This window comes from Stenotrophomonas sp. 22692, from assembly GCF_052045015.1.
Lineage (GTDB): Bacteria > Pseudomonadota > Gammaproteobacteria > Xanthomonadales > Xanthomonadaceae > Stenotrophomonas > Stenotrophomonas geniculata.
Window position 1 is genome coordinate 1 of sequence record NZ_JBQEMR010000026.1, and the last position, 46608, is coordinate 46608.

The 46608-nt window shown below is 66.7% G+C and carries 40 protein-coding genes, 7 tRNA genes and 2 pseudogenes; 30 read left to right on the plus strand and 19 right to left on the minus strand.

The genetic code is table 11. The features are described 5' to 3' along the window. Positions 1-147: 147 nt before the first annotated feature. Positions 148-852 carry a helix-turn-helix domain-containing protein gene (locus ACTJJM_RS15560; RefSeq protein ID WP_010485034.1) on the plus strand — a complete coding sequence of 235 codons (705 nt, stop codon included), beginning with the start codon at positions 148-150 and terminating at the stop codon, positions 850-852. A 9-nt stretch (positions 853-861) separates the two neighbouring features. On the opposite strand, the gene ACTJJM_RS15565 is transcribed toward ACTJJM_RS15560, so the two are convergent. Next, positions 862-1740 carry a sterol desaturase family protein gene (locus tag ACTJJM_RS15565; RefSeq protein WP_227199619.1) on the minus strand — a complete coding sequence of 293 codons (879 nt, stop codon included), beginning with the start codon at positions 1738-1740 and terminating at the stop codon, positions 862-864. A gap of 116 nt (positions 1741-1856) precedes the next feature. On the opposite strand from ACTJJM_RS15565, the gene ACTJJM_RS15570 reads away from it, so the two are divergent. The 7 genes from ACTJJM_RS15570 (at position 1857) to ACTJJM_RS15600 (ending at position 10573) form a co-directional block, all read left to right on the plus strand. Then, a complete protein-coding gene (locus tag ACTJJM_RS15570) occupies positions 1857-2807 on the plus strand; it encodes a LysR family transcriptional regulator (protein ID WP_010485030.1) in 951 nt (316 codons plus the stop codon). A gap of 92 nt (positions 2808-2899) precedes the next feature. Continuing rightward, the gene (locus tag ACTJJM_RS15575) at positions 2900-3550 is read left to right on the plus strand and encodes a DsbA family oxidoreductase (RefSeq protein WP_440865802.1); all 651 of its coding nucleotides are present in this window, start codon (positions 2900-2902) and stop codon (positions 3548-3550) included. Between the two features lie 35 nt (positions 3551-3585). Next, on the plus strand, positions 3586-4593 hold the full coding sequence (locus ACTJJM_RS15580) for a cyclase family protein (RefSeq protein WP_049454631.1): 1008 nt from the start codon (positions 3586-3588) through the stop codon (positions 4591-4593). Positions 4594-4834: 241 nt separating this feature from the next. Beyond that, positions 4835-5449 carry a translesion DNA synthesis-associated protein ImuA gene (gene imuA / locus ACTJJM_RS15585; protein WP_049454633.1) on the plus strand — a complete coding sequence of 205 codons (615 nt, stop codon included), beginning with the start codon at positions 4835-4837 and terminating at the stop codon, positions 5447-5449. 9 nt (positions 5450-5458) lie between these two features. Further along, complete coding sequence (locus ACTJJM_RS15590; RefSeq protein ID WP_049454635.1) at positions 5459-6868, plus strand: Y-family DNA polymerase; 1410 nt, start codon at positions 5459-5461, stop codon at positions 6866-6868. 6 nt (positions 6869-6874) lie between these two features. Next, on the plus strand, positions 6875-9985 hold the full coding sequence (locus ACTJJM_RS15595) for an error-prone DNA polymerase (RefSeq protein ID WP_049454637.1): 3111 nt from the start codon (positions 6875-6877) through the stop codon (positions 9983-9985). Positions 9986-10066: 81 nt separating this feature from the next. Next, positions 10067-10573 carry a hypothetical protein gene (locus ACTJJM_RS15600; RefSeq protein ID WP_010485017.1) on the plus strand — a complete coding sequence of 169 codons (507 nt, stop codon included), beginning with the start codon at positions 10067-10069 and terminating at the stop codon, positions 10571-10573. Positions 10574-10675: 102 nt separating this feature from the next. On the opposite strand, the gene ptsJ is transcribed toward ACTJJM_RS15600, so the two are convergent. Further along, positions 10676-11962: a MocR-like B6 salvage transcription factor PtsJ gene (gene ptsJ, locus ACTJJM_RS15605; RefSeq protein WP_049454639.1), complete on the minus strand. Its 1287-nt coding sequence runs from the start codon at positions 11960-11962 to the stop codon at positions 10676-10678. A 76-nt stretch (positions 11963-12038) separates the two neighbouring features. Here ptsJ and ACTJJM_RS15610 point away from each other — a divergent pair, with 76 nt between their 5' ends. From ACTJJM_RS15610 to ACTJJM_RS15650, 9 genes and pseudogenes are all read left to right on the plus strand, one after another. Next, positions 12039-12812: a YggS family pyridoxal phosphate-dependent enzyme gene (locus ACTJJM_RS15610; protein WP_010485014.1), complete on the plus strand. Its 774-nt coding sequence runs from the start codon at positions 12039-12041 to the stop codon at positions 12810-12812. Continuing rightward, the gene (locus tag ACTJJM_RS15615; RefSeq protein WP_019660234.1) at positions 12809-13510 is read left to right on the plus strand and encodes a glutamine amidotransferase; all 702 of its coding nucleotides are present in this window, start codon (positions 12809-12811) and stop codon (positions 13508-13510) included. The genes ACTJJM_RS15610 and ACTJJM_RS15615 overlap by 4 nt, the downstream gene beginning before the upstream one ends. Beyond that, positions 13507-13731, plus strand: coding sequence for a hypothetical protein (locus tag ACTJJM_RS15620; protein WP_010485009.1), 225 nt, complete (start codon positions 13507-13509; stop codon positions 13729-13731). Before ACTJJM_RS15615 ends, ACTJJM_RS15620 begins: the two co-directional genes overlap by 4 nt. Before the next feature lie 108 nt (positions 13732-13839). Then, positions 13840-14346: a hypothetical protein gene (locus tag ACTJJM_RS15625; RefSeq protein ID WP_049454641.1), complete on the plus strand. Its 507-nt coding sequence runs from the start codon at positions 13840-13842 to the stop codon at positions 14344-14346. Positions 14347-14470: 124 nt separating this feature from the next. Beyond that, positions 14471-14980, plus strand: coding sequence for an RNA polymerase sigma factor (locus tag ACTJJM_RS15630; RefSeq protein ID WP_049454643.1), 510 nt, complete (start codon positions 14471-14473; stop codon positions 14978-14980). Continuing rightward, the gene (locus ACTJJM_RS15635) at positions 14977-15903 is read left to right on the plus strand and encodes a FecR family protein (protein WP_010485002.1); all 927 of its coding nucleotides are present in this window, start codon (positions 14977-14979) and stop codon (positions 15901-15903) included. Before ACTJJM_RS15630 ends, ACTJJM_RS15635 begins: the two co-directional genes overlap by 4 nt. A 64-nt stretch (positions 15904-15967) precedes the next feature. Further along, positions 15968-18439: a TonB-dependent receptor gene (locus ACTJJM_RS15640; RefSeq protein ID WP_049454645.1), complete on the plus strand. Its 2472-nt coding sequence runs from the start codon at positions 15968-15970 to the stop codon at positions 18437-18439. Then, positions 18426-19218, plus strand: a pseudogene (locus tag ACTJJM_RS15645) (ChaN family lipoprotein). Before ACTJJM_RS15640 ends, ACTJJM_RS15645 begins: the two are co-directional and overlap by 14 nt. Next, positions 19211-19924 carry an energy transducer TonB family protein gene (locus ACTJJM_RS15650; protein WP_010484995.1) on the plus strand — a complete coding sequence of 238 codons (714 nt, stop codon included), beginning with the start codon at positions 19211-19213 and terminating at the stop codon, positions 19922-19924. The pseudogene ACTJJM_RS15645 and the gene ACTJJM_RS15650 overlap by 8 nt, the downstream one beginning before the upstream one ends. Here ACTJJM_RS15650 and ACTJJM_RS15655 read toward each other — a convergent pair. The 8 genes from ACTJJM_RS15655 to ACTJJM_RS15690 all read right to left on the minus strand — a co-directional run bounded on the left by ACTJJM_RS15655 (position 19921) and on the right by ACTJJM_RS15690 (position 29981). Further along, positions 19921-20355 (minus strand): RidA family protein, encoded by a 435-nt coding sequence (locus ACTJJM_RS15655; RefSeq protein WP_010484993.1) that lies wholly within the window; start codon positions 20353-20355, stop codon positions 19921-19923. The genes ACTJJM_RS15650 and ACTJJM_RS15655 overlap by 4 nt on opposite strands. Before the next feature lie 184 nt (positions 20356-20539). After that, entirely contained in the window at positions 20540-21442 is a 903-nt protein-coding gene (locus ACTJJM_RS15660) for a cation diffusion facilitator family transporter (protein WP_197602176.1), read from the minus strand. A 28-nt stretch (positions 21443-21470) separates the two neighbouring features. Next, complete coding sequence (locus ACTJJM_RS15665) at positions 21471-23759, minus strand: Orn/Lys/Arg decarboxylase N-terminal domain-containing protein (protein ID WP_049433662.1); 2289 nt, start codon at positions 23757-23759, stop codon at positions 21471-21473. A gap of 20 nt (positions 23760-23779) precedes the next feature. Further along, the gene (gene adiC / locus ACTJJM_RS15670; protein ID WP_049454649.1) at positions 23780-25132 is read right to left on the minus strand and encodes an arginine/agmatine antiporter; all 1353 of its coding nucleotides are present in this window, start codon (positions 25130-25132) and stop codon (positions 23780-23782) included. Positions 25133-25208: 76 nt separating this feature from the next. Beyond that, positions 25209-26642, minus strand: coding sequence for a DcaP family trimeric outer membrane transporter (locus tag ACTJJM_RS15675; protein WP_440865803.1), 1434 nt, complete (start codon positions 26640-26642; stop codon positions 25209-25211). Positions 26643-27156: 514 nt separating this feature from the next. Then, positions 27157-27999, minus strand: coding sequence for a thiol:disulfide interchange protein DsbG (gene dsbG, locus ACTJJM_RS15680; protein WP_010484982.1), 843 nt, complete (start codon positions 27997-27999; stop codon positions 27157-27159). Between the two features lie 30 nt (positions 28000-28029). After that, on the minus strand, positions 28030-28833 hold the full coding sequence (locus tag ACTJJM_RS15685) for a TlpA disulfide reductase family protein (protein ID WP_049454653.1): 804 nt from the start codon (positions 28831-28833) through the stop codon (positions 28030-28032). Positions 28834-28913: 80 nt separating this feature from the next. After that, complete coding sequence (locus ACTJJM_RS15690) at positions 28914-29981, minus strand: GlxA family transcriptional regulator (protein WP_049454654.1); 1068 nt, start codon at positions 29979-29981, stop codon at positions 28914-28916. Positions 29982-30167: 186 nt separating this feature from the next. Between ACTJJM_RS15690 and ACTJJM_RS15695 the strand changes: the two genes are divergently transcribed. From ACTJJM_RS15695 to ACTJJM_RS15725, 7 genes are all read left to right on the plus strand, one after another. Beyond that, entirely contained in the window at positions 30168-30581 is a 414-nt protein-coding gene (locus ACTJJM_RS15695) for a MerR family DNA-binding protein (protein ID WP_049454656.1), read from the plus strand. Between the two features lie 89 nt (positions 30582-30670). Further along, positions 30671-30746 (plus strand) — tRNA-Ala (locus ACTJJM_RS15700). A gap of 49 nt (positions 30747-30795) precedes the next feature. Continuing rightward, a tRNA-Glu gene (locus ACTJJM_RS15705) sits at positions 30796-30871 on the plus strand. Between the two features lie 184 nt (positions 30872-31055). Continuing rightward, positions 31056-31131, plus strand: a tRNA-Ala gene (locus ACTJJM_RS15710). A 49-nt stretch (positions 31132-31180) separates the two neighbouring features. Continuing rightward, positions 31181-31256: transfer RNA gene (locus ACTJJM_RS15715), tRNA-Glu, on the plus strand. 46 nt (positions 31257-31302) lie between these two features. Beyond that, positions 31303-31378, plus strand: a tRNA-Ala gene (locus tag ACTJJM_RS15720). Positions 31379-31427: 49 nt separating this feature from the next. After that, positions 31428-31503: transfer RNA gene (locus tag ACTJJM_RS15725), tRNA-Glu, on the plus strand. Positions 31504-31599: 96 nt separating this feature from the next. Here ACTJJM_RS15725 and ACTJJM_RS15730 read toward each other — a convergent pair. Then, positions 31600-32016: a GNAT family N-acetyltransferase gene (locus tag ACTJJM_RS15730; RefSeq protein WP_049453045.1), complete on the minus strand. Its 417-nt coding sequence runs from the start codon at positions 32014-32016 to the stop codon at positions 31600-31602. 77 nt (positions 32017-32093) lie between these two features. Here ACTJJM_RS15730 and ACTJJM_RS15735 point away from each other — a divergent pair, with 77 nt between their 5' ends. Beyond that, positions 32094-33050, plus strand: coding sequence for an SOS response-associated peptidase family protein (locus ACTJJM_RS15735; RefSeq protein ID WP_010484958.1), 957 nt, complete (start codon positions 32094-32096; stop codon positions 33048-33050). A 45-nt stretch (positions 33051-33095) separates the two neighbouring features. Here the strand turns inward: ACTJJM_RS15735 and ACTJJM_RS15740 are convergent, their stop codons facing one another. Together ACTJJM_RS15740 and ACTJJM_RS15745 are read right to left on the minus strand one after the other, a co-directional pair. Next, positions 33096-33293 carry a hypothetical protein gene (locus tag ACTJJM_RS15740; RefSeq protein ID WP_010484956.1) on the minus strand — a complete coding sequence of 66 codons (198 nt, stop codon included), beginning with the start codon at positions 33291-33293 and terminating at the stop codon, positions 33096-33098. A 69-nt stretch (positions 33294-33362) separates the two neighbouring features. Next, entirely contained in the window at positions 33363-33743 is a 381-nt protein-coding gene (locus tag ACTJJM_RS15745) for a response regulator (RefSeq protein WP_010484954.1), read from the minus strand. 132 nt (positions 33744-33875) lie between these two features. Here ACTJJM_RS15745 and ACTJJM_RS15750 point away from each other — a divergent pair. From ACTJJM_RS15750 to ACTJJM_RS15760, 3 genes and pseudogenes are all read left to right on the plus strand, one after another. Beyond that, positions 33876-33961: transfer RNA gene (locus ACTJJM_RS15750), tRNA-Leu, on the plus strand. A gap of 498 nt (positions 33962-34459) precedes the next feature. Then, the gene (locus tag ACTJJM_RS15755; protein WP_019336516.1) at positions 34460-34918 is read left to right on the plus strand and encodes a carboxymuconolactone decarboxylase family protein; all 459 of its coding nucleotides are present in this window, start codon (positions 34460-34462) and stop codon (positions 34916-34918) included. Positions 34919-35016: 98 nt separating this feature from the next. Next, positions 35017-35538, plus strand: a pseudogene (locus ACTJJM_RS15760) (GGDEF domain-containing protein); the annotation flags it as partial. On the opposite strand, the gene ACTJJM_RS15765 reads toward ACTJJM_RS15760, so the two are convergent. Together ACTJJM_RS15765 and ACTJJM_RS15770 are read right to left on the minus strand one after the other, a co-directional pair. Then, the gene (locus ACTJJM_RS15765; RefSeq protein WP_440865804.1) at positions 35535-37361 is read right to left on the minus strand and encodes a methyl-accepting chemotaxis protein; all 1827 of its coding nucleotides are present in this window, start codon (positions 37359-37361) and stop codon (positions 35535-35537) included. The pseudogene ACTJJM_RS15760 and the gene ACTJJM_RS15765 sit on opposite strands and share 4 nt — an antisense overlap. Positions 37362-37616: 255 nt before the next feature. Continuing rightward, positions 37617-38162 (minus strand): GNAT family N-acetyltransferase, encoded by a 546-nt coding sequence (locus ACTJJM_RS15770; RefSeq protein WP_029550665.1) that lies wholly within the window; start codon positions 38160-38162, stop codon positions 37617-37619. 152 nt (positions 38163-38314) lie between these two features. Here ACTJJM_RS15770 and ACTJJM_RS15775 point away from each other — a divergent pair, with 152 nt between their 5' ends. Next, complete coding sequence (locus ACTJJM_RS15775) at positions 38315-39403, plus strand: DUF5694 domain-containing protein (protein ID WP_440865805.1); 1089 nt, start codon at positions 38315-38317, stop codon at positions 39401-39403. A gap of 64 nt (positions 39404-39467) precedes the next feature. Then, the gene (locus tag ACTJJM_RS15780; protein ID WP_160314084.1) at positions 39468-40427 is read left to right on the plus strand and encodes a right-handed parallel beta-helix repeat-containing protein; all 960 of its coding nucleotides are present in this window, start codon (positions 39468-39470) and stop codon (positions 40425-40427) included. On the opposite strand, the gene ACTJJM_RS15785 is transcribed toward ACTJJM_RS15780, so the two are convergent. The 4 genes from ACTJJM_RS15785 to ACTJJM_RS15800 form a co-directional block, all read right to left on the minus strand. Further along, the gene (locus tag ACTJJM_RS15785) at positions 40401-40685 is read right to left on the minus strand and encodes a hypothetical protein (RefSeq protein WP_049453035.1); all 285 of its coding nucleotides are present in this window, start codon (positions 40683-40685) and stop codon (positions 40401-40403) included. The genes ACTJJM_RS15780 and ACTJJM_RS15785 overlap by 27 nt on opposite strands. A 62-nt stretch (positions 40686-40747) precedes the next feature. After that, entirely contained in the window at positions 40748-42937 is a 2190-nt protein-coding gene (locus tag ACTJJM_RS15790) for a PAS domain S-box protein (RefSeq protein WP_019336521.1), read from the minus strand. A 208-nt stretch (positions 42938-43145) separates the two neighbouring features. Beyond that, on the minus strand, positions 43146-45527 hold the full coding sequence (locus tag ACTJJM_RS15795; protein WP_049409087.1) for a Tex-like N-terminal domain-containing protein: 2382 nt from the start codon (positions 45525-45527) through the stop codon (positions 43146-43148). Positions 45528-45734: 207 nt separating this feature from the next. Further along, positions 45735-45950: a hypothetical protein gene (locus tag ACTJJM_RS15800; RefSeq protein WP_005410085.1), complete on the minus strand. Its 216-nt coding sequence runs from the start codon at positions 45948-45950 to the stop codon at positions 45735-45737. Positions 45951-46608 lie beyond the last annotated feature (658 nt).

Sequence of the window (46608 nt, forward strand, 5' to 3'; positions counted from 1 at the left end):
TCGCGCCATCCATGGCGCTCACGCCCCCGCAACCGGACCCACCCCGCCTTCGACAATTCGCCGCAATCTGCAGTAGATCCACGCCAGGCGTGGATGCTCTTCGATCAATCGTCGAATTAATCGATTTCGATGGAGATTCATCCACGCATGGCGTGGATCTACAATCCCTCCATGTCCTCCCCCGCCCTGCCCTGGAATGGCACGCTGCTGCTGGATGCTCACGTGGCGGTGCTGCAGGGCCATGCCGGTGACAGCAGCGTACATGCGCACTACGCCCATCAACTGCTGCTGAGCGACGGTACGCCCTGGCAGGTCGAAGTCGATGGCGTACGGCAGCAGGGCCAACGGCTGTGGCTGCCCTCCTTCCAGACGCATGCGATCCTGTCGGCGCCGGAAGCGGGCTGCACGGTGTTCCTCGAACCCGCGCATGCCGATTCCACGCAGATCCAGCAGCATCTGCACGCACTGCCGGGCAATACCATGGAGCTACGCGACTGGCTGCCACGGCTGAGCCGCCCACAACCGCTGGACCGCCGCGTGCAGGCGGCATTGGCCCGTATCGCCCAGCACCTGCCTGACCCGGTGCCGGCCGCCGATATCGCCGAGGCGGCGCACCTGTCGGCCAGCCAGCTGCACCGGCGTTTCCAGTCCGACCTGGCGGTGACACTGCGCGGCTGGGTACTGTGGCAACGCCTGCGCAATGCACTCACGCATCATCTGCACGGCCACAGCCTGACCGACAGTGCGCATGCCGCTGGATTCGCCGATCTGGCCCATCTGTCGCGCAGCCTGCGCCGCATGTTCGGCATCAGTGCCGCGCAACTGCAGGGCCTGCAGCTGCACGCGGCCTGACACGACCCATCATCCGCGCCTGCGCAGACCTTCAGGCAGCTCCGGCACCTCGCCATGTGGCAGTTCGCGGAACGGCGCCAGCAGTTGCCCGGGGTAATCGCGCGGATAGTCCGGCTGGCTGCCGATGCCGAGGTCGTGCTGGCGCAGCCGATAGCCCGGCGCATCGAAGGCGGTCCCCAGCAGGTGATCCCAGACGGTCAGGAACAGGCCGAAGTTGACGTCGCCGGCGGTGCCGTAACGCATGTGGTGGAAGCGGTGCAGCGGCGCCCAGGCCATCACCCGGCCCAGCACGCCGGGACGCATGTCTACGTTGGAGTGCTGCAGCAGCAGCTGGATGGCAATGGCGAAGGCCAGCACCGCCGCCACCGGCATCGGCAGGCCCAACAGCAGCAGCGGCAGCACGCCGCCCACCGCTTCGGCGGCCTGGTGCAGTGGGTGTTTCATCAGCCCGTTGAAGCCATACATGCGGGTCACGCTGTGATGCACGGCATGCAGACGCCATAGCCAGCCGATGCGATGGCTGGCGTAGTGCACCAGGGTGATGCCGAGATCGGCAGCGATGATCGCCACCAGTAGCTGCAGTGCGAACGGCCACTGCAGCGGCCACAACTGCCACGGAATGATCGCCGCCAGCAGCGGCACCGCCGCGATCGACAACAGGTTCAGGCCTTCGTTGACCAGCGCGTGCAGGGCGTCACGCACACGGTCGCCGTGGTCGCGGTTGAACGCAGGGTCATACGGCCAGGCGCGCTCGGCGACGAACGAAACCGCAATGGCGATCGCCAGCAGGGCCAGCAGCCACAACGGATCGCCATGGCAGTGGCCGACCCAGACGACGGCAGTGGCGACGAATCCAAGCAGGAACAGCGGGGCATACAGGCGGAGCATCCAGTGCTTCATGGGCAACCCGGGAAGTGAGGGGCCTGCATGCTGGCGTGGCGTGTGGGTTGCGGGCTTGAACAAACGGCGCAACCCTGCGGGCACCACGCTTCCCACATCCACGCATGGCGTGGATCTACAATGATGCTCTCATCGCGCCCGGGACCGGCATGGACTCCTTCAACCTGATGCGCGCCTTCCGCCGCATCGTCGAACGCGGCGGGCTCGCTCGTGCCGCCGAAGACCTGGGCATGTCGCCGGCCGGCCTGAGCAAGCAGTTGCGCACGCTGGAAACGCACCTGGGCGTGGTGCTGCTGCAGCGGACCACGCGGCGCATGAGCCTGACCGAAACCGGCCACGCCTATTACCGCGAATGCTGCCGCCTGCTCGACGAGCTGGAAGCGCTGGAACGCGGCATCGCCGAACAGCGCGGCGAGGTGGCCGGACGCCTGCGCGTGAACGCGCCGCAGTCATTCGCACTGAGCACGCTGTCGCCGCTGCTGCCGCGCTTCCTGCAGCAGCATCCACAGTTGTCGCTGGACCTGGTGATGGAAGATCGCCTGCTCGATGCAGTCGGTGAGGGTTTCGATGTGTCGCTGCGGCTGCGTGCCGAACTGGATGATTCACGCCTGGTGGCGCGCCGGCTGGCGTCGCTGCAGCAGGTGCTGTGCGCGGCCCCGTCCTACCTGCGGCAGCATCCGGCACCGCAGGCGGTGGACGATCTGCAGGCGCACAGCGTGCTGGCCTACAGCCTGTCCGACTCCCCCGGCAGCTGGCCGCTGCTCGGTCCCGATGGCCAGGTGACAATCACCCTGCCCGCGCGCGTCACCGTCAACAACAGCTTGCTGCTGCGCGACCTGCTGGTGGCCGGCATGGGCATCGGTGCCCTGCCCTCGTTCCTGGCCGCGCCGGCACTGGCCCAGGGCGAACTGCAGCAGGTGCTGCCCGACCACCGCTATCCGCCGCGCTTCGTGCATGCGGTCTACCCCACGTCGCGCCATCTGCAACCCAAGGTACGCGCCTTCATCGATTTCCTGCACGCCGAGCTGCCCGGCTGCGCTGGCCTGGATTCGTAACCGCCAGCGAAAACTGAGCTGCCCGCGGCGTGCTGTTTCGGCCACGCCGCGCTGCCTAATCTGCCGCCTCCCCTCTCACCGATGGCAGGCAGATGTCTTCCGTTCCTTCCCCCGCCACCGCCGCGCCGGTGGTCGATTTCTTCCACGACGTGGTCTGCGGCTGGTGCTTCGTGCTGGCCCCGCGCCTGAAGCAGGTCTCCGCCGAACTCGGCATCCAGGTGCGCCACCGCAGCTTCGTGCTACAGGACTCGCGCGCACAGATGGTCGAGGTGTTCGGCTCGATGGAGCGCGCCAAGGCGATCATCCTGCGCCACTGGACCGACTGCGCCGCGCATGAAGACACCGCGCGCATCGATATCGAAGGCATGCGCGCGCAGGACTTCGAGTATCCGTCCGGCTGGCTCGGCGCACTGGCCTGCCAGGCTGCCGGCATGCTCGGTGGCAACGACGCCCATGGCGCGATGTTCGATGCCGTGCAGTGGGCGCACCTGCACCAGCACCGCAACATCGACGACGCCGAAGTCCTGCTGGATATCGCCGAAGCGCTGGGCCATCCACGTGGCGCCTTCGCTGACCACATGCGCAGCGACGCAGTACGCCAGCGCGTGCAGGTCGATCGCGCCGAAGCCGCTGCCCTCGGCGTCCGCTCCATTCCCACCGTGATCGGCGGCAACGGCCTGCGCCTGCAGACCCTGCCGCTGCCACACCTGCGCCAGGCCCTGGCGCACCTGGTCGCGGCCTGAGCCGCGCCCTCCCCCACCCTGCAAGGAGATTTCCCATGACCCCACGCACCCTGGCCACCGCGCTGGCCCTGCTGCTGGCCGGCACCGCAGCTTCCACCACCGTGTCCGCGCACGAACGCGTACCCTCCGGCCAGCAGGTCGGCACCAGCCCCTGGGGGCCGAAGGACGAGATCGGCCGCCTCAACCTGATCACCGAGGCCTCGCGTGCGGCGATCCTGTCGCGGGTCAGCGGCGGCAAGGCCTATGACCTGGCCACCGAGTACTACGTCGGCATGCCCAGCTGGCAGGATGCCGGCGACCCGCACTACCAGTTCTGGATGACCCACACCCCGCGCGGCACGGTGATGGATGATCCGATGGGCGTGGGCGAAACCATGAACCTCACCCGCAGCTACACCGGCACCGCGTTCTCGATGTACAGCCACACCGGCACCCACATCGATGCGCTGAACCACTTCGGCATCCATGGAAAGATCTGGAATGGCTTCGAGGCCGACAAACACCTCGGCGACCGTGGCTGGAAGGTCACCGGCATCGAGAAGTTCCCGCCGTTGATCGCGCGTGGCGTGCTGATCGACGTGGCCACCGCCAAGGGCGTGGACATGCTGCCGGACAGCTACCGCGTCACCCGCCAGGACCTGAAGGATGCGCTGGCACGCCAGAAGGTGAAACTGCAGCAGGGCGACGTGGTGCTGATCCGCACCGGCCGCATGCGCCTGTTCGAACAGCCCAAGGCCTACATGGCCAACCCGCCGGGCATGGGCCTGGACGCGGCGCGCTTCCTGATCGAGGACAGCGGCGCGATGATCGTCGGTGCCGACAACCTCAGCTTCGAGACCTTCCCCTCGGAGGTGTCCGACGACTACGTGCCGCTGCACACCTACCTGCTGGCCCAGCAGGGCGCGCCGATCATCGAGCTGGTGGCGCTGGACGAACTGGCCCACGACAAGGTCTACGAGTTCGCCTTCATCGGCGGCCCGCTGAAGATCCGCGGTGGCGATGCCGCGCCGCTGCGCCCGGTCGCGCTGCCGGTCCGCCCGTAACCGGGGGCATACCCGGGTAGCGCCGGGCCATGCCGGGGGGCCGACCTTGGTCGGCACCCCTACCCCTTCAGCAACCTGAAATCCGATCCTCCGATTTCATTAGTAATTCTACTCACAAGGCGAGTAGCATGTCCGGTCTCAGCCCCTGATATCGGCCCGTCGATACTCGCGTCATGCTCGCCGTTTCCGCCCGTTCCTGCCGCTTCCAGCCTGCCCGGCGCCTCCCCTGGAGGACCCGCTGATGGGTGCCGTCGTCGCCCTCGACCGGCTGCTTGACGGCCGCCAGCTGTGGCGCGGCGCGGCCCGCCAGGGGCCGGCCAGCGACCATCTGGCCAGCGGTCACCCGGCACTGGATGCGCGCCTGCCCGGCGGCGGCTGGCCCAGCAGCGGGCTATGCGAGGTACTGCAGGCCGCGCCCGGCGTCGGCGAACTGGCTCTGGTCTGGCCAGCGCTGGCGAAGCTGAGCCAGCGCGACCGCCCGATCGTGCTGGTCGCCCCACCCTATCGCCCGCACGCTCCGGCCTGGGCAGCGGCCGGGCTGGATCTGACCCAGCTGCAGATCATCCACGCCGCGCCGAAACAAGCGTTGTGGGCCACCGAACAGTGCCTGCGCTCGGCCGCCTGTGCAGCAGTGCTGTGCTGGCCACACCAGGCCGATGACCGCTCACTGCGCCGCCTGCAGGTGGCGGCCGACAGCGGCCAGTGCCTGGGCTTCGTGTTCCGCGAGGCGCAGGCGGCGCGCAATCCCTCCCCGGCCAGCCTGCGCCTGCAGCTCGACCACGGCCAGGTGCGGGTGCTGAAGTGCCGTGGCGGCCTGCCGCCGGCGCAGCCGTTGCCGCTGGCCATCGCCCACTGAGGCCGCGCCATGCACTGGGCCTGTCTGTTGTTGCCGCAGCTGGCGCTGGACAGCGTGCTGCGCCTGCAGCCCGACCCGCAGCGGCCACTGGTGCTGCTGCAGGGGCCGGCACAGCGTCGCGTACTGCGTGCGGTCAGCCCGTCGGCACGCGCAGCGGGGCTGCGCCCGGGCATGCTGCTGTCGGCTGCGCAGGTACTGGTGCAGGACCTGCATCTGCACGATTACGATCCCAGCGCCGAACAGCACACCCGGCAGCTGCTGGCCAGCTGGGCCTATGCCTACAGCTCGCAGGTCAGCCTCGATTTTCCGCACGCGCTGGTCATGGAAATCGGTGCCAGCCGCGCCCTGTTCGGCGACTGGCTGACGATCGAGCAGCGGCTGCGCAACGAACTGCATGAGCTTGGTTTCCGCCATCGCCTGGTGGCCGCGCCCACCGCGCATGCCGCGCGCGTGCTGGCCAACGTTCACGACGGCCTCGGCATCGATGCGCAGCAGCTGCCAGCGGCACTGGCGCAGCTGCCCTTGCCTCGCTGTGGCCTGCCCAGCGAAGCAGTGACCGTACTCGGCCGTTCCGGCCTGCGCACGCTGGGTGCGGTGCTCGAGCTGCCGCGCGACAGCCTGGCCCGGCGCTTCGCACCGGACGTGCTGCAGCAGCTGGATGCGCTGCGCGGGCTGCCCACCGCGCCACTGCGCTACTACCAGCCACCGGACCGTTTCGATGCGCGCATCGAATTCGAATACGAGATCGAATCCAGCCAGGCCCTGCTGTTTCCGCTGCGTCGCCTGCTGCTGGACCTGGCCGCATTCCTGTGTTCGCGCGATGGCGGCGTGCAGCGCTTCGACCTGCATTTCGAGCACGACATGCTGCCGGCCAGCGTGCTGACCATCGGCCTGCTGGCGCCCGAGCGCGATCCCGCGCTGCTGTTCGAGATCGCACGCAACCGCATGGAAGCGTTTGCCCTGCCGGCCGGCAGCCGCGCACTGCGCCTGCAGGCCGAGCAGCTGCCACCGTTCGTGCCCGCCGCGCGTGACCTGTTCGATACCCGGCCGGCACAGGCGATGCCCTGGAACCAGCTGCGCGAGCGCCTGCGCGCGCGGCTGGGCGATGACGCCGTGCAGCCGCTGGCGGTGCAGGCCGACCATCGCCCCGAACGCGCCAGTGGCATCCAGCCGCCAGCCAAGCCTCCGTCGTACTGGCCACTGCGCCCCGGCTGGCTGCTGGACACGCCGCAACCACTGCGTGATCCGCGGCTGCGCATCGTCACCGGGCCGGAGCGGATCGAATCGGGCTGGTGGGATCAGGCCGATGCACGGCGCGACTATTACGTGGTGGAAACTGCTCACGGCCAGCGCGGCTGGGCCTTTCGTGAGCGCAACGACCCGCATGCGCCGTGGATGCTGCACGGCTGGTTCGGCTGAGCCACCATGCACAGCGAACTGCCCGGCTACGCCGAACTGCACTGCCTGTCGGCCTTCAGTTTCCAGCGTGGCGCCTCGATCGCCGAAGAACTGTTCGCGCGCGCCGCCGGCCAAGGCTATCGAGCGTTGGCGATCACCGACGAATGCTCGCTGGCCGGCATCGTACGCGCTTGGCAGGCGGCGAAGACGCATGGCGTGGCGCTGATTGTCGGCGCCGAATTCCAGGTCGAGGATGGGCCGAAACTGGCCCTGCTGTGCACCGACCAGGCCGCCTATACGGGGCTCTGCCAGTTGATCACCACCTGCCGGCGGCGGGCCGCCAAGGGCGAGTACCGCTGCCTGCGCGAGGACCTTCTCGGCCTGCCCGTCGGCCTGCTGTGCCTGTGGCTGGACCGGCAACCGGCCGCCACCGACCTGGAACTGCTGCGCGCCGGCTTCGATGATCGGCTGTGGCTGGCGGTGGAGCTGCACCACGAACACGACGATGCACGCCGCCTGCAGCAGCTGCAGTCCTTCGGCGAACGCCATTGCCTGCCGCTGGTGGCCAGTGGTGATGTGCACATGCATGTACGCCGCCGCCGCGCCCTGCAGGACACGCTGACCGCGATCCGCCACCGTTGCAGCGTGGCCGAAGCTGGATGGCGCCTGTTCCCCAATGGCGAGCGCCACCTGCGCCCACGCACCGCGCTGGCCCAGCTGTACCCGCCTGAGCTGCTGGCCGAGACCCTGCGCATCGCCGAGCGCTGCCACTTCACCCTGGAACAGCTGCAGTACACCTATCCGCGTGAGCTGGTGCCCGAAGGGCATGATCCGGACAGCTGGCTGCGCGTGCTGGTCGAGCGTGGCATCCCGTGGCGCTGGAAGAACGGCATCCAGCCGGCACAGCGCGAGCAGATCGAACACGAACTTGCGTTGATCAAGCAGAAGAACTACGCCTCCTACTTCCTCACCGTGCAGGACATCGTGCGCTTCGCCCGCAGCCAGGACATCCTCTGCCAGGGGCGCGGCTCGGCGGCCAACTCGGCGGTGTGCTTCGTGCTGGGCGTGACCGAGATCGACCCGGCGCGCAGCAACCTGCTGTTCGAGCGCTTCATCTCCGCCGAGCGCGACGAGCCACCGGATATCGACATCGACTTCGAGCACGAGCGTCGCGAGGAGGTGCTGCAGTACGTGTTCAAGCGCTACGGCCGCGAGCGCGCCGCACTGACCGCGGTGGCGATCAGCTACCGTGGCCGCAGCGCGATCCGCGACGTGGCCCGCGCACTGGGCCTGCCGATGGACCAGGTCAACGAACTGGGCGCGGCGATGGACCACTGGGGCGGCAACATCCCATTGCCGGAAACCCTGCGCGAGCGCGGTTTCGATCCGGACACGCCGTTGATGCGGCGCCTGCTGGCGCTGACCACCGAGCTGATCGATTTCCCGCGCCACCTGTCGCAGCACCCGGGCGGCTTCGTGATTTCAGAGCACCCGCTGTCGACGCTGGTGCCGGTGGAAAACGCGGCGATGGCCGACCGCACCGTCGTCCAGTGGGACAAGGACGATCTGGATGCCACCGGCCTGATGAAGGTCGACTGCCTGGCGCTGGGCATGCTCACCGCCATCCGTAAATGCCTGGCGATGCTGCAGCAGCACGGCCTGCACAGTGGACGCATGGATGCGATCCCTGCCAAGGATACGAAGACCTACGACATGATCTGCGCCGCCGACACCATCGGCGTGTTCCAGATCGAATCGCGTGCGCAGATGGCGATGCTGCCACGCCTGCAGCCGCGCTGCTTCTACGATCTGGTGATCGAAGTGGCGATCGTGCGCCCCGGCCCGATCCAGGGTGACATGGTGCACCCCTATCTGGAACGGCGGAGGATCCTGCGCGAGCAAGGCCCGGAGGCACTGAACGACCCGGACAATCCGCTCTACCCACCGCAGCTGGAACGCGTGTTCGCACGCACGTTGGGCGTACCACTGTTCCAGGAGCAGGTGATGCAGCTGGCAGTGGAAGCAGCAGGTTACACACCTGGCCAGGCCGATGCCCTGCGCCGCTCGATGGCGGCATGGAAGCGTCGTGGCGGCCTGGAACCGCATCGCGAGAAGTTGCTGGCCGGCATGTTGAAGAATGGCTTCAGCCGCGACTACGGCGAGCACCTGTTCGAGCAGATCAAGGGCTTCGGTGATTACGGTTTCCCGGAAAGCCATGCTGCCAGCTTCGCCCTGCTGACCTATAACAGCTGCTGGCTGAAGTGCCATCATCCCGCCGCGTTCACCGCCAGCCTGATCAACAGCCAGCCGCTGGGGTTCTACAGCCCCGACCAGCTGCTGCAGGATGCACGCCGCCATGGCATCGGCGTGCTGCCGGTGGACGTGCGCCACAGCGACTGGGACTGCACGCTGGATTTCAGCAAGGGACCGGCGGCGATCCGGCTCGGCCTGCGCCTGATCGATGGCTGCAACGAACCCGTCGTGCAGGCCATCATGCGCGAACGTGCGCAGCGCCCGTTCGACGATGTGGGCGACCTGTGCCAGCGCACCGCACTGGATCGCCGCCAGCAGGGCCTGCTGGCCGATGCCGGTGCACTGCGTGGGCTCAGTGGCCATCGCCATCGTGCACGCTGGGATATCTCCGGCGTGGAAAACCGGCTGCCACTGTTCGACCAGGCCCGCGCCACTGCCGAAGCCCGCGTGCCGTTGCCCCTGCCCAGCGCCTGGGAGGACATGCAGGCCGATTATCGCAGCACCGGCACCACACTTGGCCGCCACCCGATCTCGTTCCTGCGCGCGCAGCTGCGCAGCCGTGGCTGTCTGGACGCTGCACAACTGGCCGGGCATGGCCATGGCCGTCGCGTGCGCATCGCCGGCCTGGTACGCATGCGCCAGCGCCCGCAGACCGCCAGCGGCGTCACCTTCCTCACGCTCGAAGATGAGACCGGCATGGTCAACGCCGTGGTCTGGCGACACCTGGCCGATCGCCAGCACCGGGTGCTGGTCGATACCCAGCTGATGCAGATCGATGGCCGCCTGGAACGCGTCGATGGCGTGCAGCACGTCATCGTGCAGCGCATGCACTGCCTGGATGAACTGCTGCAGGGACTGCGCAGCCACAGCCGCGATTTCCACTGACGATACACAACGTCACACAACGAACTGGCCATTGCCGGTCCGCATCCGCTATCGTCGGCACATCCAAGGAAGGACGACCCGATGCCCCGTGCGCTGCTGCTGACCACCCTGGTGGTCTCGACCCTCGCCCTGCTGGTTTCCGGCTGGACCGCCTGGAGCCTGCATCGCAGCCAATCACCACAGCGCATCATCGAGGCGCGCGGGCTGGTCATCCACGATGCAAGCGGCCAGCCGCGGGTGATCCTCGGCGCACCGGTTCCCGATCCGCTCAGCCAGGGCCGCACCCAGGGGCCGCGTGCCACCGCCCTGTCAGGCATGATCCTGCTCGGTCCCGATGGTTCCGAACGCGGCGGCTACGGCACCAGCGACCGCGGCGGCGAAGCCCTGCTGACCCTGGACGATGCCACCGGCACCACTGAAGTATTCAAGGTCGTCGCCAACCCGGACCGCGGCGCCAGCCTGATGGTCAAGCACCAGAACAACACCGGCGCCATGCTCACCTCCTGGCAGGGCAAGCCGGAGCTGATGTTCGTCGATGACAGCGGCCAGTCCTACTACGTGCGTCCCGGCGCCAACGCCGCGCCCTGATCTGCTTGTGTAGCGTCGAGCCATGTTCGACTGCTTCTATCAACAGCAGCCGAGCATGGCTCGGCTCTACAAAGGCGAAGCAACGTCGAGCATGGCTCGACGCTACAGAGCGAACACCGCCGCCAGGTCATCCGCCAGCTGCCGCAGCTGCGCTGCCCCCAGCGCAGCGCAGGTGATGCGCAGGCCATGCCCCGGCGCTGCCACCGAGAACACTTCGCCCGCGCGCACATGCCATCCACGCGAAGCCAGGGCCAGCACCTGCGGATGGCTGTCGGCCTGCAACGGCAGCCACAGGTTCAATCCTTCCATCGGCAACGGTGTCGGCAGGCCACGCGCATGCAGCAACTCCTGCAGCGAGCGCAGGCGCTGCTGGTAACGCTCACCTGCCGAAGCGATCTTCGCCCGCTGCGTTGCCGACGACAGCACCGAGGTCGCCGCATCCTGCAGCAGGTGACTGACCCAGCCGGTGCCGGACGCCAATCGCAGCCGCAGCCGCATCGCGGTCTCTTCATCGCAGGCCAGCCAGGCCAGCCGCAGGTCCGGGCCGAGCGGTTTGGACAACGAACGCAGCAGCGCCCAGCGCCGGCCATCCAGCGGCAGCACCGAGTGATAGGCCTGCTGCGAGAGCAGCGCGTAGTGATCGTCGATCAACACCGCCACCTGCGGGTAGTCCGCCAACAACTGCCGCAACGCCCGCGCCCGCTTCGCATCCAGGCTGGCCCCGGTCGGGTTGTGTGCCCGCGGGGTCAGCAACACCGCGCGTGCACCGGCCTCCAGTGCCTGCCGCAGCGAATCGACCTGCATGCCATGCGCGTCCACCGCCACCGGCAACGGCGCGTGGCCCACAGCGTTGAGCACGTTGAGGCTGCCGAGGAAGCACGGATCCTCCACCGCGATGCGATCCCCCGGCAGCAGCCACGCCGACAGCAGGCGTTCGATGCCATCGACCGCGCCATGGGTCAGTTCCAGCGCATAGCCCTCCGGGCAGTCCGCATCCAGCGAGGCGCGTGCCAGCGCCTCCAACCTCGGGTCGACCGTGCCCACGCCATACAGCCGTGGTGCGGCCGGGGCCAGGCGCAGGTTCGGCAGCAGGCGTGGATCCGGGTTGCCACCGGCCAGGTCCTGCAGGGCCAGCCCGGGCGTACTGCCTTCACGCGCCAGCGGCGGCGGCAGGCCACGCACCACCGTGCCGCGGCGGCCCGCCGTGCTGGCCAGGCCCGCCGCATCCAGGCGCTTGTAGGCAGCAGCCACGGTGTTGCGGTTCACTCCCAGCTGCTCGGCCAGTTCACGCACCGGCGGCAACACGCTGCCGGCCGGAAGGCGGCCCTTGCCGATGCCGTCGCGGATGCTGTCGAAGATCGACTCGGCGCTATGCCCGGTGATTTTCATTTTGTCCTATGCCAAAATATCTCTTGTCCTGTGCCAGTGTATCCCACCCTGGCCACCCTGCATTGGAGGTGCCCGCATGCCCCTTGCCGCTGCCGACTGGCCCGTCGCCCAGTCCGTTGAACAGATCGCCGCCAACCTGGTCACGGTGCGCCAACGCATCGCCGATGCCTGCGCCCGCGTCGGCCGGGACCCGGCCAGCGTGCGCCTGCTGCCGGTCAGCAAGACCGTCGATGACGCCCGCATCCGCATGGCGGTAGCCGCAGGCTGCCACGAACTGGGCGAGAACAAGGTGCAGGAGGCACAACGCAAGGCTGAAACGATGGCCGACCTGGGCGTGCACTGGTCGGTGATCGGCCATCTGCAGACCAACAAGGCGCGCTACGTGGCGCGCTTTGCCAGCGAGTTCCAGGCGCTGGACAGCCTGCGCGTAGCCGAGGCCCTGCAGCAGCGCCTGCAACTGGAAGACCGCACGCTGGATGTGTTCGTGCAGGTCAACACCTCGGCCGAACCGAGCAAGTACGGCCTGGAACCCGACGCGGTCGAGGCCTTCGTGCAGCAGCTGCCGGCCTTCGATCGCCTGCACGTGCGCGGCCTGATGACCCTGGCCATCTTCACCCCCGATGTCGAGCGCGTGCGCGCCTGCTTCGTGCGCCTGCGCGAACTGCGCGACCAGCTGCAACGCACCGCCCCACCCGGCCTCGACCTGTCGCAGCTGTCGATGGGCATGTCCGGTGATTTCGAAGTGGCCATCGAGGAAGGTGCCACCGTGGTCCGCGTCGGCCAGGCCATCTTCGGTGCCCGTGCCACCCCGGACAGTTTCTACTGGCCGAACAGCGGAGCACCGGCATGAAGCACGCGGTTGTCCTGCAACACGTTGCCTTTGAAGACCTCGGCACCCTGAAACCGTTGCTGCTGGCGCAGGGCTGGCAGCTGCACGTGCTGCAGGCCGGTGTCGATGTCCTCGATGGCGCCGAAACCGCCGATCTGCTGGTCGTGCTGGGCGGTCCCATCAGTGCCAATGACACAGGGACCTATCCCTTCGTCAACGACAGCATTGCCCTGCTGCAGCGCCGGCTGCAGCGGCAGCGGCCGACCTTGGGCATCTGCCTGGGTGCACAGCTGATGGCGCGGGCACTCGGTGCCAGTGTCGCTCCCAGTGGTGGCAAGGAAATCGGCTTTGCGCCACTGCTGCTGACCGATGAAGGCCAGCGTTCTCCGCTGCAGTCCCTGCAGGGCATTCCGGTACTGCATTGGCATGGTGAAGCGTTCGAACTTCCGGCCGGTGCACGCCGCCTGGCCAGCACGCCGGCCTGCCGTCACCAGGCATTCGCCATCGGCAGCCACGCACTGGCCCTGCAATGCCATCCGGAACTGGACGCCCGCCAGTTCGAGCGTTGGCTGATCGGCCACACGCTGGAGCTGGCCCAGGCCGGCATCGATCCCAACGACCTTCGCGCGCAGGCGCGTCGCTATGGCGCACCACTGGCTGCGGCCGCCACCGCGATGTTCGACCATTGGCTGCAGGACCTGCCGGAGACACCACAATGAACTACCGATTGCAGATCCACCGCGATGGCGCCCACTGGGGTCACTTCGACTGCAGCGGCCCCGATGCCCTGCAACGCATGGACGCCATCGCCGCACAGCTGCCTGCCGATCAGGGCTTCCAGCTGAAACGGCAGAAAGGGGTCAGCGAAGAGCGCATCCTGTCCAGCAATGCCGATGGCCTGCGCGTACTGGCTTCGCAGATCCAGTACCGCGACATCTGACCCGACGATGGTAGTGCCTGCCGCTGGTCGGCATCCGACGGGAGAACAGGTTTGCCGGCCAGCGGCCGGCACTACCCTGGCTGTTCGCCCGCGTGCGAAGCTTCACGGATGCTGACCCTGCAACGCGGCAACCACCACGGACTGCTCATCGCCCCGCGCTGGCCCTCCACCCGCATCCAACTGGAAGAAGAGGTACTGCAACGCCTGCTCGACGCGCAGGCAATGCTGCCTGCCGGGCTGCGCCTGCTGCTCACTCGTGGCTTCGAACCCAGCCACAGCCGTCTCGGTGGCTTCCGCCGCGTGGTGCGACGGCTCGGCATTGCGGTGTTCCGCACCTGCTACCCGCAGCGCCGCGATGAGATCGATGCCATCTTCGGTGCCAACGGCCACGACATCGATGGCCGTCATATCGATGTCTCACTGGTACTGCACGGCAAGCGGCTGCGGCTGCTGCCGCTGGGCGTGTTCACCCCACCGCGCTGGCAGGATCATCGCGTCGCCCATCATGCCGAAGCGGTCGCGCGGGTGAAGCGCAGCCTGCAGCATTGCGGCTTCGAGCTGCATCACAACCCCACCGAGGCCCTGCAGATCCACTGCGACTATCGCCCGCGCTGACGCCGCGGTGGCCCATGCATGCTGCGCCTCATGCCATAGATGCAAATGATTCTCTTTTGCTGTAAGGTGCAGCCGCTGCCCTTGCCGCCGCGGGCTGTTCCCTTTCCCAGTTGTCGCCCGCCCCGTGTCCACGCCTGTCGAACCGACGGATGTCGCGCAGCTGTGCGCGGCCCATTACCGGCCGCTGCACGCCCATGTCCGCCGCAAACTCCCGCAACGCAGCGACGCTGATGACGTCGTCCAGGAAACCTGGCTGCGTGTCGTCAAAGTCGCCACCAGTGGCCTGCTGAGCAATGGCCGCGCCTATCTGTACCGCGTCGCCCACAACCTGATCGCCGATCACTACCGGCAACGCCAGCGCCGTCGCGAAGAGGTGCTGGATGACACGCAGTTGAATGCCATCGCCGATCCTGCGCCGCTGCCCGAGCAGCGACTGCTCGACGCCGAACAACTGCGCCACCTCGACGCGATCATCGCCGCGCTGCCGCCACGCCCGCGCCAGGTGTTCCTGCTGGCCCGTGTGGAACAGTTGGCGCTGGCCGAGATCGGGCGCCAGCTGGGGATCAGCCGGCAGACCGCGCACGGCCATCTGCTGCGCGCCCTGGTCGCATTGCAGCAGGTGCCGGGCGCATGAGCCAGGAGACCATTGCACGCGAAGCTGCACGCTGGTGGCTGGATGCGCACGACGGTGACCGCGATGAGAACGCGTTCGAGCAATGGTGCCGGGCCGATCCACGCCATGCGGCGCAGTACCTGCACCTGCAGGAGTTGTGGCAGGCCGGTGCGGCGACGCCCAGCCTGCAGCGGCAACAGCAGCGCAGGCAACGCCGTCGCCTGCGCGAAGCCGGCATTGCGGTTCTGTTGCTGTGCGCGCTGGGTCTCTACAGCCGCCATGCCTCGCCACCCGTGGCACAGGTACTGCGTACGGCCGCTGGCGAGATCCGCGAGGAAACTCTTCCGGATGGTTCGCATGTACTGCTGTCACCTGGCAGCGAAGTGAAGGTGCGCATCGATGGGCAGCGCCGCCAGCTCCAGCTGCAGCGCGGCCAGGCCTGGTTCCAGGTCGCCGCCGATGCCGACCGGCCATTCCAGGTGCACACCCCACAGGGCACCGTCACTGCACTGGGGACCGCATTCGATCTTGCCGTGCAGGGCAACAGCAGTGTGGTCACCGTTACCGAGCATCGCGTGCGCGTGGACAGCGGCAACGTCAGCATGCTGGCCGACGACGGCGAGCAGCTGCGCTTCGATGGGCAGGCAACAGCCCATGCAACAACGGCTGCCCCCGGAACATTGGCCTGGCGCGAGCGGCGCCTGCACTGGGTCTCGGCCCCGCTGGCCGACGTCACGCAGGGCCTGGACCGCTGGCATGGCGGGCATACGTGGGTCGTCGGCGAGCAGCTGCGCCAGCAGCCGGTCACCCTGCTCGGCAGTGCCGACGGTGCAGCCAGCAATCGCGACCAGCTGGCCACGCAACTGCAGGTGCGCGTGCTGCGCCTCGGCGCGGGCATACAGGTGTGGCTGCCGCCACGCAGGGAGCAGCGTGATGGACCCTGACATCCGGCCTGCGACTGCGTCTACCCAGGATGACGACGTTCTGCGTCAGCCCCTGGAGCCCCCGATGCTGTGCCCCCGCCCCCTTGTCCTTGCCCTGTCGCTGGCCTGCACCAGCGCCCTTCCGCTGCTGCCCGGCAGTGCCCACGCACAGACCGCCACACGCTCCTACGATCTGCCCGCCCAGCCGCTGGCGGCCGCGCTGGACGCCTACAGCCGGCTGACCGGTGTCGACCTGGTGATCGGCGCGGCGCTGCCTGCCGGTCATTCGGCCCCTGCTCTGCGCGGTGACTTCGACGATGCGCAGGCCCTGTCGCGCCTGCTGGCAGGCAGCGGCCTGCGACCGCGCTTCGTCGATGCGCGCCGCGCCGCCCTGGAACCGGCGCCGGCTGAACGCACCGATGGCAGCCGTCGCACCGGCCCGCTGCGGGTGCAGGGCACTACCGCGCACGGCCAGGCACCGGGCGCCGGCGCCAGCCAGTATGTACCGGCCACCCGCGATGGCTTTGCGCCCTCGGTCGGCAGCGAGCGCGTGGCGATGGCCGAACGCCAGGAAGGCAACAGCCTGCTGCGCTCGATGCCCGGCACCCACAGCTTCCATTCGCGCAGCCAGCCGGGCCTGCAGGTCAACATCCGCGGCATGACCGGTGCCGGCCGGGTCAACACCATGATCGACGGTGTCACCCAGACCTTCCGCAACAATGCCGGGCATGGTTCGGGCGGTCCGTTCGCCTATGTCGATCCCTTCCTGCTGGCCGGTGTGGACGTGCAGCGCGGTGCGGTCGCTGGCGGTGACGGCGCTGGTACGCTGGCCGGCAGTGCCAACTTCCGCACCCTGGATATCGACGATCTGCTGGGTGAGGGCCGTGACTGGGGCCTGCGCGCCGGCTATCGCCATGGCAACAACGGCTATGGCAGCGGCCGCACCTTCGCCGGTGCATGGCGCCACAGCGAAGAAGGTGGCGACCGTCAGTTCGGCCTGCTGGCCGCCGCCAGCAGCAGCCGCAGCAGCGAATACGCGACCGCGCGTGGGCAGAAGAACAACGCCGACCCCGGCAGCCAGCAGCCCAGCAGCTGGCTGCTGAAAGCACGCCTGCAGCCCAGCGACCAGCATCGGCTGGACCTGAGCCACATGCGTTACGAAAACGACTTCTACCACAACTACCCGTGGCAGATTTCCGCGCGCAACCAGCGCGCCAGCTACCACTACACACCCTATTCGCCATGGATCGACCTGCGCGCGACCTTCGCGAGCAACAAGACCCGGCTGTTCTATCCGCCGGTGGAAGATTCAAGCTACATCGGCCGCCGCACCCACAGCAGCCTGAGCAGCTGGACCCTCGACAACACCAGTCGCTTCGACATCGGCGCACTGCAGGCGCGCTGGAACACCGGCATCAAGCACCAGTCGGACATCTATGTGGCCGATACGCCCATCCTGCGCGGTGCCAACCCGCAGGGTCGCAGCCAGCTGGACAGCGTGTTCAGCACGCTGGAACTGCAGTACGACATCTACGCGCTGACTGCCGGCCTGCGCCAGGACCGCTTCGGCATCCGTGGCCACATCCCGGTGTGCTCGGATGTGCCCGGCCAGTGCGCGGAGATCAATGGCGGCGACATCGACGTGCGTCGCAGCGAGCGCGCACTCAGCCCGAGCCTGGCGGTTTCACTGCAGGCCACTGACTGGCTGCAGCTGTTTGCCGAGGTCTCGCGCACATCACGGCCGCCGCGCGTGCAGGAGATGTTCTTCGAGAAGATCCCGCTGGAGGACGCCAGCGTCGCCGACGGCATCGGCGCCAATCCGTTCCTGCGCCGCGAGCGCTCGCGCAACCTGCAGTTCGGCGCCAACCTCAGCATCGACTCGCTGCTGGTCGAGGGTGACCTGGCACAGCTGCGCATCACCCGCTTCGACAACCGCATCCGCGACTACATCAAGCCGCAGTACCTGCTGATCGTGCATCCGCCGGAAGTGGAACCGCTGGTGGTGCCGATCGACAGCGATCCGCAGCTCAATGCCTGGACCGATGTGCTGGATGCAGACGACTTCACCGCCACGACCCGCTGGATGAACCATCCCGGCGTCGTGCGCATGCGCGGCATCGAGCTGGAGGCGCATTACGCCAGCGAGCACTACCACGCCACGCTCAGCTGGACCCGCTCGCGCACCAGCGCACCGGCCATCGAGTTCGTCAACCTGGAAGACATCACCGCCCTGCCGGACCGCTATTGGACCCTGGACGTAGGCGGCCGCTGGTGGCAGCAGCGCGTGCAGGCCGGCCTGCGCGCCGCGTACTCCGGGCCCACCGAGGAGGGCTACGACTTCTTCCAGACCCGCAAGACCGGCGGCACCGGCGTGCTGCTGGACTTCTACGCGAGCTTCAAGCCCCAGGCCAACACCACGCTGTGGCTGAACATCGAAAACCTGCAGAACAAGGCCTATGACAACAATGCCTCGATCGACAGCATCTTCAGCCCGATCCTGGACCGCGGCAACGGCCGCGGCCGTACCGTCTCGATGGGCGTCAATGTGGCGTTCTAGCCGTCACTGGCTGCCCGTATGCCTGCTCGCGCTGGCCGCGGTGGCTGGCGCGCAGCCGGTGCCCGGCACAGTGATCGACCTGGCCACTGGCCAGCACCTGGACGAAGCCGCATTCGTGACACGCGCGGCGCACGCCCAGCGGCTGTTGCTGGGTGAACGCCATGATCTCGCCGGAGACCACGCCGCCCAGCGCTGGCTGCTGCAGGCCCTGCAGCAGCAGCGCCCGCAGGGTTCACTGGTGCTGGAAATGATCGCCAGCGAGCGCCAGCCACGCCTGCAGCGGGTGCAGCGCTGGCTGGCCAAGGGCCACCAGGCCGAAGGTGCACGCCTGCAGGAACTGCTCGACTGGGATACGCGCTGGCCGTGGGCCGCGTATGGCGGGCTGGTACGGGAGGCTGCCGATGCAGGCACGCCGTTGTTCGGCGGCAACCTGTCGCGTGCCGAGGTCAACGCGCTGCTGGCCTCGACCGAGGGCGTGCGATTCCCGGTGGCCGCTGCCCGCCAGCGCCTGTCGGCGGTGGTGCTGGCCCAGCACGCAGACGCGGCACCGATTCTGGAAGGGATGCTGGCCGTGCAACAGGCCCGCGATACGCGCATGGCGCGGGTGCTGCTCGATGCGCCCGCGCCAGCGCTGCTGGTAGCAGGTCGCTGGCATGTACTGCGCGGTACCGGGGTACCTGTCACCGGATACGCCTGCGCTGGTGATCGCATTGGCTTCACCGGGTGAAACCGTCGATGCGGCAGATGCCGATCTGCTGTGGGTACTGGACGATGAGTGAGCGTGGCCAACACTGGCAGGCGATCGCGATCACCGTCGTGCTGCATCTGCTGCCACTGCTGCTGTTGGTGCACTGGGTCGCGATGCCGCCGATGCTGCCGCCGCCGGAGCAGGACGTGCGCATCAGCCTGCGCCTGCTGGCACCGGCCACGCCGCCACAGCCGGTAGAGGAGCGCCAGGCCGAAACCCCCAGCCAGGCGCAGCAGGCGCGTGCATCGCAACCCACAAAGTCGCCCCCGCCACCGAAGCCCACCGCCGCGCGCGAGGGCGAGCTGGCCGCCAGCGAAACGGGTGGCACGGGCCGCCAGCCACTGCCAGTCGCCCCGCCTGCGGCCGCGACCGATGCAAGTCCCGCACCGGCATCGATCACGGCCGCGCCGCCTGCTCCAGACGCGCCACCGGCAGACTTCCAGGCCGGCGCCGCCAGCGACCAGTGGGAAGCCCGCCTGATGGCGCGGCTGGAGCGTTACCGCTACTACCCTGCCGCCGCGCGCTCGCGCCGGCAGCAGGGCACTGCGTGGGTCAGGGCCAGCATCGACCGCGAAGGTCGCCTGCTGGCGCTGCGGCTGGAGCAGTCCAGTGGCCAGCCGATGCTCGATGACGCCGCGCTGCAGACCTTCCGTCGCGCGCAGCCGCTGCCGCCCATTCCCGATGAACTGAAGGCACCGCAGGAGCTGGTGGTGCCGGTGGAGTACTACCTGCGCTAGGCGGCATAAGCCTCCGCCTCGATCTCGAACAGCATGCCGTCCAGCGCCAGCCGCGGCACCGGGATCAGCGTGCAGGTGGGCGCGGCGCGGTTCGGCCAGCGCCGCCGCACCTGATGGGCGATGATGCCCAGCCGGTCTTCGTCGTGGTCCACCACCAGGATGCGCAACCGCGCCACATCAGCCAGGCTTGCCTGCGCCGAGCGCAGCGCGGTCTGCAGGTTGTCCAGCGCCTGCCCGACCTGGTCTTCGAAACTGGGCGAGAGACGGCCCTGGGCATCTTCACCGCCCTGCCCGGCGACATGGATCACCCGTGCCGGCAGGCGCACCACCGCCACGTGGGAGTAGCCGTTCGCGGAAGGGTCGTAGAGGCCGGGAGGATTGAACAGCTCCAGCAGGCCATGGCTGAGGTCCGGTGTGGTCAGCAGGTTCATGCCGCGCGCCTCGTGGGGGTTGCAGGCAGTCTGTGACCTCAACCCAGGTTGAGGTCAAACGGATCCGGTGCAACAGACCGGTCTGCCACGCGCAACGATCACGCCGACGTGTAGAGCCGAGCCCGTGCTCGGCTGCGCTGCGCGAATGGCAGCCGAGCATGGGCTCGGCTCTACCGTTTCCCGCTCACGTCCACGCCGGGTCTGCCGTGAAATCGATGGTCAGCCAGAACGTGCTGCCGCGCGCATCCAGCCGCACCGCGATCTCATCGCGCATCGCATCAACCTCGCCCACCGACCCCAGCGGCGTACCCGGGTCGGCCAGCACATGGATCTCGATGAAGCGCATCCGCCCCATCTTCGCCACGTGACTGGTAAAACCGGCATAACCGCGCTCGGCCACGAATGCCTGCATCACCTGCTGCACGCGCCGGTCCAGATCATCCGGTGCCACCTGCAGTACTTCACGCATGGCCTTCCACGCGCTGCGCGCCGGCACCGGCAGCACCGCCAGGCTGATCAACGCCAGCACGATCGAATCCAGGTACGGCACCCAGTGGTGCCATTCGCCCCCCTGCAGGGCCAGGGCCAGTACGAAGGCCAGTACCACCGCCAGGCTCATCAACCCACCCAGCAGCCAGCCACGCACGTCCAGCCACAACAGCGCCGAGCGCAGATGCCGCGCTCGTTGGGCGACAAACAGCGCCATCGCCAGGTTGCTGGCACTCAGCAGTGCCGCCCACCACAGCGCGGGCCCGAATTTCACTTCATGCCCGCCCGTGGTCAAGCCAATCACCGCGTTGGCCAGCGCATACACGCAGGCCAGCGACAGGATCCCCCCACCGAGTGCCTCGACCATTGGCTCCAGGTGCCAGTAGCCGTACTGGAAGCGCGGGCTCTGCTCCCGCGCCACCAGCCGCAGCACCGACAACGACACCAGGGTCAGCGCGACGTCGACCAGGCTGTACACGCCATCGAACAGGATGGCCTGCGATCCCACCAGCAGGCCACCGCCGAAGCCGACCGTGCTCACCGCCAGGGTGACCCCGATGGAGAACTTCAGGATGCGTTGCTCGCGCGCGGTATCCATCGTCCGCCGAACGGCCGACCGTTGCCGGTCAGGCCTTCAGCACCTCCACCTTGTACGAAACCGCATCACCCTCCTGCTCGATGATCAGCCCGTGCACGTCCGACTCGAAGCCCGGGAAACGAGCGTTCTGTTCGCGGGCGATGCGCAGCGACTGGATGATCGGCTCGTCACTGTCGCCAAAGCGCTCGCCCGGCATGATGGTCGGAATGCCCGGCGGGTACGGCACCAGCATGGTCGCGGCGACGCGGCCACTGAGCTGCTCGATGTCGACCCGCTCGATCTCGCCCTTGACCAGGTGGTTGTAGGCATCGGCCGGGGTCATCACCGGGGTCGGCAGATCCACGTACATCTCGCGCATCACCTTGGCCACCGCAAATTCCTGGTTGAACGCATGCAGTGCATCGCACAGGTCACGCAGGCCCCAGCCGGCGTAGGCATTGGGATAGTCGGCCGCCAGCGTCGGCAGTGCCTGGCTCAGCGGCGCGTTGCGGTCATACAGTTCCTTGAATGCCATCAGCTCGGTGACCAGCGTGCTCCACTTGCCCTTGGTGATGCCCATCGAGAACAGGAACAGCACCGAGTACAGGTTGGTCTTCTCCACGGTAATGCCGCGGCCCCACAGGAACTTGCTGAGCACCGCCGCCGGAATGCCCAGCTTGCCCATGCTGCCGTCCATCGCCAGGCCCGGGGTCAGCAGGGTCACCTTGATCGGGTCGATCAGCACGTAGTCATCGACCAGGTTCTCGAAGCCGTGCCAATGGGCATCCGGTTGCAGGTACCATTCCTCGCGTTTGGCCACCAGCGGCGCCGGCGTATCACCCTTGTCCAGGCTGCGCTCGACCAGGGTCGGCTGCCACACACTGAACCACCAGTCGTCGCGGCCCAGATCGTCACGGACGTGCAGCATCGCGCGGCGGAACGCGATCGCCTCGTCGTGCATCTCCTGCACCAGCGAACGGCCAGCCTCGCCTTCCATCATCTTCGAGGCCACGTCGCAGGCCGCGATCACCCCGTAATGCGGGCTGGTCGAGGTGTGCATCATGAACGACTCGTTGAAGCGCTCGGCGTCCAGGTTGCGCTGCGCCGAGTTGCGCACGTGGATCATCGAGGCCTGCGAGAACGCCGCCAGCAGCTTGTGGGTTGAATGCGTGGTGAAGATGATCGCATCCTGCTCACGGGGCTTGCCTTTGGCCATGCCGTAGTGGTTCTCGTAGAACGGATGGAACGCGGCGTAGGCGTACCAGGCTTCATCGAAGTGCAGGAAATCGACCGCGCTGCCGATCTCATCAGCGATCTTTTCGGCGTTGTAGCACAGGCCGTCATAGGTCGAGTTGGTGACCACTGCGATGCGTGGCTTGGAACCGGCCTGGTAGGCCTGGCTGGCCAGCGGGTTGGCAGCAATGCGCTGCTGCAGCGACTCCGGCGTGAACTGGTCCAGGCTGATCGGGCCGATGATGCCGTGCGCGTTGCGGCTTGGGGTGAAGTACACCGGCACTGCACCGGTCATGATCAGCGCGTGCAGCAGCGACTTATGGCAATTGCGATCGACGAACACCACGTCACCGCGCGCCACCGTGCCGTGCCAGACGATCTTGTTGGCGGTGGAGGTGCCATTGGTGACGAAGAAGGTGTGGTCGGCACCGAAATTGCGAGCCGCCTCGTTCTCGGCATCCTTGATCGGGCCAGTGTGGTCGAGCAGCGAGCCCAGCTCCGGCACCGAGATCGACAGATCGCTGCGCAGGGTGTTCTCACCGTAGAACTGATGGAATGCACGGCCGACCGGCGACTTGGTGAACGCCACGCCACCCGCATGACCCGGCGTATGCCAGGAATAGTTCGACTCGGCCGCATGATGGATCAGCGCCTTGAAGAACGGCGGGAGCAGGTTCTTCATGTAGTCTTCGGCTGCGCGCATCACCTGCCGCGAGATGAAGCTCTTGGTGTCTTCGAACAGGAAGATGAAGCCGTGGATGTACTTGAGCAGCTTGCTCGGCACCTTCTCGATGGTGCGGCGCTCGCCGTACAGGAACACCGGCAGGTTGGCGCGGCGCGCACTCTGCTCACGCAGGAAGGCAGTCAGGCGCTGGAACTCGCCATCCACCTCTTCGCTGCCATCGATCGAAATCAGCACTGCCGAGGCCGCCACGTAGGTTCGGGCACCGGCGCGCGCATCATCCAGGTTCAGGCCGCACAGCACGCGCTGGTCGTTGCTGCGCAGTTCTTCCACCAGGGCGCGGATCAGGATGCCGCCGATGCGCGGCGACTCGTAGTCGTTGTCGATGACAATGACCGGATAGTCCAGGGACTTGAAGTACACGTTGATTCTCCTTGTCGAACTCAGGAACGCTGGGCGCCGACGCTGATGGCCGATGCCTCGCGGGCGCGCTGCCGCTGCTGGCGGCGCTCCTCGCTGAAGAAGGGATAGAACACGGTGATGAACAGCACGAACAGGAAGGCGTACTGCACGATGGTTCCCGACGAGCCGTAGATCGCCCACAGGCAGTACACAACGGTCAGGCTGGTCAGGGTCCAGAACGCACCGGTATGGACCAGGGTGTGCGAACGCTCGACCACGAAGTAGCAGGCCACGCACGAGTAGATGTAGGGCAGCAGGGTCAGTACCACGGCGGCCGACGTGATGACGTCGAACTGTGCCGACGCGGTTTCCGAGGTGGAGGTGACCAGCACCGCCAGGGTCATCAGCACCGCTACGATCAGCACGCCCTTGACTGGCACGTCATCCTTGTTGGTCTTGCTGAAGATGCTCGGGAACAGCCCGTCGTCGGACGCCGCCTTGGCGCTCTGTGCGGTCAGCAGGATCCAGCCGCCCAGCGAACCCGCCGCGCCGATGAAGGCGCACAGGCTGACCAGCGCACCGCCCCAGCCACCGACGGCCTTGGCCGCAGCCAGCGCGAACGGGGCATCGGAGGTCTGCAGTTCGCCGTTGGGCACCATGCCCATGATCACCGAGGAACTGGCGATGTAGGCGATGGCAGCCAGGAACACACCGGCCAGGGTGGCACGGGCCACGTTCTTCTCCGGGTTTTCCACCACGCCGGCGGTGACCGAAGCGGATTCGACGCCGATGAAGGCCCACAGGGTCAATGCCGCAGCACTGGAGATCGCGCCGAAGTTGGATTCACCGGACACGTTGTAGGCGCCCTTGAAGATGTCGGCATCGAAGAAGAACCAGCCGAAGATGGCGATGCCCAGGATCGGGACCAGCGCAAAGCTGGTGGTGACCGTCTGCACGCGGCTGACGAAGGCCGGGCCGATCACATTGGCGAAGCTCAGCGCCCACACCAGCACCAGCACCGCGATGCAGCGCACCAGCGGCTCGGACAGGATCGGGAAGAAGTAGCTGAAGTAGCCGACCGCCGCAATCGGGATGGCGACGTTGCCGATCCAGTTGGCGAACCAGTAGATGGTGTTGGTCTGGAAGCCCATGTAGGGCCCGAACCAGTCGCGCGCATAGGCGTATGGACCGCCCGCCTTGGGCGCCAGCTTGCCCAGCTTGGCAAACACGAACGCCAGCAGCAGCGCACCGGCGGTGGTGATCAGCCAGCCCCAGATCGAGGCGGTACCGATCTTGGCCAGGCTGGAGGGCAGCAGGAACACACCGGAGCCCATCATGTTGCCGGCGACGAGGAAGGTGGCTCCGACCACCCCGATTTTCTTTGCTTCTGCCATGACAATCTCCTGTACTGGCATGAGCCCGGTGCGGCCGGGCGTGGGGACGGTTGCGCTGGCGTAACGCCGCTGGCGCTTACTTGATGAAGTTGTATTGCAGGCTGCCCTGCACCCGGACCGTGTCGCCGCGCGCGCCGCCCTGCTGTTCCAGGCGCCCGTACAGCAGCTCCATGCCCATCGTCCACGACGGTGCCGGGCTCCAGATCAGGTTGAACACGCCGTAGCGACTCTGACGGAATGCGTCGGCCGCCAGTGCAGCATTCCGCTCCAGGGTCAGCTGGCCGACGATCAGGTTCGAACGCCACAGCTCGGACCAGTAATGGGTGTAGCCAACGAAACCACCGTGCAGGTCCAGCGCATCAAGGCGGCCATCGGCACCGACCACCGCGTCCAGCCCGGAGCCGGTCAGGTCAGCGGTGTAACGGCTCAGGCCGCGCCCGCCGAGGGCACCGAACAGCAGCAGGTCGCGCTCGCCCACCGACGCCGATCCGCTCAGCTGCAGGCCACCGGCCATGCGCCGGTCGCGCTCATCGTCACCGTCATACGCCAGGCTGCGTGCCACCGCGCCCAGTTGCAGGTGGCCCCAGTCGCGCTCCATGCGTGCCGTCACCGTCACATCCGGCAGCCGGTTCACCGCCGCGCGCTCATCGCTGGCACCGGCAAGTTCAGTCTTCGGATCTTCGGCGGCAACAGTCAGGGTGTTGCCCTTGCCCATCGCAAAGCTGTGGTGGATGCCGGCCACCAGCAGATAGCCCGCACCACCCGGACCGGCGAAATCCAGCGTGTCAGGCAAGCTGTCCGGATCCATGAAGCTGGAATAGCCGTAGCCCGCGTAGGTATTGCCGAGCTGGCCATAGGCGTGGCGCAGGCGGAATTCATAACCATCACTGCTGCCGAAGAAGTCGTTCTCCAGGTAGAAGCGCAGGTTCCCGTGCGAGGTCGGGCGCCGCGCCTCGAAACTGAAGCGGGTCTGCTTGGCATGGATGTTGAAATTGGACACGTCACGATGACGGCCGCCCACTGGCATCGACGAAGGAATGAACTGATCTTCGTCGCCGGCTGCGCGCGAATCGGCGATGGCATCGAGCTTGGCGTAGCCGCCAATGCGGATCACCGTATCGGTGCCGGGAATGGCGAAGAATCCCTTCAGATCCGGGTCGGTTGGGCCGGCCGCACTGTCCGGTCGCGATGCCGCGGTGGAAGGATCGGCCACCGATTCACGCTGCGGCAGCACCGGTTGTGCCACGCCCGGCACCTGGGTGGGATGCAGCAGATGGGTAGCGCCTGAAGGTGCGGTCGCAGGCGCAGGGATCTGCGCGACGGCAGGCGCAACCGCGCCATTGCGCTGCTCAAGCCGATCCAGCCGCTGCTGCATGCCCTCCAGTACCTGACGCATGGCCGCGATCTCACGGCGCAGCGCCTGCGCGTCCTCCTTGTCATCAGCCTGTGCATATGCCGGCGTGATCGCCAATACGGTCAAGCAGGCCAGACTCAGTACCGCCACGCGCATTGCATCCTCCCTGGACGTCCATGTTCATCTCGCAGGCCGAACGCACGCATGCGCGGCTCCGGCCCCACGTTGCAGTTGCTGGAAATGCGGATACTGCGTCGACGGCGGCGGCCAGCCTGCGCACTGCAGGCAACAGGACGATGACACTGCCCTGCCCGCACCGATGTCGACTCCATCAAGGCCGCGCTGCCAAAGAGGTGGCGACCGCAGCGGTCTGGGTAACAAGCACGGAGTGAGAATGTCGTGAATGGCTGTGCCGGCCGACCCTGATCAGGGTGTGGCGAGCGCGGCATCCGTCGCGCAGTGACGCTGTATTCCATGCGTCACAGGCTAATCCGCCTGTCGTTTTTGGCCTTGATTGGAATCAAGGCGCGATGCTTGATGTCAGTCACGATTCAGACGTGACGATGAACCAACGTTGCGCGGGCCTGCAACCGGAAGGCCGGCCACAGAATGCAACAGGCCCGCATGCTGCCATGCGGGCCTGTGCAATGTTTCATGAAGCTGGCGCCAGTCAGCGCGGGCCGAGCACCGTCTGCAGATCGGCACCCTGCGGCAGGCCCGCACGACGCTGTACCTGGCCCTGTGCGTCCTGGAACAGAATGCCCGGCGTGCCCTGGAAGCCCATTTCGATCATCAGTACCTGATTGGCATCGAGCTTGCCAGCAATTTCTCGGCTGATGTTCGGCAGCGCCTTGATGCCACCGCGATCAAAATCGTGCTCGTTCTGCAGCAGCGCTGCACTCGGGTCACGGGCTGCGAGGATGGCCGCCGCCTTGGCCGGGCTGTCCTCGCGGATGACGCCGACCATGATGTGACGCAGCTGCACCTTGCCCGCATCGACCCACGGCCGTGCCGCTTCCCAGAACTTGTGGCAGTAAGGGCAGTTGGCATCGCTGAAGGTATAGACCACGCGCGGCGCATCGGCCTTGCCGTCACGTACCCAGGCGCTGGATTCCAGTTTGGTCCACATCTTGGCCGACATCGGCGAGGCCACCAGCTTCTCAACGGCCTCAGCGGCTACATCGTTGCCCTCCGCATCGAACAGGCTGCCGACCAGTACATGCTTGCCATCAGCAGTGACATAGGCCGCTGCCGGCTGCTGGCCGCCGACCACGCCGGCGAAACCTCGCAGGCCACCGGGGGCATCGAATTCGGCGACGACCTCGAACCCATGCTTCTCGATGCCCTTCAGCACCGCAGGGCGATCGCCCTTGTTGGCAGCGGCTGTGGCGCTCGCTGCCGGTGCCGCGGCGGTCTTGCCCGGCGGCGTCTGTGCCTGGCTGCAGGCGGCCAATGCCAGCAGGACCGGCAGCAACAGCACCGCCGGGGCGGTGCGCAGGGAAGTCGACAACATGGGAACTCCGTAGTGAGATGCCCGCGCAGGCTACCGCAGCCGGCGCAGTTTGTGTTCAAGACCCGCTGCCGTCAGTTCGCCGAGGTGCAGTTCACGCAGGCGCCCTTCGGCGTCGAAGAACAGGGTCGAGGGATAGGCCTGCACGCCCAGCACCGTGGATGCCGCAGCGTCATCGTCCAGCAATACGTTGCCCAGCAGGAGCCGTTCGCGCGCAACGAAACCCTGGACCTCCTCAAGGGTTTCACCCTGGTTGAGGAACACGAACTGCACGTCCGCATGTGCCTGCTGTGCCGCTGCCAAGACCGGCATCTCGCGCCTGCAGGGACCACACCAGCTGGCCCACAGGTTCAGCACCAGTGGCTTGCCACGAAACTGCTGGAGGTCCACCCTGCCCCCTTGCAGATCAGCAACCTGCAATACCGGCAAGGGCATCCGCCGCTCCTGCCAGGCGGACAACAGCTGACTGCCGCCCGCCCAGAGCAGCACACCTGCCAACGCCGCGCCCAGCACCGGGGCGCGCAACGCCCGCCATGGGCGCAACCGCCACAGTCCCCATGCCAATCCCGCAACCAGGACAACCGCGAGGTGGTAGCCACCATCGGCAATCTGCAGAATGCTCCACGGCGCCTCGCGATACAGCGCGAAGTTCAAGGCCACGAAGCTGATGCGACCACACAGCAGGCCCACCAGCAGCATGTCCAGAACCATGCTGGGTGCGGAAGGCAGCGGCATGCCGTCCTTCCTGCGTGGCCACAGACGCGCCACGGCCATCGCCAGCACTACGCACACGAGAATCAATACCACCGGCATCGGCACCGGCCCAACGCTCGACATCAGACCACCTGTTCAATCGTCCACTGGCTGCATGGTCGAAGTGTCGCGCTCCGGTTGCAAGCCCGACGATGCTGCCCGCATCAGGCCGCGCTGCGGCCCAGTTGCATCACCGACGGCGATTGCAGCCCGCGCAGACTGCCCGCCACCGACGGCATCAAGGGCCGCTCGCGGCGCTTGCTGCTGACGTGACGCCGATAGTTCGCCGGCGTCATGCCAACGATGCGCAGGAACAACCGGCGAAACGCACTCTGATCGGCGTAGCCGACGCCCCAGGCCACCTCATCGATACCCGCTCCCTGCTGCAACAGGGTCTGCGCCTTGGCGATGCGCAGCCGTTGGCAGTACTCGATCGGCCGCAGGCCGGTGGCCTTGAGGAACCGCCGCTGCAGCGTGCGCGGCTCCAATCCGGAGACTTCGCAGATCGCGGCGAGGGTGGCGCCGCGTGCCGCCGTGGTGTGCAACCAGCGCTGTGCCTTCAATACATCACGATCGCCATGTGCGAAGTTGGCGCTGAAGCGTTCCAGATCCTGCTGGATCGTGGCGGGCACGGTGATGCCCAGCTGCTGCGCCACCGCACTGGCCACGCCCTGCCCATGCAGCCGGTACAACAGCCGCAGGCCCAGGAAGCGCCAGGCCTGGCCCCCGCCGACCGTCAGCAGGTCGCCGTCATCCACCAGCGCCCGCTCGCTCGGCACCCAGCTCGCGGCCTGCGCCTGCAGGCCTGGATGGCGCCCGAGATCGGGGCCACTGACCGTACGCCCGGCCAGCAATCCGGCCCGTGCCAGCACGCTGACGCCATCACTGGCGGCGGCCAGCAGGCTGCCACCGTCATAGTGCGCGCGCAGCCAGTCCAGCAGGACCTCATCCGCGCGCAGGCACGCGCCGGCACTGATCTGGCCGGGAACCGCAATCACAGCCGGGATGGCCGCATCGAGCATTTCCGCACCCGCAATACGGTGCACACCAGTCTGGCTGGTCGGCACGATCCAGCGGGTGACCAGCACCCTCTTGAACGGCCGGCGCTGCTGCTGGGCAAGGCGATTGGCAACGTGCGCCATTTCGGCCAGTACGGAGGCGGCAGACGGATCACCTCCCGGGTATTCAACCACCGCGATCTCGACGAATCCTTCGTTCCTGAATCCTTCCACAGACCACCTCCTCGGTTCGTTGCAGGCCATCGAACGGCCGGTTCAGGCGAAGGGTAGGAACTGGCCCATCGGCGGGGCTATGAAGAAAGTTGCAAAGTGCGCTGAATGCGCGCACCCGGGCCAAGCCTTGACTCTCGACCAGACTCCAGGCTTCACAATGGCCGGCAGCATCCGCAGGAATCCGCCATGAACATTGGACAACTGGCCCGCCAGGCGGGCGTGCCGATCGATACGGTGCGCTACTACGAACGACAGCAGCTGCTGCCGACCGCGGCCCGCTCGGCGGGTGGCTACCGCATCTTCGGCGAGCAGGATCTGCGCCGGCTGCGATTCATCCGCCGCGCCAAGGCGCTGGGCTTCAGCCTGGAAGAGATCGGCGAGCTGCTCGTACTGAGCGATCAGCACTCGCAGGACATGGGCAGCGTGCGCGACACCGCGCAGGCCCGCCTGCAGGACATCGCGCAACGGTTGGCCGAGCTGCAGCGCATGCACACCGCACTTTCGCAGCTGGTCGACGCCTGCCCCGGTCACGGCACGCTGGACCAGTGCCCGATCCTGGCGGCACTGACCGACAACGTTGCACAGGCGAAAGGCGACTGACATCGGCTTCGCAACGCACGTGAAGAAAAGTGCAACAAATGCTTGCCAACCCCCTGGGGCAAGGCTATTATTTCGCTCCTCAGCGACGTGGGGCCATAGCTCAGCTGGGAGAGCGCCTGCATGGCATGCAGGAGGTCAGCGGTTCGATCCCGCTTGGCTCCACCACTTTCGACATTAGGCCGTCGAAGGTTCTACAACTTGAAGTTTTTCGTGCGTCCCCATCGTCTAGAGGCCTAGGACATCACCCTTTCACGGTGGCGACCGGGGTTCGAATCCCCGTGGGGACGCCACTCATCACGAACAACGAGGACCCGGCCGATAACCGGGTCTTTTTTGTTCACCGCCTACCAGCAGTCAGGTAGTGGCGTTGCGGTTCCCCTGCCCTCGTGGCCGCGGTTGAACCGGAACGAAAAAAGCTCAAAAAAAGCTTCCACAAACGTGAACACGCAGGTATGATAGGCGGCTCGGTAACACGGGGCCATAGCTCAGCTGGGAGAGCGCCTGCATGGCATGCAGGAGGTCAGCGGTTCGATCCCGCTTGGCTCCACCACTTTCGACATTAGGCCGTCGAAGGTTCTACAACTTGAAGTTTTTCGTGCGTCCCCATCGTCTAGAGGCCTAGGACATCACCCTTTCACGGTGGCGACCGGGGTTCGAATCCCCGTGGGGACGCCAGTTTCAAAACGGACTCTGCTCCCGGCAGATCATCCGGAGTTTCATTGGGGCCATAGCTCAGCTGGGAGAGCGCCTGCATGGCATGCAGGAGGTCAGCGGTTCGATCCCGCTTGGCTCCACCACTTTCGACATTAGGCCGTCGAAGGTTCTACAACTTGAAGTTTTTCGTGCGTCCCCATCGTCTAGAGGCCTAGGACATCACCCTTTCACGGTGGCGACCGGGGTTCGAATCCCCGTGGGGACGCCAATTCTTTAAAACCCCGGCTTCGGCCGGGGTTTTTCTTTGCCTGTGATTCCTGGGAAGGCCCGAGCCGCGCATGGCTGGCCTCAGCCTGGACACACCTCAGAACCGGCGATACATCCCGATCGATGCAGGTGCGGTAGGTGCGAAACCAAACTGCGCGTACAGCCGGTGCGCTTCACCATCTGCCAGAAGGCTGACGTATGCCGACGGCGGCAGGTTTGCCTGCATCCAGCCATCCAGGCGACGCATCACTTCCTTGCCCAGGCCCTGCCCCTGCAGGCGCGGCAACACGGCGATATCGCAGACCTGCAGGTGGCAGCCCCCATCGCCGACGATGCGCCCCATCGCCACCAGCTCGTTGCCCTGGTAGGCGCACACGCCATACAGGGTCTTGGGCAGCGCGCGTGCCGCCGCCTCCTGGCTCTTGGCACTGAGGCCCGCCAGCACACGCAGCTGGCAATAGTCTTCGACCGTGGGCACGGCGTCGCGGAACTGGCAGGCGACGGAATCATTCATGCGCTTTCTCCCTGTAGGTCGGGCTATCCTGCCTCATCCATGTCGCAACTGCTGCGACCCGCGCCTGCAGAGTTCCCATGTGCTATTCCGCCCTGATCCGCGCCGACTACGCCAAGCTGGTGCGCGAGTTTGGCGCCATCCTGTCGCTGGAAGAATTCGCGGAGCTGTACGCGCACGATCCCGGCAAGAAGCGCCCCAGAACTCCCAAGGCCATGGATGACGGCTTCGCCGGTGCGCGCACCGAGCAGGGCCGCGACATCGTCGCGAAAATCCAGCAATGGCATGCGCAGGAGCGCCAGGATCTGGAAGCGGAGCTGGCCCGCCAGCGCGAGCGACGCGATATCGCCAACGCCACGCTGGCGACCCGCCCCACCCAGAAGGCACGCAACGACCTGCGCGTAGCCGGCAACCGCATCGATCGTGCGCAGGCCCGGCTGGAAGACCTGCACCGGGTGCAGCTGCTGCCGCGCGACAACCGCATTTTCCCTGGCACCTACGCACCGGTCATGGTCAGCGAGGGCGGCAAACGCGTGATCAAGCCGATGCGCTACCAGTGCCGGCTGCCGGACAAGCCGGTGCGCAACGACATCCTCTATCCCGGCACCTACAACGCGAGGCGCGACAGCCTGGAAGGCTATTGGCGCGGTGCGTTCGGCCTGCGCCACGGCGTGGTGGTGGTGCAGGCGTTCTATGAGCACGTACCGCGTCACGCCATCGCCGGCCGCACGCTGGGTGCCGATGAGAAGGAGCAGGACGTGGTGCTGGAGTTCCGGCCTGATCCCCCGCGCGATCTGCTGCTGGCCTGCCTGTGGGCGGAATGGGAAGGACCGGAAGGTCGCCTGCTGTCATTTGCCACCATCACCGACACGCCTCCGCACGACGTCGCCGCTGCGGGCCACGACCGCGGCGTCGTTCCCATCCGCAGGGAACACCTCGATGCCTGGCTCAATCCCGATCCGGATGATCTGGCGCGGCAGTACCGCATCCTCGACGACCGCGAAGAGATCCGCTACGTGTACGAAGAAGCCGGCTGAATACCGCGCACAGATGAAAAACCCCGCCTGGGCGGGGTTCATGGATCAGGGATTGCCGCCGCACATCGCCTCTTCGCAGAAGGCCTGTTCCTGCAGGCATTGTTCGACCTCACCACCCCGCGCGATGCAGCTCTTGTAGAGCTGGAAACAGGGCTGGCCGCACCACGCGGCAGAGGCCGTACCACCGAAGACCGCCATCGAAAGGACACCCGCAGCAACCATGCGCTTGATCCACTTCTTCATGCCACTCTCCTTGTAGGCCTGAGCATTCAGGCCCGGGCAGGATACGCCCACCGCTTCAGCATGCGCCAATCAGGCCCTGGCGCTGGCGCGGCCCACTGCGCGTACCAGTGCCTGGCTCAGGTCTGCCGAGAGATACGGCTTGACCAGCAGCACGCCGGCCAGCATCGGCTCGGGCAGCTGCTCGGCCAGCATGCCTGTGGCCAGCACGAACGGCACGCCACGCGCCGACAGCGCCGCGGCCACCGGCTCGCTGGTTTCATTGCGGGCCAGGCGGTAATCAAGCAGGGCAACGTCCGGGGTCGACGCCTCCAGCAGGCGCAGTGCCTCAGCGACGCTCGCGGCCAGACCCACCACCGTCGCACCGGCGTGCACCAGCTGCATCTGCAGCAGTGCGGCACTCATCTCGTCGTTCTCGACCACCAGCACCCTCAGGTCCTGCAACACTGTCATCGGCTACCACTCCTGGAGGCATTCAAGCCGCCGCAGTATAGCCACCACTGGGCCGAAGCCGACAGGACGCGCCCTGATCGGCCTCCCCACTATGAAAGCCGTGCCGACCTCGTTTACAATCGTACGCTGCCTGCCGGTGTGGCGGAATGGTATACGCAGCTGACTCAAAATCAGCCGGGGGTGACCCCATGAAGGTTCGAGTCCTTTCACCGGCACCAAAGACCCTTGCGGCATAAGGGTTTAAAAGAAAATGGCGTAATGGAGTCGTGAATCTTCCGGCTCCGCCTTTTTTCTTCATTCTCTCTCGCTACACACCGCCGCGCATCTGCTGCAGCCCCGCCCTCAACCGCGCCTTGCTGCGGATGTCCCTCGCTCGGGGTTTCGTCTCCGCCGGCGGCTTGCGCGGCTCCAGCGCTGCCTTGATCCGCTCGATCTCCTTCGCCCCAGCCTCAGCCAGGCGCCGGGCCTGTTGCTGCTGCTCGCGGGTCGGGGGTAGGCCCGGCAGAGGCGTGGCCGGCGCGATGAGCGTGCTGTCGGTCAGGGGGTCCACGGCCTCGCGCGGCGGCAGGCCCGGGTAGAGCCCCACCGCACACCAGTGCTAAGCCAAGCGCCTATTCTGGCGCACGCTATCAGCTGTCACGAACCGTCCCTGCTCGGCGTCCCTACCTTTGAGTGGACCGACTCCGGCCCACACTTAGAGGAAAAGGACGTTAGAAATGAACCGAGCGAACTGGTTTGTGGTCTCTCCCGAGGGTGCCAAAGCGGTTGGACAGCTCCATCACTTTGTGACCACCGGCACATCGTTGCCCTCAAAATTGATCCACCTGGTGTTCTTGCGCGTTTCTCAACTGAATGGATGCGCGCACTGCATAGACATCCACACACGCGATCTACTCAAGGAAGGCATGCCCTTCGACACAATCACCCTTCTGCCTGTTTGGCACGAAGCCTCGTACCTGTTCTCGGAGCAAGAGCGCGCCGCGTTGGCATGGTCTGAGGAAGTGACGCTTGTCAGCGAGACCCACGCATCTGACGAGGCGTATCAGGCCGTGGCCGCAGCCTTCAGCGAGAAGGACCTTGTCGATCTTACGCTCACCATCGCGGCAATGAACGCGATCAATCGGCTAGGCGTGAGCTTTAGGCTCAAGCCCCGTGCCAAGCCCGCTACCGAGTAACGACACCGGCGAGCGCTGGGCATTGGCCCAGCGCCGCGTCAGCGCCGCTTTGATCCGACTTTTGCCTCCCTCAACCGAGCCTTAGCGGGATCCGTCAGTCTGGGCTTGGTCTCCGCCGGCCGCCGGATCGGCTCCAGTGCCGCCATCACCCGGGCGAACGCGGCAGCAGCCGCCTCGTCCAGGGACTCGGGCTGGCGGTACTGATGATCGACATCGACCACTTCAAACGGCTCAATGACACCTACGGCCACCCGGAAGGCGATCGTCGCCTGCAGTCGGTGGCCGCCATTCTTGATGGCTGCCTGCAACGGGGTGACGATCTGCTGGCCCGCTATGGCGGCGAAGAGTTCATCGCCGCCCTGCCCTCGCCCGATGCCGCCCACGCCCTGGGCCTGGGCGAACGGCTGCGCGCTTCGGTCGAAGCCGCAGCCCTGCCCGCCCCTGAAGCCACCGTCACCATCAGCATCGGCGTGGCCTGGCAGGCACCGGGCGAAGACCGCGATCCGCGCGACCTGGTCGAACGCGCCGACCAGGCCCTGTATCGCGCCAAGCATGCCGGCCGCAACTGCGTACGCGGCGACACCGGCACCACGGAAGACTGGTCCAGGCGCCGCGTCTAGACCGCGTGCAGCGCCGCCGCTCCATGCCGATGCCCGGCCCCGCCCTGCACGCGGAAGCTGGCCACGGTCTGCAGCAGCTGCGCCGACTGTTCTTCCATGCTGCGCGCCGCCGCCGACGCCTCCTCGACCAGGGCCGCGTTCTGCTGGGTGCCCTGATCGATCAGGTCAACCGCATGATTCATCTGCTGGATGTCGTCGCTCTGCTGCTGCGAGGCAGTGCTGATTTCGGTCATCAGGTCACTGACCCGGCGCACGTTGATCACGATTTCATCCATGGTGCGGCCCGCGCTCTCAACCTGCGCCGTGCCGGCGCCCACATTGGCAACCGACTCATCGATCAGGTGCTTGATCTCCTTGGCTGCGCTGGCCGAACGCTGCGACAGCTCGCGGATCTCGGTTGCAACCACGGCGAAGCCACGGCCATGTTCACCGGCACGCGCAGCCTCCACCGCTGCGTTCAGCGCGAGAATGTTGGTCTGGAAGGCGATGCCGTCGATCACCCCGATGATGTCGACGATGCGCCGCGACGAGGCGTTGATCACCGCCATCGTCTCGACCACCTCATGCACCACATTGCCGCCTCGCGCGGCGACGTCGGCCGCTCCACCGGCCAGCTGGCTGGCCTGGCGCGCGTTGGTGGCCGTGCGCTGCACGGTCTCGGCCAGTCCCTTCATCGACACGGCGGTTTCCTCCAGCGAGGCCGCCTGCTGCTCGGTGCGCTGCGAGAGGTCGCTGTTGCCCTGTGCGATTTCAGTCGCGCCGACTGCGATGGTGTCCGCAGCGAACTTGATCTGGCCGATGATGGCCGCCATCGCCTCGACCAGCGAATTCACGCCTTCGCACAGTTCGGCGATCGACCCGTTCTTGTCGGCGGTGGCCACGCGCTGGGTCAGGTCGCCCTGCTTGGCGGCAGCCACCACCTCGCGGGTCTGCGCCACGGCGCGCTGCATGGCCTGGTTCTCATGCACCTGCGCGGTGATGTCGGTGGCGTACTTGACGACCTTGAACGGCTTGCCGTTGAGGTCCAGGATCGGGTTGTAGGATGCCTGGATCCAGACCTCGCGCCCGCCCTTGCCCAGGCGCCGATACTGCCCGGCGTCATACTCGCCACGCCCCAGTTTCTCCCAGAACTGGCGATATTCGACGCTGCTGCGATGCTCGGGCTCGACAAACAACGAATGGTGCTGCCCGCGCACCTCGTCCAGGCTGTAGCCGGTGGCGGCCAGGAAATTGTCATTGGCCGACAGGATGCGGCCATCCATGCTGAACTCGATCACCGCCTGCGACTTGGCGATCGCGGCCAGTTGCCCCGCCGAGTCGGCCGCCTGCAGCTTCTGCGCGGTGATGTCGGTCGCGAACTTGACCACCTTGTACGGCCGCCCCTGGCGGTCCAGCACCGGGTTGTACGAGGCCTGGATCCAGATCTCGCGCTGGCCCTTGCCGAAGCGGCGGTACTGTCCGGCGTCATATTCGCCGCGCCCCAAGCGCGCCCAGAGGTCGCGGTATTCAGCGCTGCGCGCCTGCTCGGGGTCGACGAACAGGGAATGATGCCCGCCCTGGATCTCCTCCAGCCGGTAGCCCATCGCCTGCAGGAAATTGTCATTGGCCTGCAGGATGGTGCCGTCGAGCGCGAACTCGATGACGGCCTGCACGCGATGCAGCGCGGCCACCTGCGCCTCCAGCTCGGTGCGGTCGGTCACCGCCTTCTCTGTGCGGGTGCGTTGCTGCGGCGCCAGTGCGCCAAGCAGCGCACGCCACGGCGACCAACGGGTATGCAGCTCGGCCGGCGCCTGCGCGCCCGCCGTGAAGCCTGGAATGAGCATTGTCTGATCCTCGGTGTCCGGTAAGCGGTTGTGACCCGACGGGCGGGACGCCCGGCGGCAACATCAGTTGCCAGGGACTACAGGTGCCAACCGGCACCTCTCGAGCGACTGCCAAGAACGTCTGCTGCGGCTGCGATCGGCATCTAGGAGCGGCGGAACACACTGCGCGGACCGCCCATCGGGGGCAGTCTGGGGTCCTGCGGCGGGTGACTGGAGCGGGATCCAGAGGGAGTATCGGCGATGCCGTCGGCCGCTTTAGCGGGATTCCGCGACGTCCGTCGCAACTCCGTGCATTGCAGCCGGAATGCGGTAGACGATTGCTGTGTACTTCACGCCCTGCTCACGTGCCACCGCCTGCCCACCGAGGGACTCAGCCAGTGAACGGCTGGACCGGTTCCGTTCCGCCACCGGGTAGCGGAACGCCGCACAGCGCAGGCGCTCGGAGGCCGCCGACCACACCGCCGCCACGGCTTCGCGGCCATAGCCGTGCCCATGCATCACTTCTGCGATCCAGATGCCCAGCTCGGGTTCTGCTTCCCCGGCTCGATGCAGGCCTGCCAGGCCAAGGAATACATCATCCTCGCGCCTGCGGATCACGAACGTGATGTCGGTCCCGTCGGCAATGGTGGGCAGCCACGTCTGCCAGACCGCAGCAAACGCCGCCTCCGACGGAGGCGGCTCGAAGGCCATGTAGCGGGTCAGCCCGGGCGTGATTCCCGCAAATGCCTCGTCGGCGTCACCGGGCGTGAATGGCCGGAGGTGCAGCCGCGGACTGTCGATGGTCCAGTCGTCGGATGTCATGTTCTGCATTGCCTGAGCGCTGAGTACAGCATCGCTCAGCAGAAGGATGCAGCTCAAGGCAGAAAGGTTTACATGACCAATGCGGGATTCCCCAGCCGGAGAAAATGACCAGCATGAAGGTCCCGCAGGACGCTTATCGACATGGAGATCGCATGTTCCCTCGCTTTGCCAGCCTTCTCTTCCTGGCCGTGTGCAGCAGCAGCGCGCTGGCCAACGACACCGCCTATCGACCGGCGTTCCACCCGGACCAGCTGAAGGGACCGCCCGCAGGACGCCCGAACGAAGTACTGGTACTGGGCAGCCCGCACCTGTCCAGCCTGCCGGAGACCTTCACGCCGGCGATGCTGGAACCTCTGCTGCAGCGCCTGAAAGCCTGGCGGCCCACCGCGATCGCAGTGGAGAACCTGTCCGGCCTGCAGTGTGACTTCATGCGCCGCAATCCAGCCCGATACGCGGAGAGCGTAGCGGACTACTGCGTCGATCCGGCCCCGGCGCAGGCCGCCACCGGCCTGGACGTGCCCAGCGCGAACGTGGAGATGGAACGCCTGCTTGCGGAATGGCCGAAGGCGCCAACCGCTGCCCAGCGACGCCGATTGGCCGCAGTCTTCCTGGCCGCGGGCGAAAGCAGCTCGGCAGTCGTCCAATGGCTGCGGCTGCCCAGGGAAGAGCGACGTGCTTCGGACAGCCTGACGCCGGAGCTGGTGCGGTTCCTCGACACGCGCATGACCCGCCGCAACGAGGCCGGCCTGGTGGCCGGCGTCCTTGCCGCACGCCTGGGACTGGAGCGCCTGTGGTCGGTCGACGACCACACTGCGGATTCGCCAACACCGGAATCGCAGCAGAAGGCCTACGCTGCCGCCATACGCGGTGCCTGGGACAATTCCTTCGTCAAAGCGCGCAGGGCGGCCGATGAACGGCTCGAAGCCAATCTTGACCAAGCGGATGGGTTGCTCGCGATGTATCGCGCCTACAACGCACCCGAGGCCGTGATGGCGGCCTTCAACAGCGATTTCGGCGCGACGCTCGTCGAACCCTCGCCGGAAGGCTTCGGCCGCAACTACGTGGGCTACTGGGAAACCCGCAACCTGCGCATGGTCGCCAACATGCGCGACATACTGGGCCAGCATCCAGGCAGCCGCATGCTGACCATCGTCGGTGCCTCGCACAAGGGCTACTACGAGGCTTACCTCAACCTGATGCACGACGTGCAGCTGGTCAGTTCGGATGAAGTTCTGCATTGACGTCAAGCCCGTCGGCTGCGGTATCTTGGATGCAACTTCAACCACTCCACGGAAGGAACCCATAATGAAACAACGCATTTCCGCCGTACTCTTTGCCATAGGCCTGGCCGGTGCTGCGCAGGCCTCGGCATGCGATCTCACTCTCGACAGTGGTGGTGACCTTGCTGCCGCAGTGACCGCCGCACCTGGCAAGAAAATCTGTCTGCGGCCTGGCGCCTACGTCACTGGGCCTGCACCACTGGAAGTTCCCTCCGGCACGACCATCGAGGGATTGGGTGCGAGCATGGCCGACGTCGTGATCTCCGCCCATGGCTCCCCACAGAAGGCAATCGGGCTCGGCAGCGGCACCATGCTGCACAACTTCACATTGTCCACCGGTGCAGGCGGGAACTTCGGTGTACTGGCCTATCATCAGGACCGCATCATCATCTGGAGCCTCGATATCGTCGGCTTCCAGATCAGCACTGGTGTCGTGGGCGGGAAAGGTGTGGATATATGGGACACCTTCATGCGTGCCAACGGCATAGCGGGCAACAATGTGGCGGAACCGAATCTGTGGATCACCGATTCCCGCGACGTCACCATCCTCTATGGGCAGCTGACCGGCCGCAAGGATGGCCCGGGGGGCGATGGCGAGATGGCCATCTACAACTCGAGCAACGTCATGATTGATGGCGCCCGCGTCATCGACTCCGGCGCCAGCGCCATCTATCTGGTGAACTGCGTCGACTGCACCATCAAGAACTCGGTGATTGAACGCCCTGGCGAATGGGGTATCGACGTCGTACAGGGTTCACAGCGCTTTCTTGCAGAAAACAATGCTGTAAGCGGTGCGAACTATGGTGGGGCGGTGTTTGAGACATCGGGCGGTACCACGGCAACATTCCGCTCCAACCGGTTCATTCAGAATCGTCGCTTGGGTGTTGGAAACTGCAACGGCATCAATGCAAAGGGTGGTGTTGCAGGCGTTCTATCGACAGGTAACATCTCTTTCCCTTCAGGTGATCTCTGCGCCTTCCCGTGAAGCATGGGCCTGAGCATCAAAAGCATGAGGCGGTGCTTCCTTCCTGTCCGCCCGCCAGAGCACGATGCAGGCGGCACCGATGCAGGACAGCGTGAATACCAGCAGGGCGACCGCGCCGCCCTGCAGCACCGGCAGCAGGGCCTGCGCGTGCAGGTCGCCGCGCAGCTGTTCCGCACGCAGGCAGGCGGCCAGGGCCAGGCACCAACCGACCAGGGCCGGGGCGAAGGCACGCACCGTCACCGGGTTGCAGACATTCATGGGATCACCTGTACGAGGGGAAGTGCACGGAGTATTCGCGCACGCCCTCTCACAGGCTGAGATCAGCCCTCGATCGGGTCGATGTCGTCGCTCGGCAGCTCACTGGCCTCGCCCTGCACCTGTACGTTGTTGCGACCCATTGCCTTGGCCCGGTAGCACTGGGCATCAGCCGCCGCTACAGCCTGGTCCACGCTCATCCCGCCCGCCAATGGCGCGATACCGATGCTGGCGCCCACATGCAGGCGATCCCGGTCCCACGGAATCGACAGCGATGCCAGGGTGTGCAGCAGTTCACCGCCAATGCGTGCTGCACGACGCGGCGTGCAGCCGGACAGGATCACCGCGAATTCGTCGCCGCCCAGCCGCGCCACCACGTCCGAATCGCGCACGCCGTGGCGCAGCACGCTGGCCACCGCCCACAGCACGGCATCGCCGGCCAGATGGCCCCAGGTATCGTTGACCGGCTTGAAGCGGTCCAGGTCGATGTACATCAACGAGGCGGCCTGGCCGGTACGCTCGACGCGGGTGATCGCCTGCTGCAGATGCACCTCGAAGCCGCGGCGGTTGCTCAGCTCGGTCAGCGGATCGATCTCGGCCAGATGGCGCGCCTCGCGCTGGCGCGCGCGCTGCTGGGTGTCATCGCGCAGCACCCACACTGCGCCCCGTACATGACCTTCATCATCACGCAGCCAGGCACGGGTCAGGTCAACCGGAATCGTGGCTGTGCCCAGGCGCAGCAACAGGTCGGCGTGCAGGTCCACTGCGTTGCTTTCCGGGTCCAGCAGCACGGAGACATCCAGCACTGAACCGGGTGCGTACTCGGTGGTCAGTGCCAGCACATCCTGCACCTTGTGTCCGGCCAGCGACAGCGCGCCATCACCGGCCAGGGTGCGCACCGCGGCCGCATTGGCGTAGTCGATGCGACCATCCAGGCTGACACTGAGCACCAGGTCGGCCACCGCATCAAGCGTGATACGGCTGCGCTGCTCGCTCTCGAACAGGCGCTGCTCGCTGCTGCGCTGGGCGCTGATGTCCTGGATCTGCGACACGAAATGCAGCGGCTCGCCGTGCTCGGTGCGCACCAGCGACACCGACAGCCGTGCCCAGATCACCTTGCCGTCGCGATCGAGATAACGTTTTTCCAGGTGGTAGTGGCTTCGCCGCCCGGCCAGCAGGTCCTGCACCAGGGCCAGGTCGGTCTGCAGGTCGTCGGGATGGGTCAGGCGCTGGAAATCAACCTGCAGCAGTTCTTCGCGGGGGTAGCCCAGGATCCGGCAAAGTGCGTCATTGACGTCCAGCCAGCGCCCTTCCAGCGACACCAGCGCCATGCCCAGCGCCGCCGACGTGAACGCACCGGCGAATTTCTCTGCCGACAGGCGTGCTTCGGCACGCGCCTGCAGGATCTCGGTAATGTCGATGGACATGCCGACATAACCGATCCGCGCGCCGCCGGCACCATCCATGCGGCTGATCGACAGGCGCACCTGGCGTGGCTGGCCATCCTTGCGCCGCAGTGTCCACTGCCGTGAATAGGTCTGCTCATCGGCGCGAGCGCTGAGTGCTTCAAACGCGCCCGGCAGGCTTCCGTCCGCAGCCGCCAGCGGACGCAGCCAGGCCGCCAGCTCGTCCGGATCGTGGAAATCACCCAGTCGCCGCTGGCCGACCACTTCTTCGGCGCTGTATCCCAGCAGGCGTTCCGCGCCGGTATTGAACAAGGTGATGGTGCCTTCGGTATCGGTCGCGATCACCGCCACCTCGTCGGATGCGTCGACCACGGCCTGCAATCGCTGCCGGCTCTCGGCCGCATCCTGTCGCGCCTGCTGCAGCTCGGTCACGTCGGCGTGTGCACCGGCCATCCACAGCGGTCGTCCCTGCCCGTCCCATTCGAACACGCGGCCACGGTCGTGGATCCATATCCACTGGCCATTCTTGTGCCGCATGCGCAGCAGGCAGACATAGTTGTCGCTGCGGCCTTCGAAATGGTCCTCCAGTGCCGCATCGGACAGGACGATGTCGTCGGGGTGGACCAGCTTCAGGAACGTCTTCTGGCACACCGGCTCCAGCTCTTCCAGGCGATAGCCGACGATCTCCGCCCAGCGCGCATTGACCCGCATTTCGCCGGTCTGCACGTTCCATTCCCAGGTGCCGGCTGCGGTGCCGTCGATGATCATCGCCAGGCGACGGCGCTCCTCGGCCAGCTCCTGCAGGCGCCGTTCGAGCAGCCCGTTGCCGTTGCTTCCCTGGCCCGCCATCAACCCGCCCCGCGGCCCGCACAGGCGGGCAGTGGCCGCAGCACAACGCTGCAGCCCTCGACGAAGACAACGGGTCCTGCTGGCGTCATGGCCCTCCCCAGCGACAGCGGGGTGGCCGAACGCCTCCCCTCAAGCGCAAGTGTGCGCAATCACGGGGAAAACCGACAAGTCCCTCACCACGAATCAAGCGTGACGGGGGACACGGTCCTCAACTGCGCTTGGCGCGGGCGAAGGCCTCGGCCAGGGCATTGTTGGCCGGGGGCGCGGACACGGCGGGACGGCCACCATTGCCCTGGCCCCGGTTCGGCCCGCGGTTCGGGCCGCCTGCGTCGCGGCGCGGCCCCTGCCCGCGCTCATCGCGCTGACCCGAGCGGCTGGTGGCCTGCCCGGGGGTGTCGTCCAAGCGCCGGGTCAGGGCGATGCGCTTGCGCGCCACGTCCACCTCCAGCACCTTCACCTTGACGATATCGCCGGCCTTGACCACGTCGCGCGGATCCTTCACGAACGTATCGGAGAGCGCCGAAATGTGGATCAGGCCGTCCTGGTGCACGCCGATATCGACGAAGGCACCAAAGGCCGCCACGTTGCTCACCACGCCTTCCAGCACCATGCCCTCGCGCAGGTCCTTGATGTCCTCGACACCCTCGGCGAAGCGCGCCGCCTTGAACTCCGGACGCGGATCGCGGCCCGGCTTTTCCAGTTCCTTCAGGATGTCGCGCACGGTCGGCACGCCGAAGGTGTCGTCGGTGAACTGTTCTGCTTTCAGGCCACGCAGGAAGCTGCCATCACCGATCAGCGCCTTGATCGGGCGTGCGGTGCTGGCAACGATGCGCTCGACCACCGGATAGGCCTCCGGGTGCACCGCCGAGGCGTCCAACGGCTGATCACCGTCGGCGATGCGCAGGAAGCCGGCGCACTGCTCGAAGGTCTTCTCGCCCAAGCGCGCAACCTTCAGCAGGTCTTTGCGACGCTTGAACGGGCCGTTGTCGTCACGATGGCGCACGATGTTCTCGGCCACCGTGGCCGACAGGCCGGACACCCGCGACAGCAGCGCGGCCGACGCGGTGTTCACGTACACGCCGACCGCGTTCACGCAGTCCTCCACGCGCGCGTCCAACGCCCGGGCCAGACGGTACTGATCCACGTCGTGCTGGTACTGGCCGACACCGATCGCCTTGGGTTCGATCTTGACCAGTTCGGCCAGCGGGTCCTGCAGGCGGCGGGCGATCGATACCGCGCCACGCAGCGCCACATCCAGGCCCGGAAACTCCTTGGCCGCGAACTCGGAGGCCGAGTACACCGAGGCACCGGCCTCGCTCACCACCACCTTCTGCAGCTTCGGGTTGCCAGCGGCCTTGATCGCTTCACCGGCCAGCTTGTCGGTTTCGCGGCTGGCGGTGCCGTTGCCGATCGCGATCAGCTCCACGTTGTGCTTGGCGCACAGCTGCTTGATGGTCTGCAGCGACTGGTCCCACTGGCGGCGCGGCTCATGTGGGTAGATGGTATCGGTGGCGACCAGCTTGCCGGTGGCATCGACCACGGCAATCTTGCAGCCGGTCCGGATGCCCGGGTCCAGGCCGAGCACGGTCTTCGGGCCGGCCGGTGCCGCCAGCAGCAGGTCCTTCAGGTTGTCGCCGAACACCGCGATGGCTTCGGCCTCGGCCTTTTCGCGGGCCTGGTTGAACAGGTCCAGCAGCAGATGGGTATGCAGCTTGGCGCGCCAGGTCAGGCGGCAGGCGTCCAGCAGCCAGCGGTCGGCGGCACGGCCCTGGTCGGCAATGCCGGCCTTGCGCGCCACGCGCCCTTCGGCGTACTGGTGGCCAGCCTCGGCATCACTGCCCGGGTCCAGCTCCAGGAACAGGATCTCCTCGCGGCGCGCGCGGAACAGCGCCAGCAAGCGGTGCGAGGGAATCTTCGCCAGCGACTCGGCGTGTTCAAAATAATCGCGGTACTTGGCACCTTCGGTTTCCTTGCCCTCGGCCACGCGGGCACGGATCACGCCGGATTCGCCGAGCCAGGTACGCAGTTCGCCGACCAGCGCAGCGTCTTCGCCCCAGCGCTCCATCAGGATCGCACGCGCGCCTTCCAGCGCAGCCTTGGTGTCGGCAACGCCCTTGTCGGTGTCGACGAAGGTGGCCGCGAACGTCTGCGGGTCCTGCGTCGGGTCGGCCAGCAGGCCATCGGCCAGCGGCTCCAGACCGGCCTCGCGGGCGATCTGGGCGCGGGTGCGGCGCTTGGGCTTGTACGGCAGGTACAGGTCTTCCAGGCGGCTCTTGGTGTCGGCGGCGAGGATGTCGTTGCGCAGTTCGTCGCTGAGCTTGCCCTGCTCGCCGATGCTGGCCAGCACCGCCGCGCGGCGGTCCTCCAGCTCGCGCAGGTAGGTCAGGCGCACTTCCAGGTTGCGCAGCTGGGTGTCGTCCAGGCCCCCGGTCACTTCCTTGCGGTAGCGCGCGATGAACGGAACGCTGGCGCCCTCGTCGAGCAGGCCGACTGCGGCGCGTACCTGGGCGGACTGGGCACCGATCTCATCGGCGATGGTCTGGGCGATCTGCTGGGCGAGCGCGCTCTGTGCGTTCTTGGCGTCGTGCATTGCTTCAGGTCTGTGCCGCGGTACGGGAAGACCCCATTCTGGCAACCCACGACGGAGCCGGACAAGGCATTGACAGGGGCCGAGGTTCAGCGGCGGGGCCGGATTGGACGCCGGCATCCTGGCAAGGAGAGGGCTCGGACTGGCCCTGGGCTGGGATGCCGGCGCGGGCGCGCGATGGTGGGCGCGCCCTGCCGCGTGTTGCGGAGGTCAGCGGTAGTGGCGGGCGGCGCGCTGCATGACGATCTCGTCACGCATGCCTTCCAGGGCCATCAGGCGGACCTTGCCGACACCCTGCAGTTCCATGAACCGCTCCGTGTAGAACTCCGGCCCCAGCGCGGTGTCGGCGCGGGATTTGCTGAAGCCGTAGGGCACCACGCCCTTCTCGCCATCCTTGCTACCACCGACATAAAGAACGATTGCCATGTGATGTATTCCTCCAAATTGCTACTGCGTACTGCACTCGATGAGCGATGCTGCGAGCTCATCGAGGGAGAGCTTACCGCGTCGAACCTGACTGGAACGTCACGAAGGCTAATGACGATCGGTTGCATGCAGATGACGGCGGGATCGCAGCAGAATGCTTACGGATCTTTAACTTCCGGCTAACGAATCGATGGGGGATTCCTGCCAACGGCGCAGCCCCTCGTGGGTGGTTTGGTTGGTCGCGGAAAGCCGGTTTCCTGCGGGCTGGCCGGGAGGGTGGGTAGGCCGGGGACGCCGTGAACCCATCCATGGGGCTTGGCCGCGGCATCCATGCCGCGGACACCCCGCCCTACCCACCCTCCCGGCCGCTGACAGATTCCTGGTGCCTGCCGCCACCCACGGAGAAGAAAAAAGAAGATCAAAAGCAAAGGCAGCCTGGCTGGCCGCTTTTTTGTTGTAGAGCCGAGCCTGCGCTCGGCTTCGCGGGCTGGCCTGAAAGCAGCCGAGCGTGGGCTCGGCTCTACACGAGCAAGCGCAGCGCGCGACCCGCTTTTGCCGTTCTTATTCTTCTCCGTGGCTGGACGCGCACGGAAACTGTCAGAGGTCGGGGGGGGGGGGGGGGGGGGGGGGGGGGGGGGGGGGGGGGGGGGGGGGGGGG

Coding starts and splice junctions, on each gene's coding strand:
- ACTJJM_RS15560 (WP_010485034.1), top strand. CDS start 148: ATGGCGTGGATCTACAATCCCTCCATGTCCTCCCCCGCCCTGCCCTGG.
- ACTJJM_RS15565 (WP_227199619.1), bottom strand. CDS start 1,740: ATGCTCCGCCTGTATGCCCCGCTGTTCCTGCTTGGATTCGTCGCCACT.
- ACTJJM_RS15570 (WP_010485030.1), top strand. CDS start 1,857: ATGGCGTGGATCTACAATGATGCTCTCATCGCGCCCGGGACCGGCATG.
- ACTJJM_RS15575 (WP_440865802.1), top strand. CDS start 2,900: ATGTCTTCCGTTCCTTCCCCCGCCACCGCCGCGCCGGTGGTCGATTTC.
- ACTJJM_RS15580 (WP_049454631.1), top strand. CDS start 3,586: ATGACCCCACGCACCCTGGCCACCGCGCTGGCCCTGCTGCTGGCCGGC.
- imuA (WP_049454633.1), top strand. CDS start 4,835: ATGGGTGCCGTCGTCGCCCTCGACCGGCTGCTTGACGGCCGCCAGCTG.
- ACTJJM_RS15590 (WP_049454635.1), top strand. CDS start 5,459: ATGCACTGGGCCTGTCTGTTGTTGCCGCAGCTGGCGCTGGACAGCGTG.
- ACTJJM_RS15595 (WP_049454637.1), top strand. CDS start 6,875: ATGCACAGCGAACTGCCCGGCTACGCCGAACTGCACTGCCTGTCGGCC.
- ACTJJM_RS15600 (WP_010485017.1), top strand. CDS start 10,067: ATGCCCCGTGCGCTGCTGCTGACCACCCTGGTGGTCTCGACCCTCGCC.
- ptsJ (WP_049454639.1), bottom strand. CDS start 11,962: ATGAAAATCACCGGGCATAGCGCCGAGTCGATCTTCGACAGCATCCGC.
- ACTJJM_RS15610 (WP_010485014.1), top strand. CDS start 12,039: ATGCCCCTTGCCGCTGCCGACTGGCCCGTCGCCCAGTCCGTTGAACAG.
- ACTJJM_RS15615 (WP_019660234.1), top strand. CDS start 12,809: ATGAAGCACGCGGTTGTCCTGCAACACGTTGCCTTTGAAGACCTCGGC.
- ACTJJM_RS15620 (WP_010485009.1), top strand. CDS start 13,507: ATGAACTACCGATTGCAGATCCACCGCGATGGCGCCCACTGGGGTCAC.
- ACTJJM_RS15625 (WP_049454641.1), top strand. CDS start 13,840: ATGCTGACCCTGCAACGCGGCAACCACCACGGACTGCTCATCGCCCCG.
- ACTJJM_RS15635 (WP_010485002.1), top strand. CDS start 14,977: ATGAGCCAGGAGACCATTGCACGCGAAGCTGCACGCTGGTGGCTGGAT.
- ACTJJM_RS15640 (WP_049454645.1), top strand. CDS start 15,968: ATGCTGTGCCCCCGCCCCCTTGTCCTTGCCCTGTCGCTGGCCTGCACC.
- ACTJJM_RS15650 (WP_010484995.1), top strand. CDS start 19,211: ATGAGTGAGCGTGGCCAACACTGGCAGGCGATCGCGATCACCGTCGTG.
- ACTJJM_RS15655 (WP_010484993.1), bottom strand. CDS start 20,355: ATGAACCTGCTGACCACACCGGACCTCAGCCATGGCCTGCTGGAGCTG.
- ACTJJM_RS15660 (WP_197602176.1), bottom strand. CDS start 21,442: ATGGATACCGCGCGCGAGCAACGCATCCTGAAGTTCTCCATCGGGGTC.
- adiC (WP_049454649.1), bottom strand. CDS start 25,132: ATGGCAGAAGCAAAGAAAATCGGGGTGGTCGGAGCCACCTTCCTCGTC.
- ACTJJM_RS15675 (WP_440865803.1), bottom strand. CDS start 26,642: ATGCGCGTGGCGGTACTGAGTCTGGCCTGCTTGACCGTATTGGCGATC.
- dsbG (WP_010484982.1), bottom strand. CDS start 27,999: ATGTTGTCGACTTCCCTGCGCACCGCCCCGGCGGTGCTGTTGCTGCCG.
- ACTJJM_RS15685 (WP_049454653.1), bottom strand. CDS start 28,833: ATGTCGAGCGTTGGGCCGGTGCCGATGCCGGTGGTATTGATTCTCGTG.
- ACTJJM_RS15695 (WP_049454656.1), top strand. CDS start 30,168: ATGAACATTGGACAACTGGCCCGCCAGGCGGGCGTGCCGATCGATACG.
- ACTJJM_RS15730 (WP_049453045.1), bottom strand. CDS start 32,016: ATGAATGATTCCGTCGCCTGCCAGTTCCGCGACGCCGTGCCCACGGTC.
- ACTJJM_RS15735 (WP_010484958.1), top strand. CDS start 32,094: ATGTGCTATTCCGCCCTGATCCGCGCCGACTACGCCAAGCTGGTGCGC.
- ACTJJM_RS15740 (WP_010484956.1), bottom strand. CDS start 33,293: ATGAAGAAGTGGATCAAGCGCATGGTTGCTGCGGGTGTCCTTTCGATG.
- ACTJJM_RS15745 (WP_010484954.1), bottom strand. CDS start 33,743: ATGACAGTGTTGCAGGACCTGAGGGTGCTGGTGGTCGAGAACGACGAG.
- ACTJJM_RS15755 (WP_019336516.1), top strand. CDS start 34,460: ATGAACCGAGCGAACTGGTTTGTGGTCTCTCCCGAGGGTGCCAAAGCG.
- ACTJJM_RS15765 (WP_440865804.1), bottom strand. CDS start 37,361: ATGCTCATTCCAGGCTTCACGGCGGGCGCGCAGGCGCCGGCCGAGCTG.
- ACTJJM_RS15770 (WP_029550665.1), bottom strand. CDS start 38,162: ATGACATCCGACGACTGGACCATCGACAGTCCGCGGCTGCACCTCCGG.
- ACTJJM_RS15775 (WP_440865805.1), top strand. CDS start 38,315: ATGTTCCCTCGCTTTGCCAGCCTTCTCTTCCTGGCCGTGTGCAGCAGC.
- ACTJJM_RS15780 (WP_160314084.1), top strand. CDS start 39,468: ATGAAACAACGCATTTCCGCCGTACTCTTTGCCATAGGCCTGGCCGGT.
- ACTJJM_RS15785 (WP_049453035.1), bottom strand. CDS start 40,685: ATGAATGTCTGCAACCCGGTGACGGTGCGTGCCTTCGCCCCGGCCCTG.
- ACTJJM_RS15790 (WP_019336521.1), bottom strand. CDS start 42,937: ATGGCGGGCCAGGGAAGCAACGGCAACGGGCTGCTCGAACGGCGCCTG.
- ACTJJM_RS15795 (WP_049409087.1), bottom strand. CDS start 45,527: ATGCACGACGCCAAGAACGCACAGAGCGCGCTCGCCCAGCAGATCGCC.
- ACTJJM_RS15800 (WP_005410085.1), bottom strand. CDS start 45,950: ATGGCAATCGTTCTTTATGTCGGTGGTAGCAAGGATGGCGAGAAGGGC.